The sequence below is a fragment of the Fibrivirga algicola genome, from assembly GCF_011742925.1.
Taxonomy (GTDB): Bacteria; Bacteroidota; Bacteroidia; order Cytophagales; family Spirosomataceae; genus Fibrella; species Fibrella algicola.
This window is the reverse complement of record NZ_WAEL01000013.1, coordinates 115,343-157,721: the sequence shown is the minus strand read 5'-3', so window position 1 is coordinate 157,721 and position 42,379 is coordinate 115,343. Positions and strand designations below refer to the sequence as shown.

The 42,379-nt window shown below is 51.3% G+C and carries 41 protein-coding genes (1 of these 41 only partly in view); 25 read left to right on the top strand and 16 right to left on the bottom strand.

Annotated features, from left to right (window positions below; genetic code table 11):
* On the top strand, positions 1-326 hold a 326-nt coding region (locus F7231_RS26220; protein WP_166694204.1), incomplete at its 5' end, for a hypothetical protein.
* Between the two features lie 18 nt (positions 327-344).
* Complete coding sequence (locus tag F7231_RS26215; RefSeq protein WP_166694203.1) at positions 345-1,316, top strand: site-specific integrase; 972 nt, start codon at positions 345-347, stop codon at positions 1,314-1,316.
* Positions 1,317-1,331: 15 nt separating this feature from the next.
* On the opposite strand, the gene F7231_RS26210 is transcribed toward F7231_RS26215, so the two are convergent.
* Both F7231_RS26210 and F7231_RS26205 read right to left on the bottom strand, forming a co-directional pair.
* Positions 1,332-1,790 carry a hypothetical protein gene (locus F7231_RS26210; RefSeq protein ID WP_166694202.1) on the bottom strand — a complete coding sequence of 153 codons (459 nt, stop codon included), beginning with the start codon at positions 1,788-1,790 and terminating at the stop codon, positions 1,332-1,334.
* A 5-nt stretch (positions 1,791-1,795) separates the two neighbouring features.
* On the bottom strand, positions 1,796-2,191 hold the full coding sequence (locus tag F7231_RS26205; protein WP_166694201.1) for a hypothetical protein: 396 nt from the start codon (positions 2,189-2,191) through the stop codon (positions 1,796-1,798).
* A gap of 189 nt (positions 2,192-2,380) precedes the next feature.
* Here F7231_RS26205 and F7231_RS27535 point away from each other — a divergent pair, with 189 nt between their 5' ends.
* The 4 genes from F7231_RS27535 to F7231_RS26185 all read left to right on the top strand — a co-directional run bounded on the left by F7231_RS27535 (position 2,381) and on the right by F7231_RS26185 (position 6,111).
* Positions 2,381-5,167, top strand: coding sequence for a DNA methyltransferase (locus F7231_RS27535; RefSeq protein WP_166694200.1), 2,787 nt, complete (start codon positions 2,381-2,383; stop codon positions 5,165-5,167).
* A gap of 23 nt (positions 5,168-5,190) precedes the next feature.
* Entirely contained in the window at positions 5,191-5,442 is a 252-nt protein-coding gene (locus tag F7231_RS26195; protein WP_166694199.1) for a hypothetical protein, read from the top strand.
* Positions 5,443-5,694: 252 nt separating this feature from the next.
* Positions 5,695-5,964, top strand: a complete 270-nt coding sequence (locus tag F7231_RS26190) for a hypothetical protein (protein ID WP_166694198.1) — start codon at positions 5,695-5,697, stop codon at positions 5,962-5,964.
* A gap of 3 nt (positions 5,965-5,967) precedes the next feature.
* A complete protein-coding gene (locus F7231_RS26185) occupies positions 5,968-6,111 on the top strand; it encodes a hypothetical protein (protein WP_166694197.1) in 144 nt (47 codons plus the stop codon).
* Here F7231_RS26185 and F7231_RS26180 read toward each other — a convergent pair.
* From F7231_RS26180 to F7231_RS26160, 5 genes are all read right to left on the bottom strand, one after another.
* Positions 6,083-6,982 carry an S-4TM family putative pore-forming effector gene (locus F7231_RS26180; protein WP_166694196.1) on the bottom strand — a complete coding sequence of 300 codons (900 nt, stop codon included), beginning with the start codon at positions 6,980-6,982 and terminating at the stop codon, positions 6,083-6,085. The genes F7231_RS26185 and F7231_RS26180 overlap by 29 nt on opposite strands.
* Positions 6,979-7,848, bottom strand: coding sequence for an SMODS domain-containing nucleotidyltransferase (locus F7231_RS26175; protein ID WP_166694195.1), 870 nt, complete (start codon positions 7,846-7,848; stop codon positions 6,979-6,981). Before F7231_RS26175 ends, F7231_RS26180 begins: the two co-directional genes overlap by 4 nt.
* 58 nt (positions 7,849-7,906) lie before the next feature.
* Positions 7,907-8,077 (bottom strand): hypothetical protein, encoded by a 171-nt coding sequence (locus F7231_RS26170; protein ID WP_166694194.1) that lies wholly within the window; start codon positions 8,075-8,077, stop codon positions 7,907-7,909.
* Between the two features lie 483 nt (positions 8,078-8,560).
* Positions 8,561-10,930, bottom strand: coding sequence for a S8 family peptidase (locus F7231_RS26165; RefSeq protein WP_166694193.1), 2,370 nt, complete (start codon positions 10,928-10,930; stop codon positions 8,561-8,563).
* A 2-nt stretch (positions 10,931-10,932) separates the two neighbouring features.
* Positions 10,933-12,030, bottom strand: a complete 1,098-nt coding sequence (locus F7231_RS26160; RefSeq protein ID WP_166694192.1) for an AAA family ATPase — start codon at positions 12,028-12,030, stop codon at positions 10,933-10,935.
* A gap of 231 nt (positions 12,031-12,261) precedes the next feature.
* Here F7231_RS26160 and F7231_RS26155 point away from each other — a divergent pair, with 231 nt between their 5' ends.
* Positions 12,262-13,017 (top strand): DUF6577 family protein, encoded by a 756-nt coding sequence (locus F7231_RS26155; protein ID WP_166694191.1) that lies wholly within the window; start codon positions 12,262-12,264, stop codon positions 13,015-13,017.
* A 1-nt stretch (position 13,018) separates the two neighbouring features.
* Positions 13,019-14,059, top strand: a complete 1,041-nt coding sequence (locus tag F7231_RS26150; RefSeq protein ID WP_166694190.1) for a nucleotidyl transferase AbiEii/AbiGii toxin family protein — start codon at positions 13,019-13,021, stop codon at positions 14,057-14,059.
* Here the strand turns inward: F7231_RS26150 and F7231_RS26145 are convergent.
* The 3 genes from F7231_RS26145 to F7231_RS26135 all read right to left on the bottom strand — a co-directional run bounded on the left by F7231_RS26145 (position 14,056) and on the right by F7231_RS26135 (position 15,700).
* Positions 14,056-14,334 (bottom strand): hypothetical protein, encoded by a 279-nt coding sequence (locus F7231_RS26145; protein ID WP_166694189.1) that lies wholly within the window; start codon positions 14,332-14,334, stop codon positions 14,056-14,058. The two genes, F7231_RS26150 and F7231_RS26145, sit on opposite strands and share 4 nt — an antisense overlap.
* Before the next feature lie 12 nt (positions 14,335-14,346).
* Positions 14,347-14,943 (bottom strand): nucleotide-binding protein, encoded by a 597-nt coding sequence (locus F7231_RS26140; RefSeq protein ID WP_166694188.1) that lies wholly within the window; start codon positions 14,941-14,943, stop codon positions 14,347-14,349.
* Between the two features lie 154 nt (positions 14,944-15,097).
* Positions 15,098-15,700 carry a hypothetical protein gene (locus tag F7231_RS26135; protein ID WP_229370399.1) on the bottom strand — a complete coding sequence of 201 codons (603 nt, stop codon included), beginning with the start codon at positions 15,698-15,700 and terminating at the stop codon, positions 15,098-15,100.
* A 248-nt stretch (positions 15,701-15,948) separates the two neighbouring features.
* On the opposite strand from F7231_RS26135, the gene F7231_RS26130 reads away from it, so the two are divergent.
* From F7231_RS26130 to F7231_RS26070, 13 genes are all read left to right on the top strand, one after another.
* The gene (locus tag F7231_RS26130) at positions 15,949-16,287 is read left to right on the top strand and encodes a DUF4134 domain-containing protein (RefSeq protein ID WP_166694187.1); all 339 of its coding nucleotides are present in this window, start codon (positions 15,949-15,951) and stop codon (positions 16,285-16,287) included.
* A gap of 52 nt (positions 16,288-16,339) precedes the next feature.
* The gene (locus F7231_RS26125) at positions 16,340-16,834 is read left to right on the top strand and encodes a DUF4134 family protein (protein WP_229370397.1); all 495 of its coding nucleotides are present in this window, start codon (positions 16,340-16,342) and stop codon (positions 16,832-16,834) included.
* Entirely contained in the window at positions 16,831-17,283 is a 453-nt protein-coding gene (locus tag F7231_RS26120; RefSeq protein WP_166694185.1) for a DUF4134 family protein, read from the top strand. The genes F7231_RS26125 and F7231_RS26120 overlap by 4 nt, the downstream gene beginning before the upstream one ends.
* Entirely contained in the window at positions 17,280-17,618 is a 339-nt protein-coding gene (locus F7231_RS26115; RefSeq protein WP_166694184.1) for a DUF4133 domain-containing protein, read from the top strand. Before F7231_RS26120 ends, F7231_RS26115 begins: the two co-directional genes overlap by 4 nt.
* Positions 17,615-20,203 carry a TraG family conjugative transposon ATPase gene (locus F7231_RS26110; RefSeq protein WP_166694183.1) on the top strand — a complete coding sequence of 863 codons (2,589 nt, stop codon included), beginning with the start codon at positions 17,615-17,617 and terminating at the stop codon, positions 20,201-20,203. Before F7231_RS26115 ends, F7231_RS26110 begins: the two co-directional genes overlap by 4 nt.
* Positions 20,204-20,243: 40 nt before the next feature.
* Positions 20,244-21,248, top strand: coding sequence for a hypothetical protein (locus tag F7231_RS26105; protein ID WP_166694182.1), 1,005 nt, complete (start codon positions 20,244-20,246; stop codon positions 21,246-21,248).
* Between the two features lie 45 nt (positions 21,249-21,293).
* Entirely contained in the window at positions 21,294-22,577 is a 1,284-nt protein-coding gene (locus tag F7231_RS26100; RefSeq protein WP_166694181.1) for a TraJ family protein, read from the top strand.
* A 73-nt stretch (positions 22,578-22,650) separates the two neighbouring features.
* Complete coding sequence (locus F7231_RS26095) at positions 22,651-22,890, top strand: hypothetical protein (protein WP_166694180.1); 240 nt, start codon at positions 22,651-22,653, stop codon at positions 22,888-22,890.
* Positions 22,887-23,501 carry a conjugative transposon protein TraK gene (traK, locus tag F7231_RS26090; RefSeq protein WP_019990986.1) on the top strand — a complete coding sequence of 205 codons (615 nt, stop codon included), beginning with the start codon at positions 22,887-22,889 and terminating at the stop codon, positions 23,499-23,501. Before F7231_RS26095 ends, traK begins: the two co-directional genes overlap by 4 nt.
* A 1-nt stretch (position 23,502) precedes the next feature.
* Positions 23,503-23,742 (top strand): hypothetical protein, encoded by a 240-nt coding sequence (locus F7231_RS26085; protein ID WP_166694179.1) that lies wholly within the window; start codon positions 23,503-23,505, stop codon positions 23,740-23,742.
* Positions 23,739-25,265 (top strand): conjugative transposon protein TraM, encoded by a 1,527-nt coding sequence (gene traM / locus F7231_RS26080; protein ID WP_166694178.1) that lies wholly within the window; start codon positions 23,739-23,741, stop codon positions 25,263-25,265. The genes F7231_RS26085 and traM overlap by 4 nt, the downstream gene beginning before the upstream one ends.
* A 21-nt stretch (positions 25,266-25,286) precedes the next feature.
* The gene (gene traN / locus F7231_RS26075) at positions 25,287-26,465 is read left to right on the top strand and encodes a conjugative transposon protein TraN (protein ID WP_166694177.1); all 1,179 of its coding nucleotides are present in this window, start codon (positions 25,287-25,289) and stop codon (positions 26,463-26,465) included.
* 2 nt (positions 26,466-26,467) lie between these two features.
* Positions 26,468-27,037 carry a conjugal transfer protein TraO gene (locus F7231_RS26070; protein ID WP_166694176.1) on the top strand — a complete coding sequence of 190 codons (570 nt, stop codon included), beginning with the start codon at positions 26,468-26,470 and terminating at the stop codon, positions 27,035-27,037.
* 71 nt (positions 27,038-27,108) lie between these two features.
* Here F7231_RS26070 and F7231_RS26065 read toward each other — a convergent pair whose 3' ends face one another.
* From F7231_RS26065 to F7231_RS26045, 5 genes are read right to left on the bottom strand one after another with little or no spacing between them, the layout of a single operon-like run.
* Entirely contained in the window at positions 27,109-31,206 is a 4,098-nt protein-coding gene (locus tag F7231_RS26065) for a PIN domain-containing protein (protein WP_166694175.1), read from the bottom strand.
* Entirely contained in the window at positions 31,196-32,242 is a 1,047-nt protein-coding gene (locus tag F7231_RS26060) for a ComEC/Rec2 family competence protein (protein WP_166694174.1), read from the bottom strand. Before F7231_RS26060 ends, F7231_RS26065 begins: the two co-directional genes overlap by 11 nt.
* A gap of 35 nt (positions 32,243-32,277) precedes the next feature.
* Positions 32,278-32,535, bottom strand: coding sequence for a hypothetical protein (locus F7231_RS26055; protein WP_166694173.1), 258 nt, complete (start codon positions 32,533-32,535; stop codon positions 32,278-32,280).
* Between the two features lie 54 nt (positions 32,536-32,589).
* Complete coding sequence (locus tag F7231_RS26050; RefSeq protein ID WP_166694172.1) at positions 32,590-33,249, bottom strand: relaxase/mobilization nuclease domain-containing protein; 660 nt, start codon at positions 33,247-33,249, stop codon at positions 32,590-32,592.
* Complete coding sequence (locus F7231_RS26045; RefSeq protein ID WP_166694171.1) at positions 33,246-33,749, bottom strand: hypothetical protein; 504 nt, start codon at positions 33,747-33,749, stop codon at positions 33,246-33,248. The genes F7231_RS26050 and F7231_RS26045 overlap by 4 nt, the downstream gene beginning before the upstream one ends.
* Before the next feature lie 264 nt (positions 33,750-34,013).
* Here F7231_RS26045 and F7231_RS26040 point away from each other — a divergent pair, with 264 nt between their 5' ends.
* The 4 genes from F7231_RS26040 to F7231_RS26025 all read left to right on the top strand — a co-directional run bounded on the left by F7231_RS26040 (position 34,014) and on the right by F7231_RS26025 (position 37,316).
* A complete protein-coding gene (locus F7231_RS26040) occupies positions 34,014-34,901 on the top strand; it encodes a ParA family protein (protein ID WP_166694170.1) in 888 nt (295 codons plus the stop codon).
* Complete coding sequence (locus F7231_RS26035; protein ID WP_166694169.1) at positions 34,901-35,476, top strand: hypothetical protein; 576 nt, start codon at positions 34,901-34,903, stop codon at positions 35,474-35,476. Before F7231_RS26040 ends, F7231_RS26035 begins: the two co-directional genes overlap by 1 nt.
* A 135-nt stretch (positions 35,477-35,611) precedes the next feature.
* Positions 35,612-36,136: a hypothetical protein gene (locus tag F7231_RS26030; protein WP_229370394.1), complete on the top strand. Its 525-nt coding sequence runs from the start codon at positions 35,612-35,614 to the stop codon at positions 36,134-36,136.
* Positions 36,137-36,308: 172 nt separating this feature from the next.
* Positions 36,309-37,316, top strand: coding sequence for a GIY-YIG nuclease family protein (locus F7231_RS26025; protein ID WP_166694167.1), 1,008 nt, complete (start codon positions 36,309-36,311; stop codon positions 37,314-37,316).
* A gap of 654 nt (positions 37,317-37,970) precedes the next feature.
* On the opposite strand, the gene F7231_RS26020 is transcribed toward F7231_RS26025, so the two are convergent.
* A protein-coding gene (locus F7231_RS26020) for a helicase-like domain-containing protein (RefSeq protein ID WP_166694166.1) crosses the window boundary here: on the bottom strand, positions 37,971-42,379 show its 3' portion. Its footprint extends 760 nt past the window's final position; the window shows 4,409 of its 5,169 coding nt (coding positions 761-5,169); its start codon lies beyond the right edge, outside the window — the gene reads right to left on this strand; the stop codon is at positions 37,971-37,973.

The window sequence follows — 42,379 nt, the reverse complement described above, 5'->3', positions numbered from 1 at the left end:
ACGACACCATCCTATGGTCAGACTCTGCCTGGGCTACCTATGAACGGATGCCGCCCGATGTGCAGGCAGGCATTAAACAGACGTTCCAGGGAATGCTGACCCGGTACGCTCCCATTTATCATCAACGGCCACCGGAGATTGCATCTGTGGGTACAGTGTCGCACATGCAGGTACCCGACTGGAATATCTGGCTTCGGTTTGTGACTGAGTACAGCGAACAGACAGGCAAGCCTCTCCTCTGCGTTGAAGCCCTGGAAGAGTTGACCCAGGCGGAGTGTGAAGCGTCAGTAGCAGCCGCCCGCGCTAATCCAGGTCGAATTGCTTAATCAGCTACTCCCATCATTATGGCCAAACGAACCGTATCCATCACTCCTCAATGCGACAGTAAGGTTAGCATTCGGCAAACGCTCGCAGAGTTAGCCCAGCAAACGGCGGCATTCTTTCAAAAAGGAGCCGAGGGGGCCGTAAACACCCAATCCGCCTACCGTTCTGATATTGAGCAATTAACACAGTGGCTGCGGCTGCACGACCTGGGTATGCTGCCCATCAGCCCGGCCACGCTGGCAGCGTACGTGTCGGCTGAGGCCGCCGTGCATAAGTGGGCGACGCTGTCACGTCGGTTGGCAGCTATTCGCAAGTGGCACCGAACCCGTAAGCACCCCGATCCTGCGGCCGACGAAGCCGTTAAGATTGTGCTGGAAGGCATCAAACGAACAATTGGCACTGAGCCGGAACAGGCTCCTGCTTTTGACATCGACGAATTTAAGCGAAGCGTTAGGGCTATATCCAGCACATCGGCGGGTCTGCGTGACCGGGCACTGCTGTTGATTTGTTTTGCCGGTGCCTTTCGGCGCTCAGAGTTGGTCGCCCTCGACATAGAAGGGATACAGTTTACCCGTGAGGGTGCCGTACTGAGCTATCAGGGGAGTAAGACCAACCAGTACGGAAAACGAGAAGAGAAAGCCCTGTTCTTTAGCTCTGACCCCGAAACTTGTCCAGTCCGTGCCTTACAAGATTACCTAAACCTGCTTAACCGCACCCAAGGACCCCTGTTCGTACGCATTCGAAAGGGGGAGCAAATTACGGATGAACGGTTATCAGACAAACAGGTGGCCCGTGCTACCAAACGATACCTGGGCGAAGATTACTCAGCACACTCACACCGGGCATCGTTTGTGACCATCGCTAAATTGAACGGAGCCGACGACTCACAGATTATGCAGCAAACCAAGCATCGAACCCGCACCATGATTGACAGATACACGCGGGTGCAGGAAGTTGTCAAACATAACGCGGCCATGAAGTTGGGGCTTTAAAGTTTGGTACAGTGTTTAAAGTTGGGCTGTCTCAATCCAGAAATCATAATCCTCTGTACTCAGATTTAGCCGCATAAATTCGTTCATGCCGAAATCATTGCGTTCTAATACATAACGTCGAAAGGGCCAGCTTCGCTTGGCTTCTTCCAAGCCGTGTGTCCGCTCAAGCTGCCTGATTCGGTCGTTGGGCAATCCTTCCAGATATTCCTCAAAGTAGATACGCAGCAAATCCTCAGCTTTCCGATTCGACTGAATAACACTGGGCCGCTGAGTTAGCCAACTTACCAGATCTTCGGGTAGGTGAGTAACCCCTTCGCTTGGCCCAGTGTTAGCTACTTCGTTGAACTGAAACTGGTAACAGTAAGCCGCATTACCGATGCGGTTCATCCGCGCCCAGAATTCGCGATCTTCTTCCGGTTTTTTAGCCAGTTCCTCAGCCTGGATTTGATTATACTTTTCAATTGGGTGGCGCATCGTAGTTAAGAGAGCGGTGGCATTGTAAAACGGTCTCGGTCATAAAAAAGCAGGTCTTTTTCGTGAAAAAGTCCTCCTGTATCGTTTTTCGCTACGCTGTATATGGTAGCATAGGGAATTCGGATTCGCTCTCGGGGGATGTTAGGGCCGGGGGCCATCACGACATCGAGCAAGATACCTTCCTCGTCAAAATCAATGCTCCATGCCGCATCCTGATGCACATATATAGGACACAAATATTGACGTCGATAGGTACGTTGCTCATCCAAAAATTCAATGTAGCTGGCCGACACCATGTAGTGATTGTCAGGTCTTACGATATTAACAACCATATCTTTCAGAATTGCCAATAGCTGATGGTTGACTCGTTCGTCTAATTGATTCGTTTCCTGCGTGGCCATTTTACTGAAGAAGGGTTTTCTTATTCAAACTACGACATTTTCCTCGTCATTTCTGACGATTATGAACCCCAGTTTACTTCTCCGTTTTTCACAAAACGCTTTGGAATAAGGCCAAAATAAACCGTATGAGTAGGCTAACGACATACGTTTTACTATTTTGGCTTTTTATTCACTACCAAGTTTCGTGAAATGGCCCTTAGCTGGACTGAAATAAAAGATCGCGCCTTGCGCTTTGCCAACGAATGGAAAGATGAAGCCTCGGAAGGTGCCGAAGCCAAGTCGTTCTGGGATGATTTCTTCAACGTATTTGGTGTCACGCGCCGACGACTGGCGCAATTTGAAAAAGCCGTCGAGCGGCCGGGTAGGAGCAAAGGGTTTGTCGATCTGTTCTGGCCCGGTACGTTAGTTGTCGAACATAAGTCGAGGGGGCGTAGCTTAGACGATGCCTACAAACAGGCCGTCGACTACTTTGTCGGGCTTAAAGATCACGAACTGCCCAGGTACGTATTGGTATCCGATTTTGCCCGGTTCCGGCTGTATGATCTGGAAGAAGCCAGCAGCACACCGCACGAATTTTTATTAGCTGACCTCCATCAGCACGTCAAGGAGTTTGGCTTCATGTTGGGCTACCAGAAACGTACCTACAAAGAAGAAGACCCCGTCAACATTAAAGCAGCTCAGATGATGGGCGGTCTGCATGATAAGCTGAAAGAAGTGGGCTACGATGGCCACCCACTTGAAGTATATCTAGTACGACTGCTGTTCTGCCTGTTTGCCGACGATACCAGTATTTTCGATAAAGGCATTTTCCAGGACTACCTGAGCCAGAACACCCGCGAAGACGGGTTCGATTTGGGATCGCAGATGGCGATGCTGTTCCAGATTTTGAATACGCCCCCCCAAAAACGCTCGAAGAATCTGGACGATGCCCTGACGCAATTCCCTTACGTCAATGGCAAACTGTTCGCCGAAAATCTGATGATTCCGAGTTTCGACCGGGCTATGCGGCAAATCTTGCTGGACTGCTGCGCGTTGGATTGGGGCCGTATCTCGCCGGCTATATTCGGGTCGCTGTTTCAATCGGTGATGAACCCCGTCGAACGGCGGAACCTCGGAGCGCACTACACCTCAGAAAAGAATATCCTGAAGGTCATCAAACCCCTGTTCCTGGATGATCTGTGGCGCGAGTTTCGGGCCGTTCAAACTGACAGGCGCAAACTGACTGCTTTTCATAAGAAGCTGGCCAACCTCCGGTTTTTAGACCCGGCCTGCGGCTGCGGCAACTTTCTCATCATTACGTATCGGGAACTGCGGCTACTCGAAATTGATGTAATTAAAGCGTTGCAGAAAGGCCAACAGTTTGTGAGCGTCAACGACCTGGTGCTGGTGGACGTGGACCGGTTTTGCGGCATCGAGTACGAAGAGTTTCCGGCGCAAATTGCGCAGGTAGCCCTGTGGCTAATGGACCACCAGATGAACATGCGGATTTCGGAGGAGTTCGGGCAGTACTACATCCGTCTGCCACTCACCAAATCAGCGACCATCGTGCATGGCAACGCCCTACGCACCGACTGGCAATCATTACTGCCAGAACCCAAGGAAGGGGAAGATCTACCACGCTACAACTTCATTATTGGCAATCCGCCGTTCATTGGCTCCAAGATGATGACGGACGAACAACGGAAGGACATTGTCACAATTTTCCAGGGCGTCAGTGGAGCGGGTACGTTGGATTATGTGTCGGGTTGGTACGTCAAAGTAGCTGACATCATTCAGCGAACAGCAGCAAAAGCGGCTTTTGTCTCGACCAACTCAATTACCCAGGGCGAACAGGTTGGAATATTGTGGGGAGAACTACTTCAACGGTACAAAGTGGCGATTTCCTTTGCTCATCGTACCTTCAAATGGAGCAACGAGGCCAGAGGGAATGCTGCTGTTTACTGCGTTATCATTGGCTTAGCCAATGATAACGCAGTAAACAGCAGCATATTGTACGAATACCCGGCTGTGAAAGGTGAGCCTATCGAACGGTCGGTTCGCTCAATTAATCCCTATTTGGTTGAAGGCCGTACTATTTTGATCAATAGCCGCCAAAAGCCCATTTGCAACGTACCTGAAATTGGCATAGGCAACAAACCCATTGACGGTGGAAATTATTTGTTTACCACCGCCGAAAAACAGGCATTCATCATGAAAGAACCGCAAGCAGAAAAATGGTTTCGGCGTTGGCTGGGTTCGGATGAATTCATCAATGGTTACGAACGCTGGTGTCTTTGGCTGGGCGAATGCCCACCGGATGAATTGCGAAAAATGCCAGAAGTGATAAAGCGAGTCGAGGCTGTTCGTCAACTTAGATTAGCCAGCGTCAGCGCACCAACACGAAAGCTGGCTGATATTCCAACGCGCTTTCACGTTGAAAATATGCCCAAGGGTAGCTACCTGCTCGTGCCAGAAGTTTCCTCTGAGCGTCGTCGATACATACCAATTGGTTACGAGCAACCAGAAACGTTGGCAAGTAATCTGGTCAAAATCATTCCAAATGCAGGAATGTTTCATTTTGGGGTGCTAACCTCTGAAATGCACATGACTTGGGTACGTTACGTCTGCGGTCGGCTCAAAAGCGACTATCGATACTCTAAAGACATTGTTTACAACAACTTCCCGTGGCCACAAGTCCCGACGGAAAAGCAGATTACAATGGTCGAGACGGCCGCGCAACAGGTGCTTGATATGCGAGCCTCGTTCGTCGGCAGTAGTCTGGCCGACCTTTATGATCCACTGACAATGCCGCCCGCGCTGGTCAAAGCCCACCAGAACCTTGACCGGGCCGTTGACCTCTGCTACCGGCCACAGGCATTTCTGAGCGAGACCAAGCGGATCGAGTACCTCTTCGAGCTATACGAGCAATACACGGCTCCGCTCATTGGCGCAGGCATGGAAACAGGTGGAAAGAAAAAAAAACGGTCAACCGTGTAGAACCTCGCTAACCTACTAAAACAATGATTTTTGAACCTAAATACTTCTATCAGACGTACCTGAAGAATTACCACCGCATAAAAGCTTTATACCTCAAACAGTTGCTGGATAACTCCACCAGCATTGAGCCTGATCCATTCCACGTAGGTTACGGCGAACGCAATGAAGACGAAGTCAGGTTGACGCTTCGGAGCGATATGCGACAAACCTATTTTCATGCCATTGAGACTTTTTTTGAACTGTTTTTGGCTCTCAAACCACAAGGCACTACTTAATTGATGATACAGAGCTGATGGTTCGGCTAACCTATGCAAAATGGCAGGACAACTACAAACTCATTCGTGAAATAGCTGAAAATGAAGAGGCTCTCAACTTCTTAGACGACCTCGTCACTTTTTCGGGACGGCATATAAGTATAGCTAATTAATTGTTCTATCCGATTGTTAGGCCTGATGGTTCATTTCCGCAACAAGTCTTGGATGACGTTGCCAACAGCATAGAGGCCATCAAATACGGTATTAGGACCATTGCTACTGGACTTTACCGACCGGGAGGAATATAACGCCTACAAACATGGACTGCGGCTCATTCCGGCATCCAGTAAACTGGCCTTAGCTGACCCCGACACGCTGGAAGTACAAATCGAGTGGGACATCAGTCAGTCGATGTCTTACTACACTCGAACCAAAACGCCCGGCGAAATACAGATTGTCACGAAGCTATTCGACTCCGAACGTGACTTCAAAATGACGCTGTTTTGCTCTAATCTTGTTCACAGTTTGATTTATTATAGGTAACTCATGATGTACAGAGCCAAAGAGCCTGATGCCAAAGTAGCCATTCGATTCTTCGACAAAGATGAAATCGAAGATTGTGACAAGGTCAATGTGGCTGTTCAGAATTTGGTCTTTACCCTTACACCAAATGCTGCTGAGCGTCCTTGATCATAATTTCGGCTGACCGATTCATCAAGTCTTCGTCCTTGTCTCGGAGCCAGTTATAGAAGAAATCAAGTATAACCGGGCTTTTGCTTCGGTGCTCGAAAATTTCATCCTGAAGGCGACGCGAGCTTTCAAACGCAAAAGCCTCATCGTGGCTGAATGCCGTACTCCAAACGCATTTGGCGTAATTGGCCAGTTCATTTAGGCGCTGAGCCGCTTCACGCTGTTCGGTATTCTGTTTCATGCAGAACTGGAAGAATGGAGAAAGCACACTCGCTACCAGTACTACGTTTGTAAAACTCAGTTTAGCTGCGATGCCCGCCAAAACAATGACTACAGTAACGATATAGCCTGCCGTCTGCATGTAGCTTGAATAGCGCTCACGAAGTCGAGAATCCCACCAGCAATTGCTTCGTTGACAGATCAAACGCCCGATGCTCAGGGGTAATGAACCAACCGATATAGGATACCAGTCTTTTATCTTTTCGATGTTGGTTGGTATTTTCCGATGCGCGTCGTAGTACGTAAGTACTTCCTCGACCGTAATATCATCAACTGTTTTTAGGGGCGATGCTGGTAGTTCGAATACATCGCAGTCGAATAGCTCCTGAATTTTGGCCGCTTTAGTACGTTTCTTCTTTGTCGCTGGCTCTAACAGAGTACTATCAAAAAAAACGACCAATAGCCCAAAAGCTGCTGCCCAGGGGGCCATGCTCGTCCAGATAATGGCCGCTACTGACAGCGTAATAGGAGCAACCACGTTCAGGATGATTTGCCAGCCGTGATATACCTTGGCGGCTGAATATAGTTCGCGCTGAGCCGCCAGTCGTTCCAACTGCTTCTGCTCATTTTGTCGGGTAGGTATGTGGTTCATCGGTAAGGAAACTTTCCGTCAAAGAGTAAATCCCAATAGTAAAAAGCGTTGTCAATGTTGCCTTTGCCTTCAGCTTCCCGCGCCTTGTTGGACCGACTAACAGCGGTGCTCAGTTTCGAGTAAGCATCGCTCCATTTGGCAATCGTATCGCATGGCTCGATCAACCCGGAGATGCCCATTGGGTCTATGATATCCGGTAACCCCTCCTTCAATAGTCTTGATAAAACGCTGTCAATGTCCATTGCGTACACAATTGAGGATTCTTTCTCGGCGAAACGAGTTACGTATAATTCAAGGTAAAACGACCGTATAGGTACTGATTTGTAGTACTTCCATGCTTTGATTAAGCGAATCAGTGGTTTCAGCTTGTAGTTGAGCCGTATATCTTGTTCACGGACATACTTGTTATGCGCATCTGGACTGGATACCATCCAGCCACCAGCCCCATTGGCAATATGGTAAGAACGAAAATTCCGGATCAATCCATTGAAGCAACAGGGCGTTATCTCCATATCCTCGGACCGATACGTACCGAACGGAATACATACCGCTGGCGTATTAACGATTATGTCTGGCGTGGACCAGAACGTACCCTGAAGCCCTTCTTTGATGACGCGCAATGAGGTTGCTGAGTTGTCAGACAATCGACGAGAAGGTATAACAGCAAAGTAGTCAGTGTCACTTCTGTGCCGGACACCCGTACTGTTACCAAACGAACCAGTCTCGAAGAAACTCGAACACTCAAATTTATTCATAAGGCATCGCTCGACGGATGATTTATGCGAAGTGGCCTTAGCGTGTTCGCCAGGCAACGGGCACAAGCGGGTTAAGAACGTATCAAACCCTTCAGCTACGGATTTAGGCATTTTGACAAAGGTTAGTCCAGAAACCCCCGTACGCTGATCAGCGTACCGGGGGTTAACTTTATTTTTCCCGACGAACACCTTTAAACGGTTTATCATCGGCTTTCTGGTCAATGAAGCGGCCCGTATCGGTGTCACGTTTCGTCCAGCGGTCGTTGTGCGGATTATATGTCTGCGACCGGTCTTTGATTGCGCCGTGGCGACCACCGCCCGGCTTGCCATTTGTGGCCATACTGGTTATTGTTTGTTAGAAAGTATGAAAAACAACTTGCGCACGGAAAAAACATCGTCTCGTCTCAGCTTGGACGATGGATACAAAGCAATCGAGCTTATGGTAGCTATACCGTAGCTGGGCGCGTCAGCAGGAAATGGGAGGAGGTATCCGGTAGGATGGGCAAAACTGAGGTAGTGGCTTGCAGAACCGAAGCGAACCTTGTTGTTTTGCGCGTAGTTTATCAGCCGGAAACTCAACTATAGGATCGTCAACCTGTTGATTCCATCCCACTGTTGCGCAGTTGGGCATTATTTTTAGTTTTCTCGGCCCCTCGGAGTTAACCGCGCCAACGGTTTGATTTCGAGGGCCTTTTGTTACATCAATTAGTTCAGTTTATGAGGTAGGTCGGCTTTTAACGCCTACCCCAACGTTCATTTTACTGACACGCTCTGTATCAGAATGTCTTTAGTATCTATCAATCAATCCTTCGCATTGCAGGTGTTAGCCCCGTTGGTCGTTCGTTCGGTTTCCAACGTTAATGTTCACCTCATTCCGTAATTGAATGTTGGTATGCTGAAAATTGTTGATGGTTAAGTTCCGCGTAACTGCACTGTACACGTCGTGCCTCTTCAGCGGATCTCGAATCGTGATGATCAGGCAAAAATCTTGCGACAGCACTTCTCCTGTTTGTGCTGCTGCGCTTTCCGCTGCCTGAGAGAACAGCCCTTTCAACTCCAGATACCATTTTTTAGGAGCGGTTAAACTACGTACCCGGTTGGCCTCCGTCATCTCCTGAAGGTTAACAGCGTACTTCTTCACTGGATGGAACTTGCCCAGATCGTCGCGAAGCTGTCGTTCCGCCGTAAACGGATGATCGATGTAACGCTGGAACCGGGCGGCATAAATGTTCGGTAAAAGCACGTTGTTCGGGTTCAATCGGCCAATAGGATTGAATATCGTTCTTTTTGTCGTGTCTCGGCGCTTCACCTGCTCATACGTTCCGAACGACACAGCAATATCCGATTGACAGTATTCGGCACCCTGACTGCTCTCTAAGCGTGGGTCAACAACGAGGGTTAATGTTATTTCACCGTAATACTGGCCGGCCTCGTTTACCAATAAATCGGGAAATGGGAAGTCGAGCATTTCGATATAGCCTCCACGCAGGATGTTATCCTGTAGGATGAGCGTGCTCTCGTAGGGGGTATTGTAAATAATATCGGCAACAGAACTTGGCAGTCCAAAACCCATTTCTTTCAACCGTTCCGCCGGAGAGAGGCTCAACCCAGGGTGGTATTTGGCCGAATGAATCGCCAATGCCTTCAGCAGTAGTGGGTCGAAATCCCCCTCAACCCGGTGGTGTAGGCCTGCCAGCAAGGCAGACACGCGTGGGGTCGAAAAGCTGGTGCCAACCTGCTGTACCACTCCTCCTGTTACAGAGAAGGAGTTTACGCCGGTAAACGTCATTTCGCCAGTCTTCTTCACCCCAGCGTTACCCCCGTAGTGAGCCAACTCTGGTTTAACAAGTTTATTTGGGCCAAAGCCCACCCGCGAGAACGGTGACGGATATCCCTCGGATACGATATCACTTGCCTGCCGGGCATGGGCAACACTACCAACTACGAGCGATATCACCGAATCGGCTGAGATAGGGATTCTGCGCTTGGGTAATGACGATGCAAAATTGTAGCAGTTACCCGCCGATTTACAGATGACAATACCGTACTGTTTCTGGAGGTCATCCAACGCCTTCCCAAAATCGGAAAAATCGCGGTTGCCACATTCCGTTGTTCCACCACCTGACAAATTCCACAGCTTTACATCTGGATAGGCACGAATGGCATTCTGTATGTTTTCCAGTAGCTCATCCTCGTCGATACGAACGCCACGCTTGGGAAATACGGTAGCGTCCAAGAGTTTAAATTCTCCTCCGCCTACCCAGTCCTGCCCTTCCAATTCATCGCCGTACAGCAAAACCCCAGCCACAAAGGTGCCGTGTGATCGATCAACTTCGCTGTCATCATAAGCTGTGTACCGGCGTTCATCCAACCAGGGTTTTAGGTGAGGTATTGGTGCTATACCCGAATCGAGAACCCCCACCGTTAAGTATTCCTTGCCACTGACGGGGCTTTTTACCGGTAGCGATGCACTAGGAGCAAGTTCATCCAGCGTAATCTGGTAGGAAGGCATGGGGTCAATCGAGTACAATGCCTCGAACTCCTGAATCAATTCCAGTGCATCAGGTCGAACCTGTTCTACCTTGTATACCGTCAGACCAAACGCATAAGCTGTCTTCCTAAACGAAGTATCATTTGCCCGTAATGTCCCTTCAAATGCCTGTTCGATTCGTTCGTTGACACGCCGATCCGGAAAGTTTATAAGTTTAATTTTCAGGGGCGTGGCCTTATCATCTGGCAGATCGACTCGCGGTTGAAAGGGTCTGATAGCATCAATAGCCGACAAAGCCACTGGAAATGAGATTGGACGCTGTAAATTCTGATCAATGAATCTGACCTGTTCGGTCGAATCCACCTTAACCATCAGATCGAGATCATCAGAAAGACCAATCAGATTGTACTCTTCTTTTCGGTTGAACAGTTTCGCTACCTCGTTCCTATGCGATTTTGCCATAGCCTCCTCACGTACCGTTACTTCAAGAACCGCTGGTATGAATTTCCGATCTGGTTGACGGTCAATCAGGGTTAATGCTGTCGTATTTAGTATTTCCCTAAATACCTCTGACTTGGCTTCCAGAAGGGCAGGAGGAAGTACCCAGCGCGGTAGTTCGTTGCCTCCACCACCTTCGGTTCGCCGTTCATCCTGTGTACCGCGTTTGCTGAACAACTTGATGGGTAGGTTTTTCGGCTCCATAATTATGATTTTTGGTTAAAAAAGTTGCGAACTTGCCGAAGTGAAATGCCTAGTACGTCTGCAATAGCCGCTTGAGAAACGCTATTGGCGTTCAAGAAGCTCATCAGCGCTTCATGGGATGTTGAATTATGATGCTTGTAGTAGTAGTACTGAAGCAGGAGTTCTTCGTAATTCAAGGTTTGCTTTTTCTGTAGTACGTTATGAGCAATCGCATTCTGGCATATTGCTTTGATATCGGCGGGGCTACTGCTTGTTAGCAGCTTGGCTAGTGTTTCCCCCCTTTTACTATCCAGCTCAAAGTTTAACTGAGCGGTTTGCAGAAACAAGCTTAGTAAAGACTGGATTTCGCCTTCGCCGGGAAGAGCAATCTCGACAATACTGTTAAATCGTCGCCATATAGCTTTATCTAACAGTTCGTGATGGTTTGTGGCAGCAATCAGAATATTCGATTCGACATACTCATCAATATTCTGTAATAAGCTGTTTACAACTCGCTTCAACTCACCTAACTCATGCTGGTCATCACGGGCTTTAGCAATGGCATCAAATTCATCCAGGAATAAGACACAGGGTTGGCGGCTGGCAAACTCAAATATTTTACGAATATTCTTAGCCGTATTACCTAACAAGGATGACACTAATGAGTCCAGCCGGGCTACCACTAATGGTAGTTGCATGTGCTGGGCGATATAGTGGGCCAGCGTAGTCTTCCCACAACCGGGAGGTCCGTATAGCAACAGCGACGCTTGGGGATCAACCCCTGCCGCTTGAAGTTCACTGCGATGCTGAACTCTCCCTATAAAGCCATCCAGCTTGTGGCGTAGGCTCTCCGAAAGTATTACTGGAACCTGCTGACCGGGCTGAGGTAGAACTAAATCTGCAATATTCATTCTTGTCTCATGATCAACTGGGGCCGTGAACAGTTGATCCATAAAGACAGGTTGCGCTTGCTTACTCTGTAGGGCACGCATAATCCGATCGGCCCCTTTCGGGTCGCCCGACTTACTCAGGTTTTCGGCTAACAGCTTCGCATAATTCAACACTTTATGCGGGTCCTTACCTAAACCTCCTTCAATTATTTTGATTATCTCTGTGATCATCCGCTTATATATGATCTCAAAATTACTATATACGTACCTAAAATCAAAGTTATCGTTTCTAAATTTTTATAAAACGTTTTTAAATTCATCATTAACGTACATATATATGTTTGTTTGAAGGCTCTTAGCATATTGTCTACCGAATAGCGAAATTGCTGAAAATCAATAGGTATTCCATTCAAAATTCTGGCAAAAAACACTGATATTTGCCAGAATTTTGAATAATACCCCTTGTCTAACGCAACCATCCATACTACCCTCCGCGAACAGTTCGGCACTCAGGACACCATCCCAAAAGCCGCACTGATTGACCTCCTGGAACGCTATTGGGGGGAAGCTAAACCTTCCACGCTTGCCTGGCGGTTGCATGAATTGACGCAGGAGGGCGTTCTGGTGCGGACAGGCTATGGTCAGTATCAAATCAACAACCGGCCAACCTACCAGCCTGACCTGTCGCCGACGCTCCGCAAGATCAGCGACAGGCTTAAAGCCCAATTACCCTTCACCGATTGCTGCGTGTGGGATACACGGGTACTGGCCGATCTGATGATTCAACAGCCAATGAGCGTTCTGCAACTGGTCGAGGTAGACCGGGTAGCGGTCGAGTCGGTCTATCAGCTTTTACAAGAACAGCCAATACGGGTCGACAGAAAAAACCTGGCTGTTTACCGCTACGAGGATTGGCTGTTGCTTAGTCAACACGGTCTGCCGTCCGCTACGCCAGTCATTATTAAACCGCTGATTAGCGAGAGTCCGGTACAGCAGCAGGGCAGGTACGTAACGGCCCCGCTCGAAAAGATGCTGGTGGATCTGGTGGCTGACACCGACCTGTTCTTTACATATCAGGAAGAGCTGCCCTACATCGTGCGCACCGCCTTCGCCAAATTCGTCATTAACCGCGATAAGCTCCGACGCTACGCCCGGCGTCGCAACCGGCTTGAGCAGGTCGAGCAACTGCTGAGCCAATCACCACCTGCCAAACACTAACATGATTCTTGCTGAGACATTTACCCGCAACTGGCTGGTAGCCGTTGCCAAACGTTTTCCCAAAGCCGTTGACCTGAAATTACTGGAAAAGGTGGTCTGGGCCTTGAAGCTGCTCGAAGAGTTACAGCGACAGGATCTTTCGTTTGTCTTCAAGGGTGGTACGTCGCTTATCCTGCACTACGAGCAACCCCGCCGATTCTCTATCGACGTGGACATCATCATGCCTGACAGGGCCGATCTGAGGGAACACTTTGATGCCATTGTAGCCAGCGGGGCCTTTGTAAAATGGGAGGATGACTCAGACCGCGCTTCGCACATCGGGATTCCGGTTAGTCACTACAAGTTTTATTACACCAGCGTGGTTGATCCACAGCACCCGCTCGAACCCGTTTTGCTGGATATTCTTTTTGCTGAAGTGAACTACCCACGCCTGATCGAGAAAGCCATCCGGCATCCTTGGATCAAGACTATCGAGCCGCTTACTGTCGTTCGACTTCCCGATACCGACAGTCTGCTGGGTGATAAGCTGACGGCATTTGCTCCGAACACCACGGGAATACTTTATACCAAAAAGCGGCCGGCTGAAATTATCAAACAACTCTTCGATGTGGGGCAGTTATTTGACGTGACGACAGACATGAGGGTTGTCGGGCAGTCCTTTGAGCGGACGGCGCAGGAGGAGATTGCGTACCGAAAACTGCTAATTACGCCGGTGGAAGTGCTCACTGACGTGCGCGAGACGGCCCTGCTGATTACGCGACGGGATGATAAGGACCCGTATTTTGTGCAGCTACAGGAAGGTATCCGGCGGATGGGGAGCTTTGCCATTGGCACCTTCACCATCGAAGGTGCCATTCTGGCCGGGGCAAAAGCGGCTTATCTAAGTCGATTGCTGGCTGAGGGAGCTACGACCCTTCATCATTATGAACAACCGGCTAACATCGCTGACTGGCAGCTAAGCGACCCTGCGACAAACCGACTTAACAAGTTGAAAAAGTCGCAACCCGAAGCATTTTATTACTGGTATTTGGCACTTCGTTAAGCCCGCCCTTTCACATACGTTTCCAGAGCATCCCGCACAATATCGCGGATTTCAATGTCCTCTTCCACCGAAATTCGGCGGATGGCTTTATGGAGGGCTTTGGGTACTTTGGTATTAAGCTGAACAAGATCATCGATGGTAGCCGCGTTGGGGTTAGTTGCCGATTTTGGGTCGGGCTGCGCTACCGGATTAACTTCCTGAATAGGAGCTTTGTGGGGTTCGTTTTTTAATTTATCAGCCAGGCGGGCCTGGCGTTCTTTCAGAGATTCGGCCATGAGGTCGCAGAATTAAAGTTGTTCAATGATTTCTTCGGCCAGGTCGGCCATCTCTTCGTGTGCTTTCTGGTCTTCCAACTGCACAATGCCCCCCGCAATGACGGATCGAATGTAGCTTACCCGTTCGTGGATTCGGGTTTTCAACGTCGGAATCGGGTAGGTATCCAGAATGTCTTTAATCTCCCGGTTCATCGACGTGCGTGGCTTGACCATGTTCAGCACGATGCCGGCGCGAAGGCTGGGGTAAGCCTGCTGAGTTTCTTGGAGCAGGGCCATCGTTGCTTTAAGGGCCATCGCGTCAAGGTAGCTCACCTTCGTGGGTACCAACACGAAATCTGACACGGAAAACAGTTCCGATAGCTTACTGGTTAGGTATGGGGGCGTGTCAATCAGCAATACGTCCAATTCGGGGTAGCTACCCTCCTGAAGGGCTTCGTAGCTAATAAGCGTAATACCATCCAGTAGCGAATCGAGTCCCTGCACACTACCCTGTAAGTCGGTATCAACGATACCCACCCGCTTGATGTCTTTGAGGTAGAACGCCAGATTGAGCGCGAGCGTTGTTTTGCCGACCCCGCCTTTCTGATGGGCCACGGTAATGATTTTCATGTTGGGTTTGCCGGTCAGTTCTAATCGCAAAAATGAAACAAAAAAATGGATAGGCAGCTATCTGAATAGTTAATTATCAGTTGAGTAGTCAATTATTTATCTATTCAACTGATAATCAGGGAGAACTTGTTAACAGAAAAGGATAGCCAGCTATTTAATTAGTCAACGTTACAATTCTCTCGACGGTAAAGATGCCCACTACCCGTTGGGTCGTTGAGAAAAGATCCGACGCTTTAATCGGAGTGTACTGCCCGGCTTTGGGCGTACCCGTCATGAATTGGTACAGGGTGATAGGGAATGTGTAGGTGATCTGTCTACCGCCCGCTCCTCCAACGATGCGGTCAACAACCGTTACAGCGTTGTAATCGGCCAGAACATCTTTTTTGATGGTAAAGTAGCTGCTGGCTACCCCAGTTGTTTTAGCATCCACGGCATACGTACCCAAGTCGAGCTGATCGTATCGACCAGCGGTGCCGTCACCCGTTAGTGAAAACTGTACTGAATCCCCTTTAGCCTGCACCCGAACAGTGTAACCACTGCCTTTTAGGTGGCCGCGCCCTTCGGTGTAGCCATTATCCAACTGGAGCCGCACACACGTGTAGTTACCGCTAAGTCGCACGGCCTGATTTAAGGACTGTTCGTTTCGCACGTCGGCTGATTGAGGAGCGTCGGTGCCGGAGGGTGAGCAACTCAGTAAGAGGCTGAAGAGGGCAACAAAAGCAAGTAAGGCCGAAAGGCGATTTAGTAAAGTAAGCATATTGGTTAAACAGGATAAAGCTCAGAAGTAAAGATAGCATACTGGTCAGCCTACATGCAACACCATTGACAAGACCATAGACGTCAATACAGGCTTCGTCAATTGAGAAAGCTGTAACACTTTGACTATCAATAATAGTTTATCGTTATAAATAATTTTTTAACTATAAATATTTAATTAATTAAACATTTTTCCAATCTTTGCAGAGTCATCTGGCCGGAGACAAAACCGTTCAAATCAAACTTTACATGAAACGATTTACTATCGTCGGGCGAGGTCTGCTACTAATCGCCGTAACGACGACGACTATGTTGGCCCAGACCGTGGATCAGACCAAAGGGATTGGGGCCGGGGTTCAGGTGCTCACGCAGACGACCAGAGACCTGCAAGAATATTTTCGGCCAATGACAACGGTGATGTACGTAATCGCGGCCATCGTCGGCATTTTCGGTGCCTTCCGCATTTATTCCAAAATGCAGGCGGGGGACCAGGATGTGCAGAAGTCAGCCGTAAACTGGGGCGGTTCAGTGCTATTCCTGCTGGCCTTTGCCGCGATTCTACAAGCCGTATTCTTCCAGAATGCCTGATGCTGCCTAATATATGTATCAAACCCGAACACTACTTCTGCTGGGTTGCTGTATGCTAACCTACGCGGGCATCGCACAGGACGTTAACCTGAATGGAAACGCGGCTGCTCATGTTGGTATTGACTCGCAGTTTACGAACCCTATTCTAAGCAGGATGCCTACGTTTCTCAAATTCGTTTGGGCGGTATGCGGATTGATGGCACTGATTGGTGGGCTACGCATCTACTCGCGGGTACAGGCCGGTACGGGTGACTTTGCCTTAGAGACCTGGCGGTTAGGCTCAGCCGTAATCGGGGTAGGTATCGTTGCGCTGTTCCTGCAAGGATGGGTAAGCTACCGGATGCCGAGTGTAACAGCGGCTCGCTTCGGCACCGACAAACTGCTGTATCGGGGCGGTGAAGACGACTCGGAAATAGTCGATCCGGCGCCGGGTGCTGTGGCGGCTACGCCGTACCAGCCGGGTCAGGATGCCCGCCTTGATTCGATTCGCAACTACTATCGTACAGCGTCGGACTCGCTGCGCGAATACACCCGACTGAACCGGTGATTCTGCTTTACGACGAATTTCAGGCTTATGGCCAAGTCAAATCCATCGGTCTGTGGCTCTGCGCGTTGGCCGCCGTGATAGCAGGGTTCCGCATCTATCAGAACTGGAACCGGGGCGAAGATGTCGAGGGGCCGTTGGTGCTGTGGCTAACCAGCATCGCCTTCTGTGGTGGAGCGGCCTACGCTGTGGATCGCTTCATCCTGAGCGGGGCCTTCTCGTCCTCGTTCGGGGGGAGCGATTACCTCGCCCAGCAATACACGCAGTCGATGGCCATCGAAGGCAACCGGGCGGCCTTGCTGCTGGGCGTTGTGATGGCCATCATCGGCCTGATTCGGGTGTTTCAAAAGTTTCGGCGGGGCGACGACGACCTCTACGAATTCATGTTCAAGTGGTTTGGCTCGTTGGCCTTTCTATTCCTGATGAGTTCCATTATTTCAGCTATGCTATGAAGTCTTATTCCATCTATCGCGGGGTCGATAACGAAATTGAGTTTCGGGGCCTGCGCGGCCAACACTTTTATTACGCAGCCGGAGGGCTGATAGCCTCGGTCTTCCTGACGCTGTTCAGCTACATTGTGGGCCTGCCCATTCTGCTGGCGATCCTGCTACTGGCACTGGGAGCGGGGGGAACATTGACCTGGTGTTACACCCAGCAAAGCCGCTACGGACGGTGGGGTGCCGTGAAGCACCAAGTGCAGCGGCTCAAACCCTCGTTTGTGTGCCAGTATCAATCGTTTAACCGGCTGGTGCCCGTACGCCAGCACTCAACCCGCAAAGCACGATGAAGAAAAAGAAGGCACTGGCCGACCTGTTCCCCATCCTGTGCATCGACGGGCCAACAGGATTCATTGTTTCCAAGAATGCCGACATCACGATGGCGTTTGAGTTGCAGGCCCCGGAAATCTTCGCCGTATCCGATACGGAATACGACGCGCTGCACGACGTGCTGATCCGGGCAACTAAGGTGCTGCCGGTGGGCTACATAGTGCATAAACAGGATCTGTTTGTTGAAGACGTATATACACCTACGTTCGAGAGTGAATTTTTGCGCTCCTCTAACTACATGGTCTGGGAAAACGAGCGGCATTTTGCCGACCGGCCCTACCTGCGTCACCGTTGTTATCTGTACGTGACGCGCCCGGCGATCCCTCCGCTCAAACGTACCAGCGGGCAATCGTCGCTGCTGAAGCGGCATCTTGTGCCGAAGGAGATACAGGAGAGCCGTACCTGGGCGGAGTTTGGCGACGTAATGAACCAGTTCGCGGCCATCGTGCAGGACTCAGGTAAGATGAAACTGCACCGGCTTACGCCCACCGAACTACTCGACAACGGCGAACAAACCGGGCTATTCCAACGCTACTTTTCGCTGTCACTGGATGACCCGACGCTGCACGACATCGACCTGACGGACGGGCTGACCGTAGCCGGGCAACGTACCTATACCTACACGCTGTCGGAGTTGGACGACTTCCCCAACGAGGTATATAATTCTGCCTGGCTGGAGCAGTTCTCCACCGACAGTAGCCACTTTCCCATTTCGACCGGCTCGGCGCTGGGTATGTTGTTGCCTTTCAACCACGTCTACAATCAGGTGTTGCTCGTCGAGGACGGCCACGCGCTGACGAATCAACTGGTGAAGGAAGTAAAGCGGCATACCTCGTTTGCGGCCTGGTCGAAAGAGAACGAGGTGAGTATCCGCTCAAAGGATGCGTTTATGGACGAGGTTAAAGACCGCAACCGGCGGGTGGTGCGGGCGCACTACAACGTACTGGTGTTTCACCGCGATCCCGACGTGGCCGATACCTACCGGTCCCAGGCTGCTGCGGCTATATCGAAACTGGGCTTTAAGCCGAAACTGGCCAGCCACGACGCGGAAACGCTGTTCTGGTCGTGCATCCCCGGCAACATCGCCGAGATTGGGGCGGATAACTTAGCGACCTGCTTTCTGGAAGAGGCCACCGCGCTCTGGAACACGGAGACCAATTATCGAGATGATTTCTTCTGCAAGAACGGCCTGCTGCTCACCGACCGCTTTGGTCGCCCGTGTATGGTAGACCCCTTCTTCGGGCCGATGGAGCGGGGTATTATTGCCAACCGCAACTTTATGGTCGTCGGCCCGTCGGGGTCAGGTAAGTCATTCACCATGAACAACATGGTGTTTTACCTGCTCAGTCACGGGATGCACATTAGCCTGGTCGACGTGGGTGGCTCCTACAAACGGCTCTGTGCGCTCATGGGTGGGCGGTACGTCACCTACGAACCCGACAACCCGATTGAGTTCAACCCCTTTTACAGCCGGGATCTGGACCCTGACGAGGAGACAAAGGACGCGCTGGCTAACCTGCTGATGGCACTCTGGAAGAAAGACGGCGAACCCGCAACCAAAGCCGAAGAGGTAACCATTGCCAACATCGTGCATGAGTACTACGGGGCCATGCGCCGGGCGCGGGATGCGGAGGAGAACCCCTTCACCTGCTTTGACAGCTTCTACGAATTCACGCGGGATACTTACCCGGCCATTTTTGCCCGGAATATGGGGTCGGAACGGGAGTTTAACCTAAACAATTTCCTGTACGTACTCCGCCCGTTCCACGCCGATAACCAGTATGGCTATCTGCTGAACTCCCGCCGTAACATCGACCTGATGGAGCTGCCCTTCGTGGTGTACGAACTGGATAACATCAAAGACCACCCCGTTTTGTTTCCCATCACGACCATCATGATTATGAACACCTACGTGCGTAAGCTGTTCAGCGTGAAGGGGGTGTTAAAGATGCTTATCATCGAGGAAGCGTGGAAAGCGTTGGCGAAAGAAAACTTTGCGCACTTCCTCCGTTGGTGCTCCAAAACGGTACGGAAGCACCTGGGTTCGCTCGGCGTGGTTACGCAGGAAGTGGACGATCTGGTGGGCAATCCCATTGTAAAGGATGCTATTATCAACAACTCTCCCATCAAGTTTCTGCTCGACCATCAGAACTACGAAAAGCGGTTCCCTGAAATCATGCAAATACTGTCGTTGTCGGAAAAACAGGCGGATATCATACTGAGCATCAACAAAGGCAAAGACCCAAATCGCCCGCCTTACAATGATCTGGCCCTGCTGCTTGGCGACTACTGCAAGGTGTACGGGCTGGAAGTCAGCCGCACCGCCTACGGTACGTTCACCACCGAGCGGTCGGAGGTGGAACAGATTAACGAACTGGCCAAAGAGTCTTACGGCAATGATTTAGAGTCGGCGGTAAAGGGCTGGGCGCGGGGCGAACGGGCTGGCGGCTACCTCCCCGTTAACGCGCAGGGCGTACCGGTGCTTCACCCCAACGGACGAGCACCCAAGGCCATAAACGGGGACACGAACTACTCGAAGCCGTAGCCCCGAACAGACTAACGCATTCCTAACAACAAACCAACCGATGCAAACCAACCGACTTATGCGGGTGGCCGGGCTACTGCTTTGCCTGTGCCTGACACCGCCCGCCCTTCAGGCTCAGTTTGTGGTGAGCGACCCTATCCACACGGCGGTATCGAACCTGATGTCGCTAATTCAGAAACCCTCCTTCAAAACAATGGTCGATGCCATTGAGAAGTTGAAGAAGGTCAAGGGGGCCGTGCAGAGCTACCACCGGGGTCAACAACTGATTCAGACGGTGCAGCAGACTACTTGGACACTGCAAAGCATCTCGACTGTCATCAGCAAGGACGGGCATATCTACCCGGCAGAGTACTCGCTAATTGCCGACGACCTGAGTGCAATGGGTACTCAGGCCAACGACATTCTGAAAGACATGCGGCAGGGGTCGTCGCAGAACCTCTTTGAGATAAACGATCAGGGCCGAATTGAGTGGATTTTCCGGGCCTACGAAAGTGCCAAGAAGTTTCAAGGACTGGTGAACAACTACTACTACAAGGTACGTGGTCTGTCGCTGCGCCGGGTACGTTCACAAAAAGACTGGCTGATGACCAGCCGCCTGTACGCAATGGCAGAACCAACGCTAAATAAACAGGGCAGCTACGGGGAAGTACAGTTCATGCTGGGCGAGAAGGGTTATGACGATGACTACACCGACCGCAGCAAGTCGGCCCTCGACGAGGAAACCATCGCGCAGCAACAACGGCAGAAGCAAGCCGAGATTGACCGGAAAACAGCCTTGATGCAGGAGTGCCAGGATCGGCTTCAGATTGCCGACTTACAGGGCGAGCAACAGGCGTTCGCGGAGATGAAGTTTCTGTATCCGCCCTACTTTGACCCTGACAAGAAAGGCAAGCCAAATGGGTACGTTGACCCATACGACGGGCATATCATCTCCGACGAGGAGTTTGGCATTCTGGTACGGATTCGCGGCAGACAAATAGCCGCAGACAAACGAGCCGCCATCCAGCGAGAGTGTCAGGAAAAGATGAATAGCAGCGGAGGTTAAGCATCTCATTATCAATCTACCGACGTACCAATTCACTTACATCTTATGCTATTCGACGCGTACAAAACACTGCTGGGTCTTTACGCCGACATGACGGCCTCGACGATGGACATTACGGCTCTAATCGAGTCCAAAATCAGGGCCGTAGCCGGTATTGGTGCCCTCGTTTATATCTTCTCACGGCTGGTTCCCCAAGTCATGCGCTCGGAGTCGATTGACTTCTTCCCCTATCTGCGCCCATTCATGCTTATGGTGCTCATTGGTCTTTCGCCCCGCATCTGCAACGGTATCGACAAATTGGGAGAGAGCATCCGCACCGCCGTGGAGCGGCAAAACGGTACCCTCTACGACAAGATTGCCGAGCAAACCAAGCTACTTCAACAGACCGTCGATGCTAAGTGGCAGGAAATTGGTGAACACCCTGAACTTTTCCGGCAAGTAGACCCCTCTTTCGACCCTGACGCATTCGGGTCGAGTCTGAAACTGAGCTTTGCGGAGTACTCCGAGAAGTTCAAATACGAGTTGCTGTCCTACACGCAGGACATCCTGCTGGCCCTGATGCAACTGGCCGAGTGCATCCTGTTTCTCATCTCGTTCACCTACCGGCTGGTGTTACGGATGGGCGCGCCGATTGCCATCGCGCTGGCTGTATTTCCCGGCATGAGCAACAACATCGCGGAGTGGTTCGGTAAGTACATCAACTACACACTGCTCCCCACCGTGGCGGCTATTTATTCCTCCATTGCGTTCAAGGTTACGCTCAAATACCTGAGCTACTACGACCCCAAAACCATCGTGTTGGGCAACGCGGGCGGTGCCGAAGCGCACACGCCGGAGTACATGGGCCTGGCCTTTATCGGCATTCTGGTGATGTGTTTGATTGGCTATTGTCAGGTACCGTCCATGACAAACATGCTGGTGACGGTGGGTGGAGTCGGCGCGATGGTGCAGGGAGCTACCAGTTTAGCCAGGTCAGGAGCTGGTATAGTCGCATCCCCGGTAACCAGACCGCTCAAAGCGGCTGGCCATTCGGTGGCTGCCCGCGTCGGTAATAGCGTCACCAACGTAGCGCGGCTTGGTGGCAATATGGCGGCTGGCGTGGCCCGCTCCCCTTTTACGATGGCAGCGCACGTCGCCGGGGGTATGGCACGTGGCGCACGAGCGGGGGCTTCGTCAGGCGGAAGTGTTTTTGGCCGGGGTGTAAAAGGGTTTGCGGGGGGCGTGGCCGGGGCCGTCATCGGGACGGGTGCCGGTGCGGTCGCGGCTACTCACGGGGTCACCGTCGGAGCCTACCGGAAGACTTACCCAACAAAGAAAAATCAACTCTAATTCATTGCCTTTAGGCTATACAGAGCCTTGACTTCTCGACTCTAATTCATTGCCTTTTATAAAACATAACCCGATGAACTACCATCAAAACAACCTGTTGGTCAAGCACAAACACGTAACCTGGCTGTGCGTGGGCAGTCTGCTCATGCTAGCCCTTCTGGTTACCTGGAGCATCGTCTGGAGCTTTAGCCGCTACCGTCAGGCGACGCAGTACACCTATGTGTTTCACCACAAAGGGGCCGCTGTTTCCATCTACGACGAACGAAGTATCCCCCTCATTACCAAATTCAGCCCTTACCAGCCCTACCGATGAAAGAGCTACTGCAATTGGAAAAAGACTTTCAGCGGGGGCGATGGCTGCTGATAGCGGCCTTCGGGTTCAGCTTAGTCGTGGCCCTTACCGCCGTGGGGCTGGCGTTCAAGTACAGCAACGAGTTCAGCAAACGGATTTACCTCGTCAACCGGGGCGAAGCCATTCAGGTGACGTGCGGCAGCGTGACCGACAACCGCCCGGCAGAATTACGCCACCACGTCGGGCGGTTTCACGAACTATTTTTTACGGTTTCGCCTGATCCGAAATCTATCGATGACAACATCCGCCGGGCCATGTTCCTGTGCGACGAATCGGCTAAGCGGCTGTACAACAACCTCGCTGAGCAGAATTTCTACCGCGATATGGTGCAGGGTAACGTAACGCAACGGGTGCAAATCGACTCCGTGGTGGCCGACCTGCGCCATTATCCTTACCGGGCCATTACCTACGCCCGGCTGGTGCAGGAACGGGCAACGGCTATTGTACATCGGAGCTTAGTTACACAAACTAACTTGGTGGACGTGAACCGGAGCGACAACTCCCCCAACGGACTGCTCATGCGTGACTTCCACATTCTGTCATCGCGCGTTACGCAGGAATACAGCAAATAAGATGGGCCTGTTTGGATTTACTGATCGTCCCCGCCAGCCGGAGCTGGGTGAACGTACCCAGGATCATCCCGCCTTCCGATTCGGCAAGCTGATGGCAGACTATCTGACCCGGATGGAACGTAGGTTAGCCAGTACACTCAATCAGGGCCAGCACCGCATCGGATTTGGGACCAGAAACGCACTTCTCGCAGCCCTGGGAGCTTTTTTTCTACTCTATTTTATTGCCTTACTGACGCAATGAACCCACTTGAACAACCGCAGAACAACCCTTTTTTTGATACACCGATTGAGGAACAACCCGCGCCGGGGAGCGAAACGGTTCAAAAAGGCAAGATAGGCCGCAAGCAGATTTTGCTGCTTTTCGGCGGGTTTGCCTTCCTACTCGGCGTAGCTATTTTTGGTTTTATGGGTAGCTTTATCTCCTCCGATACAGCCAACCAAACCGCCCAAACACCCGACGGTGGAGCCTCGGCGTTGGCTCCCCCGGAAGCCCGGCCACACAACCTCGATGCCAAAGAGAAGTACGACAAGTACGGCTTTGATGCAGGTACGCTCAATCCGACCCAATCATCGGCCATCGACCGGCAGGCGGCAGCGGGTACCCAACTGCTGACGGGCAAAGACCCCTCGATGACACGGGCCACCAATGAAATGCTGACCGATGCCGATATAAATGCCATTCGTAAACAGGCGGGTCAGACTACACAGCCGTACCTGACAGCTACGGAGCGTAAATCAGCCCAACACAACCAATTGAAGCGGCAATTCGACCATCAGCAGGCTGAGCGGGATGTGATCTATCGAACTATGCACCGCTCAGCCAAAGGCCGGGAGCAACTGGCCGAAGAGCGTACAGCCAAACGACAACGCGACCTCGACCAGCAAACCGCCGACGTGCTGCTGCGGCAAATTGATCGGGCCAACCAGCGAATGACCACCGGAACATCGGGCAATGGCCTGCCCTCCGCTACGGAGCCACTGCACCTAAATGAGTATCGGGAATTGAAAGCAAAGTACGGCGGGGAGTTGCCTCCCTCCTACCGCACCCTGTTCAAGCGGGAAATCGCGGCTGAGGAAGGCACTGCTGATCAGGAGGACGTAGCTACGGAACCCGCTTTATCTATTCGATCAACTGGCGCACCAGAACGAAAGGCAATGAATTTAAGTAACGCGGGCTTTTATGGACTATCGACGACGGTGGCAAAGTCAGCGGCCAACCCTTCGCCAACGGCTTCATCCATTCCTGCTGTGGTGCACGGCGATGGCGACGCTGTTACGGTGCAGAACGGTAGTACGCTGAACCTACGCCTGCTCGAAGAGACCACTCTTCGTCTGAACGGTGCATTGGTAAAACTTCCGGCTCATACGTTGCTGGCAGGTACGTGCAGCATCAGTGCCGACCGCGTAAACGTTACGGTAACGAGTGTGCGGCTGGGTAGCGACATCTATCCTGTTCGGCTCACAGCCTACGACTTAGATGGCCGTGCGGGCCTTTCTGTGCCAAAACTGGCCGATAAGAACCGGGTGGCGCAGGGCCTGGGAACCTCGGCGGGTCAGGCTGTTTCGTCGCCCTACTACTTCGTGCCGCAAGGCTCATTCGGGCAGCAGGTGGGCAGTCAGTTGGCTATGCAGGTGACCAACACCGCCTTTCAGGGCATTCGCTCGCTGGTGCAGTCCAAACTGACGGCCGTTAAGGTAACGGTCAAACCCAACTACCGCATTTTTCTTCGAGCCGAGCAGGCCACTGCTGGCTATTCCCATTAACGATTCAACACAACCGTATTCATGAAACGCCCTTTCTTACTCTTTTTCATTGCCTTTACGCCCTTACTGGCCGTAAGCCAAACACCCAGACAAGCCAGGAAAGGTGCCCGCCTTCAGACCCCGGTCAAACCGGTTGCGGGCAAAACCCTTCCCCTGTTGGCTACTACGTCGAAAGCCCCAGGTACGTTGGCACTGCTTGTAGCCACGAAGACAAAGGCCGTTCCTCCAACGAGTGCCGAGGATACTAAGGCGAATCAATCGCCCCCCGTCCCTGCACTCAAAGTCGCTACACCGGTTCGGGTGGCCAATCCCGAATTGGTTGAACGAGTTCGAGAAAAACCGTATCTGCTGCCTATCGACCGGGCAGCAGTGAAAGGATCGTACCCGCTCGGCATTTCCGACCGAAAAACCACCCACATTATCTTTCCGACGAAGATCAGAGAGTTCGATGCCGGCACCGACTACGTTCTGGCGCAGATTCCGGAAACCGTGACGAACGTCCTGCGCGTGAAAGCCAATCCGAAAGCGACGATATTCTGTCAGGCCGATTCGGGAAAAGAAACCAATATGACCGTGATTACCGAGGACGGCGGGTTTTTCTCGTTCCTGATCCGCTACCAGGAAGAGCCTGAAATCCTGAACATCAACATGGCCAACAACGTCACAGCCGACGATTACACCAGCCGGTCGTTGGGCATCAACCGGGCTGCGGCCATTACGTTCGTGCAGTCCGTATCGGCAACGGATGGGCTACCGGTGGCAGAGGCCGACTTACTGAATCATTGTGAGCGAGTGCTGGAGCGCAAGCCGTTCATGCGCAACATCGGAGCCTCTTCGATGCGGCTCACCAACCTACTGACGGGCATCTACGTAGCCGACAAAGTGATGTACCTGCAATTCAACCTCCGCAACGACAGTCAGCTTGACTACGAGGTTGATTTTATGAAGTTCTACGTCCGCGACAAAGAGAAGCTCAAGCGCATGGCGGCTCAGGAAGTCGAGTTAAAACCCTACGGCCGCTATCCGGTCGAACCGAAATTACTCCGGGCCAAAACGGAGCAGCAGGTGGTGTACGCCCTACCCATGACGACGCTCACCGAAGACAAAGTGATGGAGATTGAACTATATGAAAAGCAGGGAGGTCGCCACCTGCGCTTTCAGGTGGAAGCCGACGTATTACTCTTAGCCAAACCCTTCTGACCATGAAAAAATCAATGCTTTTGCTGTTGTTCACCTGCCTGCTTTCGGGTGGAACTCACGCCCAGACACACCTTAAAGGGCAGCGTTTTGTAGAGATACAGGGGGGCGTGGTCGATGGCTTGTCGGCCTGGAATCCGGTAGGCTTCGTGGGCCTGCTCTCGACCGGTCGCTACAACCGGCAGTACAACGCCTGGAAGGTGACGACCAGCTATATGCAGAAACCAATAGTCGGAACAGACATAACCTCGGCAGGGCAGCTCCGGCAATTCAGCATAGGCTGGGGATACGAGTTTAACCTATGGCGTAATGCGTATCGCACCCGCTTCGTGCGCGGCTCTGTTCAGCCGCTGGCTACGTATGAAACATTGCCTACTTCACCGAGCCATATGATGACGGATTCAGTTTGCGCAACAGTGGCATCGGGCCGCAGATTTCTGTTGGGTGCCAAAGCAGGGGTCGAAATTGAATTTGCTCCGGTGGTTCTCAGCATCCGGCAATGGTGGTTGCCGAAATCAGGTATGCAGCCGTTTTTTACGATGGTGGGCGTCGGCTGGCGGTGGCATGGGCGGTAGAGTTAGACTAAAACAATAGCAAGCCCATCAACATTAAAACTTAACTAATTTTAATGTTGATGGGCTTGCCTTTATAATCCGAGAACAAGGTCAAAATCGGCTTTGAGGTAGTCGCCAAAATCTCCCATCAACTTAAACTCACGATCAATCAAAAGCCGAATAAGCAGGATGCCACGTTCGGTGATGGATGACGTGCCCGTAAAGTACCGGCGAAGCAAAGCTTGTGATACCTGCCTTTTATAATCCAACAATAAAGGCTCTTTATAAACCATTTTTAAAAAAAGAATCACGGCAAACAGCAAACGTGGTTCTGAGTTGTACTGCGTTGAGAAGCTGAACGTAGCCCGGTAATAGTTTTTCTGGTGGGCATTTTCCAACAACGAATCTTTAAAGACTCGGTAAAGCTGATTGGCTCCGAAGGTTAGACCGCGAAAGTTGAAGCCTACCAAATCGAGCCACAATTGATCTAAATAGAGCTGCGTGTGTTCGCTGTGCAGAAAATGTTCAGTGGTCATTAACGGAACTCCGATTTCAGAACGGAAAGGCAGAGTATCGTCGGTCACTAAAATTCGATTAGGACGAGTAGCCAAAAGCAACGTATCGTAGAACGAAGCCATATACGCCCGGTTATCGGGAAACAGATCGCGCTCATCGTCGCGGTCGGTGAACTCGAGGGACAACCGTTCCGGTGCATAATCTGGCTTACAATGCTCGTGAATCCAATCCCGTAATTCTTGGCAAAACGCGGCTTTACGCTGCTGTTGGTCTTCTGGATGATGATGCAGGATAGTACGGTCAACCAGAATCTCCTGTGACATAACACTACCCCGCTCTTGAAGGGCAGTTTCCAGCTCCAGTGATACGTGGTCAATCAAGAACTGGGATACGAAGAAGGTAGTTTTTTTAAACGGTATCGCCTTTGTTTTGGACAGAAAGAATAACGCAAGTAGCGACGTAAAATCAAGCACGTACTCGGTGCCTTCGTTACTAGGGAGCGTAGCCTGAAGATGTATTGGCACTATCGGAAAACCGCCTGCGTAATCCGACGTCGCGTAGTTCCACGCGGCCACCGGGTCGCCCCCGAAAACACCTTGGCATAGCTCAATAAAACCAATCTCGCCCCTGGCGAACTGCTGCTGTAACTCTTCGCTAATTAGCTTGTGTTTAGTACCCTCCGGACCAAACGATTCCTGTAATTGCTGAATGAATTTTCCAAAATCCATTTCACCTGCCTCATCAGTTGGAATCTTCAAAGACCTCATTGCTAATCCACTAAACGGCTGTTCTGCCTTTTGCATAATCAGCGCCAACTGGCCGGAGTACTTATCCATGATCTGGACGACGGTGTACTCCTCATCTCGATGCATTACCTTATCATGTAGTTTGAACGACTCGCCCGCCGAAAGGCCGATGACCGCTTTTGCCACCCGGTTGTGACGAACGGCTTCTTCCGTCAATTCGAGTAATTGTGTGTTCTCCTCCGATTGGAGTCGAACAACCATATCCTGTTGCGCCGTCTCAGGTACGCCAAGATTATCAAACGCCTGATAATTGGAGGACAAAGAGAAATAGGCTTGCTGGACATTAGGGTTGTCGGGAGTCGCTTTCAACATACGGTACGACACTTCCAGTCCTTTCCCGACAAGGCCAACCGTGAAACAGATGTGTATTAATCGTAAACGGGTTTCCACTGAGTAATCATCGCGGAATAAGTGATGATCCTGATCAATTTGAGTTAGCAGTACTCCTTTTTTGTTTGTTCCCTGCGCATTTAATGAAAGAACCAAATTGAACCAAAAAGGCACAGATTCAGGAAAGTGAGCCAAACCGTATGTTGCGCCCTCCTCCATCTTCGCCCAATTTCTCAGGGATTGGTAAACGGACAGTTCAACCCGCACTAAGCCCGGATGCGGTGTAAAGTTTGCCCGCCAGTTCGCGGCTAATTGAAGAAAACGTGCGATCTCTTTCCGCTCATTATAAACCGCCATAATGAACAGCAGAAGCTCCTCCGATTCCTCATCCTCGTTACACAATTGCGCTAATAATTCTTTGGCCTCGGGCCAATCGCCCAATTGCATAAAGATTCGTGCCAGAACCAGGCGCATTAGATCGGGTAAGACGGTCCAATGTGCTTTAACTTGTTCGGCGCAGGCACGTGCCCGGTCTTTGGGTCCTTGTTCTTCAGCCCATAAAAACGCTTCAAGTAGCGGCCTATAGTATGGCTGCTCAAACGTTTTACCGTCACTGGCTATTTGTTGAATCGACTCAACAGAATCTCCCGCCTTCAACAGCACCCGAATGGGGTTTAAAAAGTTGATTACGTCGAGATCATCGACGCTGTCAACTTTGGCAAGGAACGACCGTAACGAGGCAGTTTGCTTTTCCGGATCGTTGATTAGACCATAGGCCATTCCTCTAAATAGATCAAGGATAGGCTCCCCGGTATAAATTCTATCAGCATTGATGGCATCGAGCATATTCTGCCCCATCTCCTGACCGAATAATATCTGTAATAGATCAATCAGCCGGTGCGGTATAGCTTCTATAGCTGCTGGTCGGTTGGCTGAGTAGGGTAGGGCAACCACATGTTTTGTCCCAACAAACAGGTCAAAAAGCTGTTCGGCCATTTGACGAGCAGTAGCGACATCATCCGTCAGGTAGTATCGACAGTAACAAAACTCAAAGCGCATCACCTGGAAGAACGGTTGATTTCGCAGGTCGGAGTTTTCGACCCGTCGGCAAATAAGCTCGAACAGGTCGTGAGCATATTTTAGTTGGGGGTTGCCAAGCAATTCTTTTGGGCGTTGCAGGTTATGAATTTGATTCAACTTGCCCAATAATTCATGTAACGCGAACTGTGCGACATACGACCAATAGTATATTGTTTTGCGGCTGATCGCGTCGGGTATCTTCCGACTATCAATCTCGGAGCGGAATACGCTTGGATGGTCGGCGGGACGTATAGCTCCGTCGCCCTTTCGCTTTCCAATCTTGGTTAAGTAGCCGACTTTGTACGCCGGTTCCGCCTGTACCGTCGGGGGCACGGGTTGATTTGGTTCAAAGTGGGCGATGATTAGCCAAGCATAGGGGTTAAATGGATGTTCCTTTAGAATAGTCTCTGCTACTTCGTAGGCTTTGTCAGGTTGTTCTTTGTTCAGGTAAGCATTGGCTGCCCGTTCCTGATAATTCAATACTTCGGGGATAAGCAAATGGGCTTCGATGAATAATTCATCTACATCTACATCCTCACGGAGATCCCCCACCATGAATGCCTCCAAGTAGTTTACTTGCGCCAGCAGCGATTTTCTTCGTTCAGTTGACAAAACAGCCGTTTCAAGGTTACCGCGAACCGTTCGAATAAGGATTAGCCCTTGCTTTGGTCGTAGGTCTTCCCAGGCCTGCTTAGCCCCATCTAACAAACGCTGACATTGATCAACAAAATCCACTGGATCATTCTGGGCACTGCTAATACTGGTAGCTGAAGCGACTGTAAAACTCAACTCGGGAAAGTTGTGCGTACGCAATAAGGTATTCAGCGGGGGGAGGGTATGGGCAATGAATCGCTTGATACCCGCTTGGTACTCTGTTACAATCCCGGCAATGTAAACATGGTTGTTATCCTGTCTAAACAGCCCGCTACCCGAAAATCCTTTGACATTCGCGTAGGCCGTTGTGGTGTTGTCTTCAACATCTTCCGACACCTTCAACTTAATTTGATCGCCCAGACATAGTCCTGCCGTGGCATCAAGTTGCTCCGGTTGCTCATTCGACAGGGCATCCGGATACCCTCTGAACCGAAATGCCTGATCCTGTTCGACTGACGACAGCAGAATAACGGGGTTAATCTGAACGGGTAGTTTTGAACGAGGAATTACCAGTACGGCTCCATCGTAGGTGTCCTGAGAAGCATTGAACAGTAGCGGGTTGTCGGCAATACGAACTAATATGCTCGTGAATTTACGCCGATCATAATCGTACCAGTCAACACTTATTTCATTTACTGCTTCCAGATTAGCAAAGCAATGTCGGGCCGTCAGTACGTAGCTATACTCATTGCCATCCGTGACGACAACAAAGCCACTACCGACCGGCTTACCTGATACAGTTAACCGTACACTTAACGTATTTATGGGGTTGGTCAACGAGGACATGGCGTTTTCAGCACTCATAGGTTAGGGAAATACAATTAGCAAGGGTAGCTGGGTAATGGCAGCAGATGCCGTATTGATCCAGCTCGAACTCGGTGAAGAGCGACCGCAAAACCCGGTCATCGTATGTAAAATACAGATGAACTTGCTCGTTAGGTCGACGGCGACGGGTAGCTAAAACGATGCGGGCTAACGCTTCTTTATGCGGTAGCCCGTGCTGGTTGGCTCCGTTCGTGCTGATCAAGTAATGCTGACAATCTATGAGGTCTAACAGTTCATCGCTGGAATTGCCCTTTGAACCATGATGAGATACTTTCATGAAATTCAGCCGAACCGGATGCTGTTTCGTATAGCCCATTCCCCGAAGTGAAGCAGCCACTACATCCGCATGAGCATCACCCGTGAACAGGCCGCAGAACGCACCAACGGTTAACAAAAACGCTATGCTGCTGCGGTTGCTCCATGACGTATCGGGCGTGAATGGTTGTTGCGCTAACTGCTCGACCGGCAAGCGATGGTCGCTTGTAGCGTGAGACACCGTTTGTACACGAGTCTTCACTAGTTGCTCTTGGGACTTCCACTTGGTTAAGAACCGCTCGTATTGATCCGCATCAGGCGATAAAGTAAATACGTTAAGGCAATCAAATTGATGCTGCTGGCTGGCCAGTATTGGCGTACTATTAATCTTACCAGTCGAAATCAATTGTTCACGTAAACTGATGCCTTGTGCTACGCTAACGGGGCCTCCGTTATCTGCACTAATATCTTGGGGGGCGTAGTTCATCCAGAACAGATTCACTACCGAACTACTGAACTCTTTTAGAAAAGGGATAGCACCACTTACATGATCGTTATCGGTGTGCGTTAAGACGAACAGATTTATCGGATCACCGCAGCTAACGATTCGTCGAATGGCGGCAGCTAACGTGCGGTGATACGTTTGGCTGAATCCGGCATCAATAACAATATGCTGGGTTGTTGCGTCCGGCTCTCGCTGCAAGCTAACAAGCATACAGTCGCCACAAAGGGCTTGAAAAGCAGTAATGATGAGGTTCAATTCTTTATCCCGATGTACGTATTATTTTTTATCAGCTATCCCTCCCACTCATCCCCACCGTAATACTCATCCAATGCTAGCACCTTCATGGCATCCTGCTCGGATACCGGACGAGCCTGAAACCGATCCGGCTCGTCAATTCCCTCGGCGATGACAATACTGACTACCTCGCCCAAGCTGTCCTTCACTTCATAAACCGAGACGGATTCTTGCTGTACAAAGACGAAATGAACATCGTCGTTACCGCGACCGTCAAGAATTTTGTTGCCTGATTGTTTGTCTTCCGCTTCCATAAGCTAAATAAATAGTTGAATAGTCAAATATAAAACTATTATATAAAAGCCCATTCATAGACCTTGACGTTTCTGGCTTTGGGGAGCCTGCACCGGTCTGTCAGGCTGCGCTGGTTTGGCCACTTCAGGCTCAATCTGCACTGTGGGTGTTTTGGGCGTTTGTGCTTTACGGCCTTCTATCGCCATCGGTACGCCTGGTATCAAGCCGTGCCGCTCTTCCATTGCCCGGCAAAACTGCCCAACTTCCCGATAGTTAAAGCTGGTTTGGGCTGTATTCCTACCGGTTCCGTCAACCCGGCTGGTAATGATGTGGAAGTGTTCATGCTCTCTGTCCCGATGTCGGAAGGCTACCATCGGGTTGTTCTCCATGCCAAATGTCCGGGCAAACGACTGGCAGATTTTCACCATGATGTCGGCTGAGGGGCACTCACCGGGCGGAAACGAAAAGCTTTGGTGCCATACCGGTTTACGTATCCGGTCGTTCAGGCTGGCCACCGATTGCATCGCTGTAGCCATCTGCTCCAGGTTCAGCCGCTGATTATTCTCTGTTCGTAGCTTTTCGTCGCTAATCACGGTTACGCCAACGTGTTGCACAAAGAGCAGTTCACCCCGAATGCGGCTGCGGTCAAGGCTATGGTTGGCGCGGGTTTCGTAATAACAATATTGCATGGCACCCAAAAAGCTGGAGCCAAACCGGGCTACTTTTCCAATCATCTCTTTGGATGCGGGTTGAAGCTGTCGCTGACTTTTTGCAACTGCTCAAGCACTTCGGGCAGGGTTAGCTGCTGCCCTTCTTCTATGAGCTTATCAAGTTGGGCAACGGTGGCGTACCGGGCCATGTTCGAGTGGCAGAACTGCCTGACCTGCCCAGCAATCTCGCCCACTTCGTACACGATAGACCGGATATCCTGCGCGAACACAGCATCGGCTGCGGCCCGCTGGCTGATGTACCATAAAGCAGTCGTGAGCCGGTCCAGTTTACTCAACTGAGCCGTCACTTCGGGCGGTAATTGGCGGAACCGGGGAAGCTGCGCCAACTGCCCCAATACCCCCGTTCGTAATAACTGCGACACACTGACACCCGATTGCTGACTAACCGTTTTAAGGGATTTCCGTTCCTGCTGAGAGAGTCGCACGAACACGCCTGTTGATTTAGTTTCAGATGCTTTCTCCGGCTTGGCTCCTCCCCCGCTCTCCTGCTGCTTGCCTGCCATTCAAGATGCCTGTATATACAAAAACATAGCTTGCTACACACCTCAAGTTTGGGTGCATCGGTCAACTCGGTTGCCTCGTACACCTGTTGCAACGCCTGCAACCTGATTGGTTTAGTTGCAAGCGTTGCTTTTACCACCCAAGGTGCCTGATGCAACCCTTGCAACTTATGCATCCATGCCAACCAAGTTGTTTCAGGTGTATGAGTTGCAAATATGTAATTAATTATTTTATTTTGTTTAATATTTTACATTATTCTTAATCTAATGACTGGTAAGATTATCGCTATTCACACGTCTAAAGGAGGTATGGGCAAGTCCACACTCACGGCCATCATAGCCTCCCACCTGGCGTATGTAGACAGGCAGCGCGTGATCGTATTCGACTGCGACCCACCCCAACATTCCATTGCTGATTTACGCGAGGAAGAACTGGCCACCCAAGCGACATTGGCCCAGACGTACCACACGCTGTCTACAGATGAACTGATGCAAATGGCCCAGCCCTATTCCAGTGCCAACGATCAGGCGGCTTTTGAACGATACCGCAACAACCGACTGCATAAGGTTACAGAGCACTACGCCATTCATGCCCTGCCCTTCTCGGCACTCCAGGAACTGGATATGGACCGGGTACGTGCCGACTTCGACTATATCTTCTTGGATATGGGCGGGCAGTTCAACGCCGGGATTCTTCGCGCCCTTGCCGAAACGGATATGCTGCTCGTTCCCTTCACCACCCAGCAGGTTGATGTAACGGCATCCATTCAGTACGTAGGAGCTATTCTGGATTATATAATGAATAGGCAGCTACCCGACTACCTGACTATCCGGTGCTTCTGGAACAAGTATAAGTTTACGTTTAGCCGTCGGGCCAACGCGTTGGAAGCCTATTTGGCGGGGGTGTTCCGCAACGAGGTAGTGCCGGTTTCATTTCTACGAACGAGACTTAACGATGCCGATGCTGGTTTCGACCGGGCCAAAATGCTGACGACCATCGCTTCGCCCGTGCTGATACCCGCAGGTCGGTACGTTCGGAGGAAGGATGATCCCAAACCAGCCGAATGGCGGGAAGCTCAATATTTGCAGGACATTGTCAGCCTGATCCAAGAGGTTAATACGCTGCTTCCAACACCCACAATGGCCAACCGCTAATGGACCTCGATAAATACCGTCGGTCTGCTCCGGCCCAAAACGAAGAAGCACCCATAAAGCTATCAGGCAGGCAACACCCAGATGCCCCTGCACTCAGTGGGTCTGCCGAAAGCATTCGGCAAAAGGCAAACCGCTACCACAATTTCGTGCATCAGGATGCAGAACCGATGAAGCCTGCTGAACCGGATATGTCGTTACCAGGCACCTCCCCTGCCCCGACCGAGACTACTTCGGCAACAGCACCACCAATAAATGAAATAGCGAAAGGCAATAGATTTAAGTCAAATTCTTCCCCGACTACTACACTTAAGCAACCTGTTCGGCTCCCTACTTCGCCAAAAAAGCGGGAGTCATCTCCCCAAACCGGCGTGAAGATTGTCTATCTGGATAGCGTGATGCGGGAAGAATATATTCAGATAGCTGGCTATCTCATGCTGAAACATCGTGTCAAGCTAACCATGACGGCTTATTTCTGCTTCCTGCACGATCAGGCAGTGGCGCAGCAATCCGACGAAACCTTTCTCAACACTCTTGCCCAATTCATCAAACGAGATGGAGGGGCCAATAACTACTGACCTATGCTCCTTATCATTTCTACCAGCACTTTTATTGTGTTGGCCACCGTAGCCCTACTGCTTTGGACTGGCCTTGTTCTTTGGTTTACTGGGCGGAGCAAGACCAAAAAAGCAACCCGCCCGACACCTACCCTTATGTCTTTCTTTCAGCCCACAGCCGGTAAGACCACCGTCGACGTACCTGTGCCAATGGCTTCCTACCACCGTAGCGAGCTGATTTTATTAAATCAGGGTCGTAAAACAACGTCCTACGTACCTGTTGAGGAACCGCCCACGGCCTTGCCCGAAATCCTGACCGCTCAAGAGAAAGAGTTAGATGACCCAACCTTTGCCCCGGCCTTAAACCCCTCCCAACCCGAAGGTCAATCAGAACTACCTTCCTCTAATGACCCCCAGAAAGTCAGCCCTCCCACTGGGTTCCAGCTTACGCTCGACCGGCAGCTTTTAAATCGTTTGCTAAGTGATGATTCACTTTGTGAGCAGTTTGAAGAAGCACGGGCCTTAACGCTGGAACGACAGCGCGACACAGGCCGCTCCTACGCCAGCCTGTTCCGGGAAACCATTGTCGATAAACCCGTCGACGTGCAGGCCGTGCTGCTCAACCTCCTGACTGAAGACGAGGTGGAGGATTTCGACAGTAGCCTACCCGCCTACTCATAAATAGGCTTCTAATGTCTATGTGATTTTTTTATTGCCTTTACGCTGTAACCGGCTGACTGACATGTCGGTGATAAGTACCTAATGCCGGAAGACATCTTGATCTGCTTTCTTGCATTTTAATTAGATATTTATCTATTTGGCTACTTAATGACATTAACCAAGTGTCTCCAGCGTGAAACAGTACATTTACGTGTTCTCCTGCACATCCTGGCCTACCGGTGTAGTCAAGGTTGGCAAAGTGACTAAAGGCCATCATCCTGCATCGAGGGCAGAATCCCTATCAAAAACTCAACCAGCACGATGTGTCGTCGAATGGTACATGGAAGTGCCTGATTCTGACTTTGCAGAACAGATAGCTCATGGCATTTTGAAAAGCTATAAGCACCCTGGTACTAAAGAATACTTCAAAATTGACTTGGCACAGGCAGTCGCCTTGATTAAAAAGAAAGTGATCGATGCCCTCGACATTGACGACCCGATCTGTGTTGAGGGCGATGCATTGAGATCGATTGCTAAAACGGTTTCTAAAACTTCAGCACCAACACGGGCCATTTCAAAACCTGTGTCCACCCCCGTGATCATCACAAAACCTGCTATACAAGAATATGAGCAGGAAACAGAGGATATCAGCGATGATGAGGTACTAACCCAGCTTGATCGACTGGAAAAGTTTATGGACGGCGTTCACGCCAAGTGGCGGAAGGCTAATAATGGCTTAAGTTCGCTATTTACAAAGCCAGAGAGTGGGGCCGATGATTACGTCATGAACTTGCTCGTAAAAAAACAAGGCTTCAACGTTGTGGCTACACCCGACAGTCGAACTCCGGCCGACCTTTTCGGGCTGAAATGGCGCGGCTATTTTTACCACATGATTTTGCTTCAAGTTAGAGCAACCACGAAAAAGTTGGCATACGTACCAAAAGCAAAAGAGCTTAGTGCAATCAAGGATTGTGGCCGATTTGTCAAAGAAGAATACCTGAACGCCGATCTGTATGAACAATATGCCGACAAGCCCATTGTTTTCTCGATTGGACTGGCGACCGTCAAAAATCACCGGCCAACCCTGAACAGGTGTACATTGATTGATTCTGATCTCATCAATTGGTATTGGAGTAATCTACCCCGCGAGAAAGTAGTCCGCATAAAAGAATTAGTTGACGAAACGCACGAGTTGCGGTAGGGCTGTTATGCAAATTATCTGGAAGCGTTGCCACACTTACGATGAAGCCCGGAATATGCACCATTGCATTTACCTTCATGAATGGAACGGCCAACCGTTTTATTCATGAAGGTGCATAACAGTTTCTTCGGCGGGCATATGCGAACTCACGCAGGAATGCGGGCGAGTGGCCGCTACAACGTCGGCTATCGCCACGGGATTGAAGGGTGCCAAAGACATGGTGCTTATTTGTATTTGGGTCAAATACAATCTAACGACCGGTACACTATCGATGAGGTTGAAAACTACCTGATTTATAATTACCCCAGCGAGCTAAATAAGAAACGCGTTAACGATTCCGCTTTGATTACGCTCGAACACACTGGCGGTGTACCGGAATGTTTGCGTAATTGAGCATTCGCACAATCAACTTCCCCTTTGATTCGCGCGGCACAAGGGCAGGGCCTTTGGGGCGACCGGCCACGCAGTGGTGAGGGAGTACCCCGAAGGTGTTGCCCGTCGCGCCGGGGATGGAATGGCCCGCAGGGCGTTTCCATCCCTACCCCTTGATTTTCTATTTTTCTATTTGCATAGCTGGATAGGTAACTACCTTACAATACCCCTTTGATTCGTTTCATCGCGCCGACTCCCGGAGGTGTCGGCGCGATGAATACGTTACGCGGCTACCTCAGCGACCGGCTCCGGTTCACCTTCGGTTTCCATCCGGCGTTTTAGGTCGGCCACCTCCGTTTCCAAGCGGAGTAATTCGGCTTCCTGCCGGAACGGTTGCGATTGCGTGCGGCTAAACTCCTGCTCGGTGAGTCCGGCACGGTTCAGTTCGTGGGTTAGTTGGGCGGGGCCTTCGCAGACGCGGGCAACGGCGGCTTTGAGCGACGAAAACAGGCCGTTCGATGAACCCACCACGCCCGACAGACTACGGCCCCAACGGTAACGTACCACTGCCTGGCCGGGCATAAAGTCGCCAATCAATTCTTGGGAACGTTCCCCGGTCAGGATCAACGTAAGCCCGTTAACGATTAACGTTCTGGATTCGTCAACCCGGCGTTTTGCCAGCCCTTTAACCTGCTCAATTAGGTGCTGTACCGCTTCGCCCCACTTCTCGCTGTAGGACGTGCCGTTCACTGTTACGCTCTTTGTAGCGTAAGGCGTACCAAAGTGCTGCTGCAAAATGACAGCTTCTTCCTCTAACTCGATCAATAGCGGGCGGTGTTTCTGGATGAATCGTTGGGCGTTTTCGACCTGCCATTGAGCATCCATCAGGCCCCGTTGCCAGTTCTTACGCGCCTGCTGCACCCGCGACAGTTCTAATTGGCGCGTTGTATATAACAGGGCGTATTGGGAGCCGCTGAGGGTTGCCATCATCTGGTCGAAGGACATGGCGGCAAAATCATCGTCCGCGCTGATATCGGCCATCTGATCGTCGGCTATGTGGCCTTTTAAGACCTGATTAATAAATTTTTGCTTAATCGCTAACCGTCCGTAGGCAGTTGCGTCGAGCGTTCGTTCAACGCCGTAGGTCAGGACTTCAACCGGGATGCCCCAAGCCGCGTGTAGGTTGCCCTGCCGGATGAGCCGCCCGTTACGCTGCTCAAAATCGGTCGGGCGGTTAGGCGCGTCCAGGTGGTGAACCGCCACTAACCGTTCCTGCACATTTACGCCCACGCCCGCCCGCTCCGACGTGCCTAGCAATACCCGAACCTTGCCCGTTCGGACTTTGGCAAACAGAGGTTCGCGTTTGTCGGGTTCGGCGGGTACGATAGCAATTTCATCAGCCGGTACCCCCTGCTCAATCAGCTTGGCTCGTATATCGTCAAAGAGGTTAAACCGTGGGCCTTTACGTTCTTCTCCTTCCTCGTCAAACCAACCCCGAACGGCGGGGCTTTGATACGTATCCGCAAAGACCAACTGCGTACCGCGATACGTGGCCGACTGCCGGTAAAGGCGCAAAATTTCGGTTACCACCCGGTTACACTTTGAATCGGCTTCGTCGGGGTTGGCCGCGTCGAGGAGCCGTAAATCAATGGTGGCTTTGCGGGCTTGTCCAAAGCAAACTAACGGAACGTGCGAGTTGTCGCGCTTCTCGGCCCCGGTTAGGTTTTCAAACCAACGCAAAGTTGCTTTGATGCTGTTTAGCTCGTCGGCTACGCCTTCGGTTTGCGGTAAGATAATCCGCGTGTGTTGCCCGTCTTTGAGCGTTGGTAACGTCGCGTCCCGTTGGAACTCGATAACGTCTTCGTTCAGCACTACGTCAACGTAGGCGCGGTAGAGTTCCGATAGCTGCTGTACATTAACGAATTTGGCGAACCGCTCCACCGCTTTAAAGTTGCCCGTTGCAGTCAGTTCAAACGACTGAATCACGCTGCCGAACGCTCCGGCAAACTGGTCAAACGTGGACAGCATCGCTTTGTTGAGCCGGTCGGGGGCAATAAAGCGTAGAGTCGTCCATGATTCGGCCATTGTGTTGCTAATCGGCGTACCCGTCGCCAACACCACCCGGCCCCGCCGTGCCTGCACCGTGCGGCACTTGAACAGGGCGCTTAGTGCATCCTCTGAGCCTGCCGAATCTATCCCTTTCACGTTCTGCCTCGCCGTGAAAAATCCAAGGCGCTTGTACCTGTGCGATTCGTCCAAGAACAGCGCGTCGATGCCCAACTGGTCAAAGGTCAGCATGTCGTCTTTCTTCCGGTCCGCCTGCCGGATTCGGCGGTTTGCCAATCGAAGTTTCAATTCATTCAGCCGTTTTACGGACATGGGTTTCTCCCGGCCCTGCCGCTTGGCTGCGGCAATGGTGTAGGCTACTCGCTCAATTTCCTCCTGAATAAAGGCTTCTTCGCTGGCTGGGTCGTCGGGAATCAGTTTTAAGAAACTCTGCGGTATCAGCACCCCGTCAAAGTTATTGGTCGCGATGCGCTGTAAAAACCGTCTGCGGTTGGCTGCTTCGAGGTCGGCGGGTTGCGGTACGTAGATGAGGGCTGCGGGGTACAACCTGCGCCACGCTCTGGCAAAGTCGTTGAGCGTTGAGTTTTGCACCACAATCATAGGCTTGTGGGCCAACCCTAACCGCTTTAATTCCATTGCTGCGGTTATCATGGTAAAGGTTTTACCACTGCCCACGGCGTGGGCTAATAAGGTGTCCTGCTCTTTGATGCGCTCTACGCCCCGGAACTGGTGTAAGCGTAGCTGAACGTCGGGCGATGCGCCGGGGTATTGCTTTAGGGCTGGCTCCCGATAGGTCTTGTGTACGTAACTGTTGTACAGTTCATTATAAACCGGCTCAATGGTGGTTCTGTGGTGGTCGCGCACAAAGTCAATAAACAAGTCGTTTAAGGCTTCCTGCGCCTGTACTGCCTGGCTGGTAGCTTCAACGTCCTTTACCGTTTTTTCCTTGCCTTCGGGGTCGATTATGGTTTTGGTCACTACTACCGTGCGCTGTTGCAAAGCCGCTTCGATAAGTTGAATAGCCTTTCGGCGCGACGTACCCAACGAGCGGTTTTGCACCGACGAAACGTTACTCATACCGTCAATTTCGTACTGGCCTACCCGGTGGTTATAGCGTACCGTTACACAACTGGTTTGCAAGGTCTGACTAATAAACTGCTCAATAATGTGCGTAGGAATCCAGACCGAACCCAATCGAAACGAGATAAGCGGGGCGGGAATAGTGGCCGGAACAACGGCGGCTAATGCCCGTTCATTCACTGCGTACTGTGCATCACTCTTAGCGGCTTCGCTTGCTGCGGCCAATTTCTTCCTAACGTTGCCCGATAGGTACGTATCTCTGTCCTCCAATCGGGCCGACGTGGGGTTTAGATAAGCCAATTCAGCACCCAATAATGCCTGTTTCACATCCGGGGCGGGCTGATTCATCCATACGCCTATCTGCCCGGCATTCACCCAACCGTATAAGGCAATAGACAATCGTAGCGCGTCGGGCAGTGATTCTACCCGCTCCGGGGTGTGCGTGGCAGGGTATACCCGTTGCCGGAAAATATCAGCTTTGGCAACGGTGTACGAGGTGGCCGCTTTGGGGCTGGGCGGCACTCCGCTGTTCCGATCTGGCTCGTCCCGATTCACTACCTCTAATGCCTGTACGCTGGCAAACTGCGGGTCGTACTCTTCCAGAAACGATAAAGCCCTGTTCCGGTTGAGCGTCCCGAAATAACGCGTAAACAGAGCATACGCTTGGTTTAGCTCAACCCGTAGGCCGTCGGTTTCCACCTCTCCCCTACCGGCCTGCTCGGCTTTCCGTAATTGGTTAAACGCCCGTTTCACGCGCTCGTATTGGGCAGTAATGAGCGTTTGGCTGTAGCGTTTGCCCCGGATTGTTACCGATTCGGTAAACCGTTGGTCGGCTTTGGCTGGCTCTTTGTTGCGGGCTGCTGATTCAGTGTTATAAATACCTCTCGGCAATTGGTCAAGGGCTGCGGCCAATCGCTGCGGCAACGTAGTGGGGTCGGATAAGTGTAACGTTGGCTGGTCGGCTCGGTATAATCCGCCCTTGTTTACCTCGTCGGCAAAGTGCATATCGCCCAGCATCATAGTGGGGTAGGCGTGGTAATACTCGTTTACGGCCAACGTCCTGACGGTTTCTTCGTCCGTTGCTTCGGCTTGAAGGCTGGCCCGAAGGGTAACGGTACGTTCAAACGGATGGGCCGCAAAGGGCCGGGCCGTTGGGGTACGTTTCCGCAAAAACAAAACGTCGGTCGTTACCTGCGTACCCGCGTTGGCTTCAAACGCATTCGACGGCAAGCGGATGGCCCCCAATAGCTCGGCGTCGGCTTCGACGGTCAGGAACCGGCGAAACTCTGAGCCTGCTGCATCGAACGTACCCATTGACGTAATGAGGGCAACGATTCCGCCCGGCTTCACCAACTGCGCGGCCCGGCCAATGAAATAGTTATGAATGGCAAAGCTGTTCAGTTCGGGGTAGTGACGGTCATAAACCGTGTACGAGCCAAACGGTACGTTCCCAATCACCAAATCGAATCGGACCGCCGAGCGGCTACCCGCCTGCAACCCTGCTTCTTCCAATCCGCAAATGTGGGTTTCTACGTCGGGATAAA

Excerpts from the sequence above, each read along its gene's own strand:
- F7231_RS26030 (WP_229370394.1), top strand. The coding sequence starts at position 35,612 with ATGTCTTTCTTTCAGCCCACAGCCGGTAAGACCACCGTCGACGTACCT.
- F7231_RS26175 (WP_166694195.1), bottom strand. The coding sequence starts at position 7,848 with ATGCCTAAATCCGTAGCTGAAGGGTTTGATACGTTCTTAACCCGCTTG.
- F7231_RS26210 (WP_166694202.1), bottom strand. The coding sequence starts at position 1,790 with ATGCGCCACCCAATTGAAAAGTATAATCAAATCCAGGCTGAGGAACTG.
- F7231_RS26095 (WP_166694180.1), top strand. The coding sequence starts at position 22,651 with ATGAACTACCATCAAAACAACCTGTTGGTCAAGCACAAACACGTAACC.
- F7231_RS26150 (WP_166694190.1), top strand. The coding sequence starts at position 13,019 with ATGATTCTTGCTGAGACATTTACCCGCAACTGGCTGGTAGCCGTTGCC.
- F7231_RS26055 (WP_166694173.1), bottom strand. The coding sequence starts at position 32,535 with ATGGAAGCGGAAGACAAACAATCAGGCAACAAAATTCTTGACGGTCGC.
- F7231_RS26135 (WP_229370399.1), bottom strand. The coding sequence starts at position 15,700 with ATGCTTACTTTACTAAATCGCCTTTCGGCCTTACTTGCTTTTGTTGCC.
- F7231_RS26035 (WP_166694169.1), top strand. The coding sequence starts at position 34,901 with ATGGACCTCGATAAATACCGTCGGTCTGCTCCGGCCCAAAACGAAGAA.
- F7231_RS26065 (WP_166694175.1), bottom strand. The coding sequence starts at position 31,206 with ATGAGTGCTGAAAACGCCATGTCCTCGTTGACCAACCCCATAAATACG.
- F7231_RS26040 (WP_166694170.1), top strand. The coding sequence starts at position 34,014 with ATGACTGGTAAGATTATCGCTATTCACACGTCTAAAGGAGGTATGGGC.
- traN (WP_166694177.1), top strand. The coding sequence starts at position 25,287 with ATGAAACGCCCTTTCTTACTCTTTTTCATTGCCTTTACGCCCTTACTG.
- F7231_RS26130 (WP_166694187.1), top strand. The coding sequence starts at position 15,949 with ATGAAACGATTTACTATCGTCGGGCGAGGTCTGCTACTAATCGCCGTA.
- F7231_RS26050 (WP_166694172.1), bottom strand. The coding sequence starts at position 33,249 with ATGATTGGAAAAGTAGCCCGGTTTGGCTCCAGCTTTTTGGGTGCCATG.
- F7231_RS26160 (WP_166694192.1), bottom strand. The coding sequence starts at position 12,030 with ATGATCACAGAGATAATCAAAATAATTGAAGGAGGTTTAGGTAAGGAC.
- F7231_RS26105 (WP_166694182.1), top strand. The coding sequence starts at position 20,244 with ATGCAAACCAACCGACTTATGCGGGTGGCCGGGCTACTGCTTTGCCTG.
- F7231_RS26070 (WP_166694176.1), top strand. The coding sequence starts at position 26,468 with ATGAAAAAATCAATGCTTTTGCTGTTGTTCACCTGCCTGCTTTCGGGT.
- F7231_RS26085 (WP_166694179.1), top strand. The coding sequence starts at position 23,503 with ATGGGCCTGTTTGGATTTACTGATCGTCCCCGCCAGCCGGAGCTGGGT.
- F7231_RS26205 (WP_166694201.1), bottom strand. The coding sequence starts at position 2,191 with ATGGCCACGCAGGAAACGAATCAATTAGACGAACGAGTCAACCATCAG.
- F7231_RS26180 (WP_166694196.1), bottom strand. The coding sequence starts at position 6,982 with ATGAACCACATACCTACCCGACAAAATGAGCAGAAGCAGTTGGAACGA.
- F7231_RS26100 (WP_166694181.1), top strand. The coding sequence starts at position 21,294 with ATGCTATTCGACGCGTACAAAACACTGCTGGGTCTTTACGCCGACATG.
- F7231_RS26170 (WP_166694194.1), bottom strand. The coding sequence starts at position 8,077 with ATGGCCACAAATGGCAAGCCGGGCGGTGGTCGCCACGGCGCAATCAAA.
- traM (WP_166694178.1), top strand. The coding sequence starts at position 23,739 with ATGAACCCACTTGAACAACCGCAGAACAACCCTTTTTTTGATACACCG.
- F7231_RS27535 (WP_166694200.1), top strand. The coding sequence starts at position 2,381 with ATGGCCCTTAGCTGGACTGAAATAAAAGATCGCGCCTTGCGCTTTGCC.
- F7231_RS26165 (WP_166694193.1), bottom strand. The coding sequence starts at position 10,930 with ATGGAGCCGAAAAACCTACCCATCAAGTTGTTCAGCAAACGCGGTACA.
- F7231_RS26185 (WP_166694197.1), top strand. The coding sequence starts at position 5,968 with ATGATGTACAGAGCCAAAGAGCCTGATGCCAAAGTAGCCATTCGATTC.
- F7231_RS26115 (WP_166694184.1), top strand. The coding sequence starts at position 17,280 with ATGAAGTCTTATTCCATCTATCGCGGGGTCGATAACGAAATTGAGTTT.
- F7231_RS26140 (WP_166694188.1), bottom strand. The coding sequence starts at position 14,943 with ATGAAAATCATTACCGTGGCCCATCAGAAAGGCGGGGTCGGCAAAACA.
- F7231_RS26110 (WP_166694183.1), top strand. The coding sequence starts at position 17,615 with ATGAAGAAAAAGAAGGCACTGGCCGACCTGTTCCCCATCCTGTGCATC.
- F7231_RS26045 (WP_166694171.1), bottom strand. The coding sequence starts at position 33,749 with ATGGCAGGCAAGCAGCAGGAGAGCGGGGGAGGAGCCAAGCCGGAGAAA.
- F7231_RS26145 (WP_166694189.1), bottom strand. The coding sequence starts at position 14,334 with ATGGCCGAATCTCTGAAAGAACGCCAGGCCCGCCTGGCTGATAAATTA.
- traK (WP_019990986.1), top strand. The coding sequence starts at position 22,887 with ATGAAAGAGCTACTGCAATTGGAAAAAGACTTTCAGCGGGGGCGATGG.
- F7231_RS26125 (WP_229370397.1), top strand. The coding sequence starts at position 16,340 with ATGCTAACCTACGCGGGCATCGCACAGGACGTTAACCTGAATGGAAAC.
- F7231_RS26195 (WP_166694199.1), top strand. The coding sequence starts at position 5,191 with ATGATTTTTGAACCTAAATACTTCTATCAGACGTACCTGAAGAATTAC.
- F7231_RS26215 (WP_166694203.1), top strand. The coding sequence starts at position 345 with ATGGCCAAACGAACCGTATCCATCACTCCTCAATGCGACAGTAAGGTT.